Genomic DNA, 57,671 nt, shown 5'->3' with positions numbered 1-57,671 from the left:
CGGGGCGTGGCAGAAAAGCTCGGCTCCGCAGCGGCACACGCAGAGCGCGCAGCGCTCCTCGCAAAGGCCGACCTGTTGACGCAGATGGTCGGCGAGTTTCCGGAGCTCCAGGGGCGGATGGGCTACCACTACGCGAAGCTCGACGGAGAGCCTGCCGAAGTTGCCCTCGCGATCGAAGAGCAGTATCTGCCGCGACATGCCGGCGACCGGCTGCCCGCATCGCCAACCGGCCGCGCGCTCTCCATTGCAGACCGTGCCGATACCCTGGCCGGCGTTTTTGCACTTGGCAAACGTCCCAGCGGCGCAAAGGATCCTTTCGGCCTGCGGCGCAACGCGCTCGGACTGCTGCGCATCATGGTTGAAGACCGGGTTGATCTGGATCTTCCGGAACTGCTGCGCGAGGCGGTCGCCTTGCAGCCGGTGCACGCCAAAGATCCCGCGGCACTGGCTGGCGAGCTTTTTGAATTCATCATGGACCGCTCGCGTGCCTACTATCTGGAAGGTCTGGCACCGGACTTGCCGGCAGGCGCGATCAGCAGCGATATGTTTGAAGCCGTACGCAGTCGCAAGACCGGCTCATTGGTTGATTTTCACGCTCGCCTGCTCGGCGTCTGTGCGTTCATGCGGCTTCCGGAAGCGGAGAGCCTGGCCGTCGCAAACAAGCGCATTGCCAATATTCTGCGCAGTGCAAATACCGATACTGTTACTGTCGATCCCTCGCTGTTCGGCTTCAGCGAGGAGGGGGCGCTCCATAAGGCCGTAGAGAAGGCGGCGGCGGCGCACCGTCAGCATCTGCAGCGCCGCGACTACGAGCAGGCCCTGTGTGCGCTGGCCGGATTGCGGTCACCCGTCGACGATTATTTCGCTGCGGTGCTGGTCATGGCCGAGGAGGCAGCGGTGCGCAGCAATCGTTTGGCACAGCTCCGGCGTCTGCAGCAACTATTCCTTGATGTCGCAGACCTCTCCTGCCTGACCGGTAGTCCGAACTGACGCCGTGAGCAGCAGCAGTCGACCGGAGGCCGGACAAGGTCTGATTGTTCTGGACCGCGACGGGGTCATCAACCGCGAATCTGCAGAGTTCATCAAATCCGCCGAGGAGTGGCTGCCTTTGCCCGGCAGTCTCGAAGCGATAGCCGCGCTGACTCGCGCCGGGTTTGTTGTTGTCGTAGCGACCAACCAGTCGGGCGTGGGCAGAGGTCTGATTACGCAGACTGCGTTGCGGGAAATCAACAGCCGAATGCGTCGGGAGATAGAGCGGGCTGGCGGGCAGCTGGCGGGGATCTTCGTGTGCCCGCACCGGCCCGAGGATAAATGCAGCTGCCGCAAACCTGAACCCGGCCTGCTCCACCAGATAGAGGCGCGGTTTGGCTGCAGTCTCAAGGACCGACCTGTGATTGGCGACTCGGCACGGGATATCGAAGCGGCACAGGCGGTCGGCGCACGTGCCATGCTGGTACGGACCGGCAATGGCGTGGAAACTGAACGCGGATTTCACGGCGACAGCAGTGTCGAGGTATACGACGATCTGGCTGCTGCCGCCCGCGCACTGATCGACACCGGAGTGGCCCGATAGTGTTGGCACGCTCATTGCTCTTTACTGCCGTGCTGTTCTTGAGCGTTGCGGTGTGGAGCATCGTGGTCGTCATCGGTCGTTCATGGGGCTACGTGGTCGCTTACGATCTGACCGTGAGCTGGGCCCGCTGGATACTGGCCGTGTGCGAAAAGATTGTCGGTCTGCGTTACGTCGTTGAGGGGATGGAGAATCTGCCCAGCGAAAATTCGGTGGTGCTGCTCAAGCACTCCTCGGCCTATGAAACGATCGCGCAATGGGTATTGTTCCCGCGACAGACCTGGGTGCTGAAACGCGAGGTGCTCTGGACGCCGTTTCTGGGATGGGCAGTAGCCGGCGTTCGCCCCATAGCGATAAATCGTCAGGCCGGCAGGCGGGCCGTAGAGCAAGTCGTCACCCAGGGACGCCAGCGGCTGGGCGAGGGGCTCTGGGTGATGATATTTCCGGAAGGTACGAGGATGCCGCCGGGAGAGACCCGCAAGTATGGCGTCAGCGGAGCGCTGCTGGCCATTGAGGCCGGCAAGCTGCTGGTACCCGTCGCACACAACGCCGGCGACTACTGGCCCCGGCGCGGCTGGTTGAAACGGCCAGGTACCGTGACGTTTCGTATCGGCAAGCCAGTTGACCCGGCCGGCCGTGATCCGCGGGAAATCAACGCCGCGATTCAGCAGTGGATCGAGGCTGAAGTGGCTGCGATACGCAGTGCAGCCGCTTCACACTGAGTTCAGATATCGATGTTTTCCGCGGCCAGCGCGTTACGTTCGATGAATTCGCGGCGCGGCTCGACCTGATCACCCATCAGGGTGGTGAAGATCTCATCGGCGGCAACCGCATCTTCAATCCGCACCTGCATAAGGCGGCGAGTGGCCGGGTTGACCGTGGTCTCCCACAACTGATCGGGATTCATTTCGCCCAGACCTTTGTATCGCTGGATGGCCTGCCCTTTCCGGGCCTCGGCCATCAGCCATTCCATGGCCTCGCGGAAATTCCGTACCTCGCGCTTCTGTTCGCCCCTGGCCACAAGACTTCCCGGACCAACGAGGCCGCGCAGACTGTTACCGAGCTCGGCAATCTTGCGATATTCCGTTGACTCAAAGAAGCGCAGGGACAGCTCGCTGGGTTCTTCGACACCATGTCGCGAGCGCCAGACGGTGAAGCCCTGCGGCTTGTCATCGCTGACGTTGAGTTCGATGCGATAGGACACGGTTTCCTCAACCGCGTTGAGCGCCTGCGCAAGCTCGGCGCCCCATGCCGTCAGCCATTCGCGGTCCGAAAAGCGTTCAACCGGAAGCTCCGGCAAGGATATGAGTCGCTCAAGGAGATTTCCGTAATAGCGGCGCGACAGCCGATCGACGATCGCCATTACCAGAATGAACTCCCGGCACAGGCTGCCGAGAGCCTCGCCCTGCAAGGGCGGATCCTGCGCGTTTAGAACGATCGAGGCACCATCAAGTGCCGATTTGAGCAACAGTGCGTTCAGCTCCATGTCGTCCTTGACGTAGGTTTCCTGCTTGCCGCGCTTCACCTTGTAGAGCGGTGGCTGGGCAATATAGATGTGGCCGCGCTCGATCAGCTCGGGCATCTGCCGGTAGAAGAAAGTGAGCAACAGGGTACGGATATGAGACCCGTCCACATCGGCGTCGGTCATGATGATGATGTGGTGATAGCGAAGCTTGTCCGGATCGAAATCTTCCCGGCCGATGCCGCAGCCGAGTGCCGTGATCAGCGTGCCAACTTCAGCTGAAGCGAGCATCTTGTCGAAGCGGGCTTTTTCGACGTTCAGGATCTTGCCCTTTAGCGGCAATACCGCCTGGGTTCTGCGGTCCCGTCCCTGCTTTGCCGATCCACCTGCCGAATCGCCCTCGACGAGAAACAGCTCGGAGAGTGCCGGATCCTTTTCCTGACAGTCGGCAAGCTTGCCGGGCAGACCGGCAATATCGAGCGCACCCTTGCGACGTGTCATTTCACGGGCCTTGCGTGCCGCTTCGCGGGCGCGCGCCGCATCGATCAGTTTGGCGACGATTATTTTTGCTTCGGCCGGGTGCTCGAGCAGAAAGTTTTCCAGGTGGTCGGCGACGGCGGTTTCGACGGCGGCCTTGACCTCGGATGAGACGAGCTTGTCCTTGGTCTGCGAAGAAAACTTCGGGTCGGGGAGCTTCACGGACAATACGGCGGTGAGGCCTTCGCGGGCATCATCGCCGGTGGTTGAAATCTTTTCCTTCCTGGATGCGAATTCTTTTTCGATATAGGTGTTGAGCGTGCGCGTCAACGCGGCGCGAAATCCGGACAGGTGAGTGCCGCCATCCTTTTGCGGAATATTGTTCGTATAGCAGAACATGTTTTCCTGGTAGCCATCGTTCCACTGCAGGGCACATTCAACCTGGACCATATCCTGTTGACGCGAGAAGTGAATGACCGTGGGCTGAATTGGCGTCTTGTTGCGATTCAGGTGCTCGACAAATGCGCGGATGCCGCCTTCAAACTGAAAGGTATCACTGCGCCCGTCGCGTTCGTCCACCAGGTGGATACACACGCCCTGATTAAGAAACGATAGTTCACGCAGTCGTTTGGCCAGCACGTCGTAATGAAACTCGATGTGAGTGAAGATCTCGGCGCTGGGCTTGAAATGGATCACCGTGCCACGGCGTTTGGTTTCACCGGTCACCGCGAGCGGCGCCTCGGGTTCACCCAGGTGATAGCGCTGCTCGTGGGTGCGGCCATCCCGGTAGATGGTCAGGTCAAGAACTTCGGACAAGGCATTGACGACAGATACACCGACACCGTGCAAGCCACCCGAAACCTTGTAGGAATTGCTGTCGAATTTTCCGCCGGCATGCAGCACGGTCATGATGACCTCGGCTGCCGACTTACCCTCATCTGTGTGGAGATCTACGGGGATACCGCGCCCATCGTCGGTGACTGTGATGGATTCTCCCGCGTGGATGGTGACCGAGATCTTGCTGCAGAATCCGGCGAGTGCCTCGTCGACCGCGTTATCGACGACCTCAAAGACCATGTGATGCAAACCGGTACCATCATCGGTATCGCCGATGTACATACCGGGGCGCTTTCTGACCGCGTCAAGGCCTTTTAAGACTTTGATATTGCTGGAATCGTAGCGTTCTGAATCAACCATGAAAGACCCCAATATATAAGCGATCCATTATAGCAAAGCCCGCACTGAGCCCTGTTCCACGTGGAACAAACGTGCAGACGAAGGCATGGCAAAAGGATCCGGCTCAAGGGCAGTAATAAAGGCCTGCAAGGGCGCGGCTATTATTGCTGAAAGCAGCTTGCCCAGGTGGTTCCGGTCCAGATCAGCACCCGGCTCATCGACGAGCAGAATTACCGGCCGCCCGAGCGCCTTGGACACAACTTCGATCTGGGCCAGCGTCAGCGCGGCCACCACGAGCTTTTCCTGGCCGCGGGATACCGTGTCCCTGGCCCGACGTTCTCGCACCGTAATGCTCAGGTCACCGCGATGGGGTCCAATGGTCGTGGAGCTCATCTGCTGATCCCGATCTCGTGCGGCAATCAATGCAGATCCAAAGTCGCTGCCCTCGGCCCAGCCTGACCTGTATTTGAGATCTATCTCCGCATCCAGCAGCGCGAGACCCGCTTGCTGGACCGGTCCGAGCATTCGGCTAACCATCTGGCGCCGGCACTCGTCCACGATCAATCCGGCAGAAACAAGAGTGCCGTCCCACGCCCAGGCCGCTTCGCTTGAATGTTGTTTAAGCGCGGCATTTCGCTGCTGCAGGGCTCGCCGATACTGTTGCCACGCGTCGAGAAAAGGCTGTTCCACGTGGAACACTGACCAGTCCAGAAATTGCCGCCGGATGGCGGGCGGACCATTAATGAGTTCATGGCTGGCGGGCTCCAGTATCTGAACTGGCACTGTTCGCACCAGCTCGGCCCGGGTGCCTGCCCGTCCGTCAATACGGACCGCCAAACCCGCTGCGCGTGAAACGGCCACACCAACCCGTGCTGCTTCGCCTTGACCAAGGCTGCCAAAGACCGTGAACTGATCGGCACCGAACTGAATGGCGGCATCGACTTTCGCACTCCGAAAGGATGTGCCACGGCCCAGAACGAACAACGCCTCGAGCAAACTCGTCTTGCCCGAGGCGTTTAATCCGGCGATTACGTTGAGATCCGGTCCCGGCTCAATGACTGCTGATTCAAAACATCTGAATGCTTCGAGCCGGATTTCCGAAATTACGCGGTTATTCACATCCTGGGCACTGAAAATACCGGCGCTATAGCCGCATCGGCATCACGACGTAGCGCGCCCCTTTGCCATCAGGCGCACTGATCAGGCAACTACTGCCAGCATCTACAAAACCCAGTTGCACCTGCTCGCCATCGACTGCCCCCAGCGCGTCCAAAAGGTAATTGACGTTGAATCCGATTTCTATCGGCTCACCCCGATACTCAACTTCGATCTCGTCCCGTGCCTCCTCCTGGTCGGGATTATTGGCCTGGATCCGTAACATCGAAGTCTCCACATCCAAACGCACGCCCCGATACTTTTCGTTCGACAGAATCGCAGCACGTTGCAGCGCGGCCCGAAGAACATTCCTGTCGGTGCGCAGAATATTTGCCTGCGGCTTTGGAATCACCTTCTCATAATCCGGGAATCTGCCGTCAATTAGCTTCGAAGTGAAGCGAATGTCGTCGATCGTGGCGCGAACGTGATTGGATCCGATGGTCAACGTCAGCCCGCCTTCTCCGCCCAGCAGGCGCTGTAACTCCTGCACGCCCTTGCGCGGAAGAATGACCTGGTGGGCGCCAACCTTCTGATCGGCCAGCGGAAGCTCGCATATAGCGAGCCTGTGCCCGTCCGTAGCCACCGCCCGAATAGCCTTCTTGCCGGTCTCGAGGAGCAAACCATTCAGGTAATAACGAACATCCTGCTGCGCCATCGCGAACTGCGTCTTCTCCAGCAACAGCCGCAATTCCGCCTGCGACAACGCCAGCGTGTGTACGGCCTGCACGTCTTCCACCACCGGAAAGTCCGTTGCCGGCAAGGTACCGAGCACAAAACGCGAGCGGCCCGACTTGAGAATCAACCGCTCTCCATCGGTCTCGACCTGCACGCTCGCGTCATCCGGCAGCGAACGGCAAATATCCAGCAATTTCCGACCGGGAACGGTTATCTCACCAGCTGCATTGATCTTGTCGATCTGCACTTTCGCCACGAGCTCCACTTCCAGGTCAGTTGCCGTAACCGACAACTCATTCCCTTTTGCTACCAGCAAAAGGTTTGCGAGTATCGGCATGGTTTGCCGCCGCTCCACAACCCCGATCACAGCCTGTACAGGCTTCAGTAACGTTGAACGCGAAGTGCTGAACTTCATCCCCAGGTCCTGCTTATAAAATTAATAAATAGAGTTATAGATAGTAGTAGTTATTAGGCTCGGTCAAAATGATGAACAACTACGTTTAAGTCCTGTTTTTCCCGTTGTATCGCCCGGTTTCTCCGGTGGGTATCCGGGTCTGCTCCAGCTGTAATACCTGTGGGTAAACTGTGCGCCTGCAGGTCCTCAATAATTACCCACAGCATGTTAACGGTGTTCAGCTCAGCTGTGCACAGTCCAAATCGGTTCTCAGGCAGTCAGTATCCGGAGCAGATTCTGATAGTCCTCGCGGACACGCGCATCAGTTTCCCGGAGCAACTTGATCCGGCGGCACGCATGCAACACGGTCGTATGGTCGCGCCCACCAAAACGGTCACCGATCTCGGGCAGACTGTGATTGGTGAGCTCCTTCGACAGACTCATCGCAATCTGCCTTGGCCTCGCTACGGAACGATTGCGTCGCTTTGACAGCAAGTCGGCCACGCGGATCTTGCAGTATTCGGCGACGATCTTCTGGATGTTCTCCATCGTCACCAGCTTTTCCTGTAGGGCGAGCAGATCCCGCAACGCTTCCTTGGCAAAATCCAGCGTGATCGGCCGGCCGGTAAACGTGGCGTTTGCCATTACCCGGTGCAGTGCGCCTTCAAGCTCGCGAACATTCGAACGAATCCGCTGCGCGATAAAAAACGCGACCTCTTCCGGCAGCACAAAATGGCGTGCTGCCGCCTTGCTCATCAGGATCGCGACGCTGGTTTCCAGTTCCGGCGGCTCGATGGCTACAGTCAACCCCCAGCCAAAGCGCGATCGCAGTCGCTCCTCAAGGCCACTGACTTCCTTGGGGAAGCGGTCGCAGCTAAGGATGACCTGCCGCTGTCCTTCAAGTAAAGCATTGAAAGTATGGAAGAATTCTTCCTGTGACCGTTCCTTGTTGGCAAAAAACTGGATGTCGTCGATCAACAGCGCATCGAGTGAGCGGTAGGCTGCCTTGAAGCCGTTGATGGTGTTGTGCTGCAAAGCCCGCACCATGTCGCCAACGAACTGTTCGGAATGTACATAGGCGACGCGTGCATCCGGCCGACCGGCCATCACGAGATTGCCGATCGCGTGCATCAGGTGGGTCTTGCCCAGGCCGACCCCGCCGTAGATAAAGAGCGGGTTGTAGGCCATGCCGGGATTGCTGCCGACCTGCATGGCAGCCGCCTTGGCCAGTTGATTGCTCTTGCCTTCGACGAAGTTATCGAAGGTGTAGTCGCCATTCAGCCTGCCACCGATCACTGCGGCGACCCGCGGCTTTCCACTGCTGCTGACCGGTTCGCGCGGCTGACTTGCCGCACTGCCAACCTCGATACGCACCGAAATGCCCGGCGCATCGCGCAGGCTGTCCTGAATCCGGCCCAGGCAGTTGCTGTTTACCCAGTCAACGACAAAGCGATTGGGGGCCAGCAGCCGGATTTGCTGCTCGTCCTCAACGGCCTGCAGTGGCCTGATCCAGGTATTGAACTGCTGTTCCGACAGGTCTGACCGCAGTTCCTGTACGCAGCGGTCCCAGAGAGTAGACTGCACGGATTCACCCCGTGAATCTGTTTATGGTTGTACGAAGTTGAGTCGGGGAGTCTAGACTGCGGCCGCCGAGTTATCCACAGGGCTTTTGTCTACTTGACAGGGCTGCGGTCGCTCCTTAACCTTTCGCCTCCCGAAAGGCTCCATCTTTCGGATATTCCAGCGGATTTTTCTCATGAAAAGAACCTATCAGCCCAGCAAGCTAAAGCGCGTTCGTACGCACGGTTTCCGTGCCCGCATGGCTACGCGGGGCGGTCGGCTGGTTATCAAGCGTCGCCGTGCAAAGGGCCGCGCCCGTCTTAGCGTCTGATTCAGGATGCGGCGAATGCTCCGTTCCTGATCACCCGGACAAACGCCAGCACACCTTCGACAGAAATCACCGGCTACTCAGTTCCACGGACTTCGACAAGGTGTTCCGTCAGAGCCAGCGTTCAGCAGACCGCTACTTCACGGTACTTTATCGTCCTAATGCCCTGAACATGCCCCGGCTCGGCTTCGCGATATCCCGCAAGAAGGTTCGCCATGCGACGGACAGAAACCGTCTGAAGCGCCTCGTGCGCGAAAGTTTCCGGGTCCGCTGTGCCGAGTTACCGTCAGTCGATCTGGTTATCCTTGCCAGGGACGCAGCGAAGAGCGCCGCAAACCCGGAACTCTTCAGCAGCCTCACAGGGCACTGGTCCAACTTGCAAAATGCGCGGCACAGCGCCCGGCCTTGAGGCTCGAATTTGTGACTATGGATAATCTTCGTATCGTGTTCTGGGCCGGATTGCTGATATTGATCTGGCTGTGTATCCAGACCTGGCAACAGACTTTCCAGCCGCGCGCGGCCGATCCGGTCGCGGCCAGCGCCCCCACAGATACTGTTTCGGCACCAGCCGCAGCCTCAACCTCAACCGGTTTGCCGGCCTTGCCCGGCGCTATCCCCGCAGTTGCTCCGACCGCTACGCCGTCTGTGTCGCCTGTTGCGGCAGCGCCGGCCAGGCTTATCACGATCAAGACTGGCGTACTTGTAGCCAGGATCGATCTGCACGGTGGCGATCTCAGCTCGGTAGAACTCCCGACCTACCCGGTACACAAGGACCAGCCAAACGTTCCGCTGCAACTGCTGAACAGCGAGCCGGACGAATTTTTTGCCTTACAGAGTGGTTTGCGTGCAGCGGACCAGCAGCCCGAAGCCAACCACCTTTCTGAATACACGGCGGACGGTACGGAGTTTGTACTGGCCAAGGGTGCCGACGAGCTGATCGTGCCGCTCAAATGGCAGAGTCCATCGTCCGGACTGAGCGTCGAAAAGACTTTTCATTTTTACCGCGACAGTTTCAAGGTTGATCTTGAGTACACGGTGAATAACGCCGGGGCTGAACCCTATCGTGCTGCCAACTACCTGCAGATCCAGCGGCACTATGCGCCACCCAAGCGATCCATGTTCAATGTCGACAGCTATTCCTTCTATGGCCCGGTGGTCTACAACGGCAGCAAATACGAGAAGCTCAAAGTTACCGATCTCGCCGAGACACCATTTTCACAGTCTGTCGCGAAGGGCTGGATGGCAGCGATCCAGCATCATTTTCTTGCTGCCGCCATACCGCCAGGTGCTGAGACCTGGAGCTACGCGGGGCGTTTTGCGGACGAGCGCTTTCTGGTCAGCGCAATCGGGCCGCTGCAGACCGTCGCACCCGGCGAGTCGGCAAGCTTCAAATCGGAACTCTTTGTGGGTCCCAAGATCCAGTCAGAGCTGGCAGCCATCGCGCCGGGTCTGGATCTGACGGTCGACTATGGCCGCTTTGCCTTGCTGGCCCAGCCGCTGTTCTGGATTCTGCAGAAGATCCACAACGTTGTCGGCAACTGGGGTCTGGCCATCATCATCTGCACGCTGCTGATCAAGCTTGTTTTCTACAAGCTCAGTGAGACCAGCGGTCGTTCCATGGCCCGCATGCGCCAGATGCAGCCACGCATGAAGGCGCTGCAGGAACGCTACAAGGACGACAAGCAGGCGCTCAGCAGCGCGATGATGGATCTATACAAGAAAGAGAAGATCAACCCGGCAGCCGGCTGCCTGCCGATGCTCGTGCAGATTCCCTTCTTCATGGCCTTCTACTGGGTGCTGCTCGAAAGCGTCGAGATGCGCCAGGCGCCGTTCATGATGTGGATCACTGACCTTTCTTCAAGAGATCCCTATTTCGTGCTGCCCTTGTTGATGGGTGCGGCGATGTTCTTTCAACAAAAGCTCAACCCGCCACCACCCGATCCCGTGCAGGCAAAGATGATGCAGGCCATGCCGATTGTCATGACCGGCATGTTTGCCTTCTTCCCGGCCGGGCTGGTCGTTTACTGGTTGACCAACTCCGTGCTGTCGATCGCCCAGCAGTGGCGCATCAACAAGGTGCTTGGCGCCAACTGAGCCGGGGCCCCCAGGGCCCTGTGTTGTGCCGGGTGAGGAGACATGACGCAATCCAGCCTGACGATAGCTGGACGGGCCACGCCACCCGGGCGCGGCGGCATCGCCGTGATTCGCATTTCCGGACCCGCTGTGCGCGAGATCGCTGTCGCAGTGCTCGGCGAGTGCCCGCAGCCACGACACGCCGGCCTGCGTGACTTCCTCGATGCCGAAGCCCAGGCTATCGATGCCGGCATAGCCCTGTTCTTTCCGGCACCTGACTCATACACCGGTGAGGATGTCCTTGAACTGCAGTGTCATGGCGGTACCGTCGTGACCGAAATCCTGCTCGAGCGCGTACTGGCGCTCGGTGCCCGCATGGCGCGACCCGGCGAGTTTTCCGAACGGGCCTTCCTCAATGACAAACTTGATCTCCTGCAGGCCGAAGCCGTCGCCGACCTGATCGATGCCGGTTCGCGTGCCGCTGCGCGCGCGGCCCAGCGGTCGCTGCAGGGTGATTTCTCTGCTGCCGTCCTGGCGCTGAACGAGGAGGTGACCGGTCTGCGCATGTACATCGAGGCCGCCATCGATTTCCCCGACGAAGAGATCGAGCTGCTGGGCGACGCTGAACTCCGGCGGCGCATCGCCGTCGTTGCGGACGGCTTTGCGCAGCTCGAAAAGACCACCAGGCAGGGCTGCCTGTTACGCGACGGTCTGCATGTGGTGCTGGCCGGCCGCCCCAACAGCGGCAAGTCCAGCCTCTTCAATGCGCTCGCCGGCTACGCCGCGGCGATTGTCACCAGCCAGCCAGGCACGACCCGCGATCTGCTTCGCGAGCAGATCAACATCGACGGCCTCCCGCTGCATGTGGTCGATACGGCCGGCCTGCGCCCTACCGCTGATCCTGTCGAGCAGGAGGGAGTGGCGCGCACTCGCAGTCAACTTGGTGTTGCGGACCTGGCCTTGCTGGTCGTCGATGCCACCGATCCGGTCGATGTCCATGAGCTGCTGGGCGAGACACCGGCCGGAATACCGGTGATCATCGTGCGCAACAAGATTGATTTGAGCGGCGAACAGGCCGGCCCCGCACCCGGGTCCATGCACGGCCATCCGGTCATGCGCATTTCCGCGCTCGCCGGTAGGGGACTTGCCGAGCTCCGACAGACAATCAAGGCAGTTGCCGGGTTCAGCGATCCGGGCGAGGGCACGGTGATTGCCCGCCAGCGCCACCTCGATACGCTGCAACGGGCCCAGGGCCACTTCATGGCCGGCTGTCAGCTGCTTGAGCAACATCAGGCCGGCGAACTGCTGGCTGAGGAATTACTCCAGGTACAGAACGCGCTGGCGGAGATTAGCGGTGAGTTCAGCAGCGATGATCTGCTGGGCAGGATTTTTTCCGGCTTCTGTATCGGGAAATGAGCGGCGACGATCCTAGCCCGTCGCCGACATATCCGGCATGACGATGGCATTGGGACCGCCGTCCAGAGTCGCGCAATGGACGCGATTGCGGCCAGCGTTCCTGGCACCGCTGAGCGCCTGGTCGGCGCGGTCGATCAGGCTGGACACGGTTTCGCCGGGACGCAGTTCGGCGATGCCGATGGACACGGTCACCTGGTGCAGCCCCTCGAAGGGGCGACGCACGATTGCCTTGCGTATCCGTTCGGCACTGCGCAGTGCACCGCGCAGTGAGGTGAGCGGCAGGACGACGATGAATTCTTCGCCGCCCACCCGGCCCATCGCACTGCCGAGGCCGTTGCTGTTGACGCTGTCCATGGTGCGCAGCGCCCCGCGCACGCGCCGTGCAAAGGCGGCAAGGATCCGGTCGCCGGTGACATGGCCGAAGCGGTCGTTCATGTCCTTGAAGTGATCGATGTCCAGCAGACAGACACAGAGCGGGTCGCTGGTGCGCTCGGCGCGCGCTTTTTCGCGTGCCAGCATGTCGAGAATGGAGCGTCGGCCGTAAGAGTTGGTGAGCTGATCGCGCTCGGCCCGGCGCTGCACGCGCGCCAGTTCCTTCTGCAGTTCTGCATTGCTGGCCAGTAACCGCTGCCTTTCACCACGCAGGATCTCTGCGGTCGCGTGCAGCCCGAAGCCGATCACGCTGGCATACATGCCGGCGGCCAGCATTGGCGTACCGCTGGTGAAGTAGGCGTAGAGCGTGGCCCAGATCAGTCCCATCAGGACCTGGGCGGCAATGATCGTCGAAACGGTGGGTTGCTCGTCGCCCGGGATGCGCGTGAGTCCGACGAAGAGCCCACCGGTAAGGGCGATGCCGGCGATCAGGATCAGCCCGGCGCCCGTCGGCAGGGTGGCGATGCCCAGTGCATTGGCGAGCAGGGCGAGTCCGGCCCAGAGCGCATACAGCAGGACCGCGCGGATTTCGGCCCTTGCACCGCGTGGTGTCGTGGTGAAGCTGCTTGCTGCGGGTAGTCCGGTCGGGGAGGGAGCATCCATGCGGGCCGCCTTTTTGTTATGTTGCGCGCCACTTCCAGCAGCGGCGTGCCGCTGCGATACGATGAATGCTCGCACAGCCGTCGGTAGCCAAACTGTGACGAAGGTCTCATGCACAGGTGTACCGTATGTGCGCCGGTTTTCCATAACGCGGCCTGGTTCATGAACAGCACCTGCAGTTTTGATGTGATCGTGGTCGGTGGCGGCCACGCCGGTACCGAAGCGGCAGCGGCGGCAGCGCGTATGGGTGCGCATACGCTCTTGCTCACGCAGAACCTGGAAACTATCGGACAGATGAGCTGCAATCCGGCCATCGGCGGGATCGGCAAGGGTCACCTGACTCGCGAGATCGATGCCCTCGGCGGTCTGATGGCCACCGCCGCTGACCGAGCCGGCATCCACTTCCGTACGCTTAACGCCAGCAAGGGGCCGGCCGTGCGCGCGACACGCGCGCAGGCTGATCGCGTTCTTTATCGGCAGGCGATCCGCAGCCTGCTCGATGCGCAGCCGAATCTGCAGCTGTTCCAGCAGGGCGTCGAGGACCTGATCGTCGAGGGTGACCGGGTGGTGGGCGTAGTCACCCAGGGTGGTTTGAGCTTTCGTGCCTGTGCCGTGGTGCTCACGGTCGGTACTTTTCTCGCCGGCCGGATCCATGTGGGACTGACAAACTATTCCGGTGGCCGTGCCGGCGACCCGGCTTCGGTCGGTCTCGCGGGGCGGCTGCGCGAGCTGCCCTTTACGGTGGGCCGGCTCAAGACCGGCACGCCGCCACGAATCGATGGCCGCAGTGTCGATTTCAGCGCCATGCGGCCGCAGCCCGGTGACTCGCCAGCGCCGGTCTTCTCTTTTGTCGGCCGGCGTGCCGACCATCCGCAGCAGGTGGCCTGCCATATCACGCACACCACGGCGGAAACCCACGCACTGATCCGCGGAGCGCTCGACCGCTCACCCCTGTACACGGGCATGATCGAAGGTGTCGGGCCGCGCTACTGTCCGTCGATCGAAGACAAGATCGTGCGCTTTGCCGACAAGGAGTCGCACCAGATCTTTGTCGAGCCGGAGGGTTTGACCACCACCGAGCTGTATCCGAACGGTATCTCGACAAGCTTGCCCTTTGATGTTCAGCAGGCGCTGGTGCGCACGATTCCCGGTTTCAACAACGCGCGCATCACCCGTCCCGGCTATGCGATTGAATACGATTACTTTGATCCGCGCGGGCTCACGCCCACGCTGGAGACGAAGAGCCTGCGCGGACTCTGGTTTGCCGGGCAGATCAACGGCACGACTGGCTACGAAGAAGCCGGCGCGCAGGGGCTCGTCGCCGGCATCAATGCGGCGCTGACCGTGCGCGGCGAAGCCGGCTGGTATCCGCGCCGCGATGAGGCCTATATCGGCGTGCTGATCGATGACCTGATCACGCGCGGCACCAGCGAGCCCTACCGGATGTTCACCAGCCGGGCGGAATACCGGCTTCTGCTGCGCGAAGACAATGCCGACGCCCGCCTGACACCGGTTGGCCGGCGGCTGGGTCTCGTCGATGATCTGCGCTTCAGGATATTCACTGACAAGCAGGCAGCGATTGAAACAGAGCGCGAGCGCCTGGCGGAGATCATGGTGCGGCCGGCAGATCTTCCCAACCTTGCCGGAGACAATGCCGGCAGCGAGCTGCGCCGCGAGCATCGGGCGCTCGAACTGCTGCGGCGGCCGGAGATTTCCTGGGCCAGCCTGACCAGCCTGCCAGCCGTCGGTGCGCGGGTGATTCCCGCCGAGGAGAGCGCTGAGGTTACCGAACAGATCATCGCGCAGATCGAGACCGAGGCACGCTACGCCGGTTACGTGAAGCGCCAGCAGGAAGAGATCGTCCGGGCGCGCGCCTCACAGGAAGTGTCGCTGCCGCCGGACCTGGACTACGCGGCGATTCACGGCCTGTCACATGAGATCCGCCAGAAGCTGGACCGCCATCGTCCGGCAACGGTCGGTCAGGCCTCGCGCATATCGGGCGTCACGCCGGTTGCGGTCTCGCTGCTCCTCGTACACCTCAAGAAACGCCGGCCACGGCGATGAAACGAGGCCTTCAGGCGGCAGCGCTGACGGTCGTCTGTCTGCTGTCTGTTGCCTGCAGCCGTCACGACGAAGTACAGCTTCCCGCGCAGAGCCAGGGCGTCGGCGGTGCGAGCGGCCAGGAGCTGGCCGCCGTGCAGATCCTGCGCCGGGGTAACGGTACGGAACCCGAGACCCTGGATCCACATCGCGCGGTAGGTGTCACCGCTGCCAACGTGTTGCGAGATCTCTTCGAAGGCCTGGTCACCGAAGCCGCCGATGGCGAGCTGATACCCGGCGCTGCCGCGAGCTGGACGGTCAGCGATGACGGCCTCGTCTACACCTTCAAGCTGCAACCGGAGGGGCGCTGGAGCAACGGTGATCCGGTGACGGCGGATGACTTTGTCTACGGCCTGCGCCGCAGCGCGGATCCGGCCACCTTGTCCGAGTATTCGGCGATCCTCTATCCGATCGAAAATGCCGCTGAGGTCGTGGCCGGTACCCTGCCACCTGACCGTCTCGGCGTGCGGGCCATCGATGCGCAAACGCTGGAGATCCGTTTGCACGCGCCCACGCCCTATCTGCTCGGCCTGCTGACGCATGCGAGCACCTATCCCGTAAACCGGAAGTCGGTCGAGCAGTACGGCGCGCGTTTTGCACGACCGGGAAAGCTCGTCGGCAACGGGCCATTTCAGCTCAGCGAGTGGGTCGTTCAGTCGCATATCCGCCTGATACGCAACCCTTACTATCGGGACAACGTGCACACGACGCTCACCGAGGTCTGGTATTACCCCGTCGAGAATGCCGAGGCCGAGTTGAATCGCTACCGCGCTGGCGAACTCGACATGACCCAGACCATTCCCGCTCGCCAGATCGCCTGGCTGCGCAAGCACCTGCCGGACGAGCTGCATATCTCGCCCTACCTGGGCAGCTATGTCTTCGGCTTCAATACGACGCAGCCGCCGTTTCGCGATGCGCCGAAGCTGCGCAAGGCGCTGGCACTGGCGCTTGATCGCGACATCCTGACCAGCAGGATCAGCGGTGCCGGCGAGCTGCCGGCTTACAGCTGGGTACCGCCGGTGAGCGGCTACACGCAGCAGGTTCCGGACTGGGCGCACTGGACCCAGGCCCGGCGCAATGCGGAGGCACGCCGCTTGTACGCCGAGGCCGGGTATTCAGCCAGCCACCCGCTCCGCATGCAGCTGCTCTATAACACCGAGAGCAATCACCGGCGGCTCGCCGTGGCGATGGCAGCGATGTGGCGCGAGGTGCTGGGCGTTGAAACGGAATTGCTGAACCAGGAATGGCAGGTCTTCTTGCAGACCCGACGCTCACGCATCGATACGCAGCTCTTCCGCTATGGCTGGATCGGTGACTACAACGATCCCTATACCTTTGCCGAAATCCTCGAGTCGAAGCACGGGCTCAACGACATGGGTTACAGCAACCCGCGCTACGATGCGTTGCTTGCGGCGGCGGCGCGCGACGGCAATCCGGTCACTCGCATGGCGGCGCTCGGGGAAGCGGAGCGCGTCATGCTCGATGACATGCCGATCATTCCGCTCTACTTCTATGTCAGCAAACAGATGGTCAAACCCTGGGTGGCTGGTTTCGAGCCCAATATCATGGACCACCATCCCAGCCGCCATCTTCGCATCCTCGAGCACTGAGTCCGGTCTGAACGCATGCTGAGTCTTCTGCGCAAGCGTCTGCTCGAAGCGGTTCCCACGCTGCTGGTGCTGCTCGCCGCAACGTTCTTCCTGATTCGTGCAGCGCCGGGCGGCCCCTTCGACAGCGAAAAGCGCCTGCCGGTGGAAATCGAGGCCAATCTGCGTGCGGCCTATCATCTGGACGAACCGCTCTGGCAGCAGTTCGGCCGCTACCTCTGGAATCTGGCCCATGCGGATTTCGGACCGTCCTTCCAGTATCGTGACCGGACCGTGACGGAACTCATCGCCGGCGGCTTTCCGGTGTCGCTGCAGCTCGGTGCGCTGGCGATGCTGCTGGCAGTCAGCGTCGGTGTGACGCTTGGCAGTCTGGCGGCCCTGCGCCAGAACCGGCCGGCCGACTACGCCACGATGGCCGTCGCGATGACCGGTATCTCGGTGCCGAACTTCGTGCTGGCACCCCTGCTCGTGCTGGTATTTGCGGTACTCGCCGGCTGGCTCCCGGCCGGCGGTCTGGGCGGCGGCGCCTGGCAGAATCTGGTGCTGCCCGTTGTATCACTGGCGCTCACGCAGGTGGCCTACATCGCGCGGCTGACCCGCGGCAGCATGATCGAAGTGCTCGGCAGCCCCTTCATCCGTACCGCACGCGCGCAGGGTTTGCCGATGCGCACGATCCTGTTGCGCCACGCACTCAGACCCGCCCTGATTCCGGTGATTTCCTATCTTGGTCCGGCCACCGCCGGACTGATCACCGGCTCGGTAGTGATCGAACAGATCTTCGGCCTGCCGGGTCTAGGCCGTTACTTCGTGCAGGGTGCGCTCAACCGCGACTACACGCTGGTGATGGGCATCGTCGTGTTCTACGGCGCGCTGATCATTCTCTTCAACCTTGTCGTGGACCTGCTCTACGGCTGGCTCGACCCGCGAGCGCGGCAATGAGCGCGGTAACTCCGGCTGTCGAAGCACCGCGCAGCCTGTGGTCCGATGCCGGCTACGCATTGCGCCGCAATCGCGCGGCGATGACCGCCGCCGTCGTGCTGGGCGTGCTTGCGTTGCTCGTGGTTTTCGGTCCCGCACTCAGCCCGTACAGCTTCGACAAGCCCGACTGGGATCACATCGCCATGCCGCCGACGCTGGCGGATGGCCACCTGTTCGGCACCGATGCGCTCGGCCGGGATCTCCTGAGTCGTACCCTGCAGGGTGGCCGCATGTCGCTGCTGGTCGGTCTCGTTTCGACGATCGTCAGCCTGGTGATCGGCATCGCCTGGGGCGCGACCGCCGGTTTCATCGGCGGACGTACCGACCGGATCATGATGCGCATCGTCGACATCCTCTACGCGCTGCCCTTCATGTTCCTGGTGATCCTGCTGATGGTGCTGTTCGGCCGGCAGATCGTGCTGATCTTCGTCGCGATCGGTGCGATCAACTGGCTCGACATGGCGCGCATCGTCCGCGGCCAGACACTGGGGCTGAAGCAGCGCGAGTTCATCGAGGCTGCGCGCGTATCAGGCGTACGTACCGGCTACATCATCCTGCGCCATATCGTGCCCAATCTGCTCGGTGTGGTGGTGATCTACGTGACGCTCACCATCCCGCAGGTGATCCTCGTCGAATCCTTCCTGAGCTTTCTCGGCCTCGGCGTGCAGGAGCCGATGACCTCCTGGGGCGCGCTGGTCAGCGAGGGCGCACAGGAGATGGAGAATGCGCCGTGGATGCTGGTGTTTCCCTCGCTGTTCCTGGCGCTCACGCTGTTCTGCTTCAATTTTCTCGGTGACGGGCTGCGTGATGCGCTGGACCCGCGTGACCGGAGCCGGGCATGAGCACACTGCTCGAAGTTGCCGGCCTCAACGTGTCCTTCGCGACCCGTGAAGGTCCGGTACAGGCGGTTCGCGAACTCTCCTTCAGCCTCGGTTCCGGCGAAGTTCTCGGCATCGTCGGCGAGTCGGGTTCGGGCAAGACACAGGCGGCCCTCGCACTGACCGGCCTGCTGGCGGGAAATGGCCGCATGAGCGGGAGCGTGCTGTTCGACGGCCGGCAGCTCGCCGGCTTGCCGGAACCGGCGCTTGCCGACATCCGCGGCGCACGGATTGCGATGATCTTCCAGGACCCGATGACGGCGCTGAACCCCTACCTGACCATCGGTGCCCAGATGGCGCTGGTCTTGAAGCGCCACCGCAGGCTGCGCGCCGCCGCCGCGCTTGCCGAGTGCGAGCGGCTTCTGACAGCGGTCCGCATCACCGACGCTGGCCAGCGTCTGCACATGTATCCGCACGAACTTTCCGGCGGCATGCGCCAGCGCGTGATGATCGCCACCGCCCTGTTGTGCCGGCCGTCCCTGTTGATCGCCGATGAGCCGACCACCGCGCTGGATGTCACGGTACAGGCACAGATCCTCGCGCTGATGGCCGAGCTGCGCGCCGACTTCAACACGGCGGTGATCCTCATCACGCACGACATGGGCATTGCCGCCGGCAGCTGTGATCGCTTGCTGGTCATGCGCAATGGCCAGTGTGTCGAGCAGGGCGGTGTAGAGCAGGTCTTCCGTTCGCCGCGCTCGACGTACACGCAGGAGCTGCTCGCAGCGGTGCCGCGACTAGATGCCGGCAGCGTGCGCTCGCCCTTGCCGGATGGACCACCGCTGCTCGAAGTCAGCGATCTCGCCGTGCATTACCGCGTGCCAGCCGCGGGTATTTCGTCCCGGCACCGGATGCTGCGTGCCCTGGACGGCGTCGCGCTGAGCCTCGCCCCTGGTGAAACCCTGGGAGTGGTTGGCGAGTCCGGCTGCGGCAAGTCGACGCTGGCGCGCGCCGTGCTGCGACTGGTGGCGCCGGCACATGGCCGGGTGTGTCTGCTCGGCACCGAGCTTGCCGGCTTGTCCGAGGGCGAGGTGCGGCCGTTCCGTCGCGACATGCAGCTGGTGTTCCAGGATCCGCTGGCGGCGCTCGATCCGCGCATGACCGTGCGCGATATCGTCGCGGAGCCGCTCCGGGCATTCGAGGCGCAGCTCAGCGAAGCTGCGCTTGGTGCGCGGATCAGCGCCGCGCTGACCCAGGTCGGGCTGGATCCCGCCTGGATGAACCGCTATCCGCACCAGTTTTCCGGCGGCCAGTGCCAGCGTATCGGCATTGCCCGGGCGCTGGTGCTGAAGCCGCAGCTGCTGGTCTGTGACGAGGCGGTCAGTGCACTTGATGTGACCGTGCAGGCGCAGATCATCGCGCTGCTGCTGGAGCTGCAGGCAGAGCTGGGCCTGGCGATGATCTTCATCGCGCACGATCTGGCTGTGGTGCGCCGGATCAGTCACCGGATCATGGTGATGTATCTGGGTCGCGTCATGGAGACGGCCGATGCGGTATCCCTGTGCGCGGCTCCGCTGCATCCCTACACTCGTGCGCTGATCGCGGCCGCACCCATCCCTGATCCGCAGCTCGAACGACAAAGAAAACGCGTGCTGGCGACGGGTGAAGTGCCTTCGCTGCTTGTGCCGCCCACAGGTTGCCCGTTCCGGACCCGTTGCAGCCATGCTGTCGATCGCTGCGCCAGCGAGATGCCGGCGCTGCGCTTGATCGCGAACAGCACCGTCGCCTGCCATCGGGCCGGTGAGATCTGAACCAGGATCCGCGATCAGGGTATCAGGACGTCGAAGCTCGCATTCACCTGGGCATCGAGGCTGATTTCTCCCGGCGTATAGCTGGCACCGGAGTCCGCCTCGGCTGCCATGGCGGACATGCGCATCATCGGGCCGGGTGGCCGTGGCTGACTGCTGTGCGCATCGATGTTGCGCAGCGCGCCCAGCTTCACGCCGAGCGTGTCGGCGATCCGCTGCGCATTGCTGCGTGCATCGGTGGCCGCTGCGGCCAGTGCCTGCCGGGCCAGCTCGCGGCGCTGGCTGTTGTCGAGTTCCGGTGGCGACACTTCATTGACGCCGGCATTGATTGCTCCCTCGATCAGCTCACCGAGCTTGTCGAGGTCATTGAGTTCGACCTCCAGCTGGCGCTGGACGAAATAACCCGTGAACACCTGCAGCCCCTGCTTCTGGTCCCAGCGGTACTCCGGCTGGATGGTCAGGCCGGCCGTGCGCACCTTCGATTCCTTGATGCCCAGCCGGCTGCACAGGGCGATGAAGTCCCGGCTCACCTTTACGGTCGCATCGCGCGCTGCCTGCATGTTCAGATCGCGGCGCTGCACCGCGAGACGCAGCCGGGCGACATCCGGCACGGCATCGACGGTACCCGTGCCGGACACCGAGATCGTGCGCGGCGCCTCGTCTGCCCCCGCCGCAAGGGATGTGGCAAAGGGGATTGCGAGCAGACAGATCACCAGCAGCCCGGAACGGATATACATGTGCGGTTTTCCCGTCAATGGAAGTGTGGAGTCTGGACGCAGTCTGGAATTAGCGGCTGGGTGTCACTAACATAGCCGCCGGTCATACCTGCTTCAACCCCCGGCGCGGGCTCTTCACGGGCGAAGGCGCTGGCAAATAACCAAGGCACAGCATATGCGCACGATTCTGCCCGCACTCTTTCTGACTGCTTCGGCCCTGCTCATGGGTGTGACGCCGGCAACGGCGCAGGATACGGGCGATGCCGTGCGCGGATCGAAGCTGGCCGATACCTGCATGGGCTGTCACGGCATCGTCGGTTATCGCAATGCCTATCCTTCTTACTCGGTACCGGAACTCGCCGGCCAGCATCCTGAATACCTCTACATCGCGCTGCAGGGTTACAAGGCGCAAACGCGCATACACCCGACCATGCATGCCCAGGCGACGAGCCTGAGCGACCAGGATATGCGCGACCTGACCGCCTTCCTGGCCGGCAGCGCACCGCTGAAAACCGGTCCAGCCGTGGACGGACCGGGCAAGGAAAAGGCCGTTACCTGCGTCGCCTGCCATGGCGAGGGCGGCCATAGCCAGATGCCGAACTGGCCGGTACTCGCAGGCCAGAAGGCTGATTACATCGAGCACGCACTGCACCAGTACAAGAACGGCGAGCGCAAGGACCCGATCATGGGCAGCCAGGCCGCTGCGCTTTCCGACGCGGATATTCACGCACTGGCCAGCTACTTCGCCGCACAACCAGGGCTGCAGACCGCCGCCTACAAGAAAAAATAGCGCGTCGCACACGCCTCCACTGGCGAGGAGCCAGCATGGATTCTTTCAAGGCACTGCGCATACACCAGGAAGATGGCCGGATCGTGCCACGCCTGGAGCAGCTCTGCCTCGACCAGCTGAGCCCCGGCGACGTGGTCATCCGTGGCGAATACTCGAGCGTCAACTACAAGGATGCGCTCGCCGCGACCGGCAAGGGGCGCATCCTGCGGCGCTTTCCGCTGGTTGGCGGCGTGGACCTGGCAGGTACGGTGGTCAGCTCGACCGATCCACGCTGCCAGCCCGGCGACCGCGTGGTCGTGACCGGCGGGGGTCTGAGCGAAACCCACGACGGTGGTTTCAGTGAATATGCGCGGGTGCCCGGCGAATGGGTCATTCCGCTGCCTGATGGGCTCGATGCGCGCACCGCGATGAGTTTCGGTACCGCCGGCTTCACCGCCGCGCTTGCCATTCATCGCCTCGAGCAGAACGGCCTGAGTCCCGATCTCGGTCCGGTCATCGTTACCGGCGCCACCGGCGGCGTGGGCAGTTTTGCCGTCGCGATGCTCGCCGAACGCGGCTACCAGGTCACGGCGCTGACCCGCAAGACAACGGCCGGCGAGTACCTGAAGGGACTGGGCGCCAGCGCCATCATGCCGCTGGATGAGGTGGATGCCGGCACACAGCCGCTCAAGAAAGCGATGTGGGGCGGCGCCATCGACAATCTGGGCGGAGCTACCCTGGCCTGGCTGACCCGCACCACCCTTAACTGGGGCAGCATCGCCAGCGTCGGGCTGACACAGGGCACCGAGCTCAATACCACCGTCCTGCCCTTCATCCTGCGCGGTGTGAGCGTACTCGGCATCAATGCGGTTGAAGTTCCGCGCAAGGTGCGCCTTGAAATCTGGCAGCGGCTGGCCGGCGAGTTCAGAACCGCGGCGCTGGGCCGGATCGCGAGCCGGGAAATCGGCCTCGATCAGCTGATTGCCGAGCTGCCGGCCTGGATCGATGCCACCGTGGTCGGGCGCTGCCTGGTCCGGCTGGCCTGAGCAGCGGATCACGCAAGGCATTGGCTATACTGACCCCGTCGGCCGGATCGCCGGAAGAACTGCTCCGCAAATACCTCCCCGAACTTGGCCTGGGCGCCGATGAAAGGCTGGTGGGCGCGCTGGCCGGCTATTTGCGCCTGCTCGACAAGTGGAATCAGGCCTTCAATCTCACCAGCGTCCGTGATCCGGGGGAGATGGTGACACGGCATGTGCTGGACTCCCTGTCGGCGCGGCACTTCCTCAAGGGCGGGCGCGTGCTTGATGTCGGTTGCGGCGCTGGCCTGCCGGGAATTCCGCTGGCGCTGGTCGACCCTGAGCGGAGCTTCACCTTGCTGGATTCGGGGCTGAAAAAGGTACGTTTCGTGCGGCAGGCGATCGGCGAACTCAAGATCGGTAATGCCAGCGCAGTACAGACAAGAATCGAGGACTACGCGCCGATGCAGCTGTTCGATACGGTCACTTCCCGCGCCTTTGCCGCCCTGCCGGACTTCATACGCGGCGCCGGGCGGCTGGTTGCGCCAGGTGGCAGACTGCTGGCCATGAAGGGTCGTCTGCCCACCGATGAGATTGAAGCGCTGCCCGAGGGCTGGGAAATCGAAGCGGTCACTGCCGTGCAGGTCCCCGGCCTCGATGCGGAGCGCCACATGATCGTGGTCGGCCGCCGGGCTGACGGCACCGGGGCCGCCTCATGAGTCGCGTCATCGCGGTCACCAACCAGAAAGGCGGTGTGGGCAAGACCACGACCACCGTCAATCTTGCCGCCTCGCTGGCAGCGCTCGAGCGACGCGTGCTGCTGGTCGATCTCGATCCGCAGGGCAACGCGACCACGGGCTGCGGCATCGACAAGCAGGCGCTCGAAGCCTCGACCTGTGAGGTGTTGCTCGGCGAGGCCCAGGCGCTGGACGCCATCGTGTCGGTGACGAATGCCGGCTTCGCGGTGCTGCCCGCCAACGCGGACCTGACCGCTGCCGAAGTGCGCCTGCTCCAGGAAATCGGCCGGGAAATGCGCCTGCGCAAGGCACTCGAGCCGGTACGCGGACTGTACGACTACGTGCTCATCGATTGCCCGCCGACCATCAACATGCTCACCCTCAACGCGCTGACCGCCGCCGACGGGGTGCTGATCCCGATCCAGTGCGAGTTCTATGCACTCGAAGGGCTGTCGGCGCTGCTGGAAACCGTGAAGCAGGTGCGCAATACGGTGAATCCCGAACTCAATATCGAAGGTCTGCTGCGCACCATGTACGACCCGCGCAACCGGTTGGCGACCGATGTGTCGGCCGAGCTGGAGAAGCTGTTCCGCGACAAGGTCTACAAGACGCTGATCCCGCGCAATGTGCGGCTCGCCGAGGCGCCGAGTTTCGGACTGCCGGCGCTGCTGCACGATCGCAGCTCGCGGGGCGCGCAGGCCTACATGGAGCTGGCAGCGGAAGTGCTGGCCGACGAAACGGCTGCCGGCACCGCTGACAGCCAATCGGGCTAGAATGCCGCCGGTTCGGGCGATCCCGGAAAGACAGGCGAAAACACCATGGTAGTAAAGCGAACTGGCCTCGGGCGCGGCCTGGAAGCCCTGCTCGGCAACCCCGGTGATGCTGGCCAGACCGCAGCTCCCGCTGAAGGAAGCGCCAAGAAAGCCGCCGAGGGGCTGCGCTCACTGCCCGTCGATCTGCTGGTGCGCGGTGTCTATCAGCCGCGCCACGACATGCACCATGAGTCGCTGGAGGATCTGGCCAGCTCGATCCGCACCCAGGGCGTGATCCAGCCGATCGTCGTGCGCCTGCTGGCGGACAAAGGTCCTGGCAATACCCCGAAGTACGAAATCATCGCCGGCGAGCGCCGCTGGCGGGCGGCGCAGATGGCCGGGCTCCAGTCCGTGCCGGTCGTGGTCCGCGATGTCCCCGATTCCGATGCGATCGTGATGTCGCTGATCGAGAACATCCAGCGCGAGGACCTGAGCCCGCTGGAGGAGGCGATGGCCGTGCGCCGGCTCATCGACGAATTCGGTCTGACCCACGAAGCGGCTGCCGATGCCATCGGCCGGTCCCGGGTTGCCGTGTCCAACCTGCTGCGACTCATGCAACTCGGTGAAGTGGCCCGTGAGCTGCTCGAGAAGCGGGCCATCGAAATGGGCCATGCCCGTGCCCTGCTGGGACTGACTGACAGCCGGATGCAGGCCGAGGTTTCCCGTCTGGTCGCCACCAAGGGCTTGTCCGTCCGCGAGACCGAGCGGCTGGTCAAGCGCATGCAGGAAGGTCAGGCGAACAAGAGCGGCAAGGCGCAGTCGCAGTCCAAGGATCCAGATGTGCGGCGGCTGGAAAACGACCTGGCCGAAAAACTCGGTGCAAGGGTTTCGATTCAGCACGGCCGCGGCGGCAAGGGAAAGGTTGTGGTTGCCTACAACAGCCTCGACGAACTCGATGGCATCCTGGCCCATATCAACTAGCTGCAATCGGGCTGAAAGCAGCCAGGGGCAAGGCTTTCAGGCAGATCGCATAAAGTGACAGATTATTAACAGCATATCGACACTGACCATATATTTGCTGGCCAGGCGCGGGCCTGCCGAGCCACTTGGGGATTCTGCCTGTGGCCGGTGAATCGCACTTGATTGCACGCTGCATCATCTCTAGACTTCCGCGCCTTCGCAGCGCGTTGCGCTGATTACAGTTGCCACATGACTGGCGCGACGCAGAACCAGAAAGTGCTGCGCCGGGCCGCGTATCGCCTCGCTGCCTGGCAGGCCGCCCTGACATTCGGGGTAGCCGCAGTCGCCGCTGCGGTCGGCGGGGTTGAGGCAGCACAGTCGGCATTGATGGGCGGTGGCATCAGCATCGTCGCGGGCCTCTATCAGGCACTGCGGATGTTCAGCGGCCAGGCGGCCCTGCAACCCGAACGCTTTATGCGCTCGGTCTATACAGGTGAAGCGATAAAGATCGCCCTGACGGTGGCGCTCTTTATCGTGGTGATCCGGGTCATGCGCCCGCAGTTCGCGCCAATGATCGTCGCCTATGCGGCGACCTTTGTCGTCTATCTGGTGGCGCTCGGTACGGGTTATCCCTGGATGCGGAATGATTTCGGTGCGGCTAAGCTTCCCGGCCCGGTAAATGGCCGCGACAGCCCTAACGACGACTAGAACCAGGACGACGGTAAGCAAGGCATGTCAGCAGAAGCCCATACCCCTGCCGATTACATCCGCCACCACCTCACCCACCTGCAGGTCTGCAAGACCGATGAAGGCTGGGTGTGGAACGAGTGCGCCGGCAATTTCATGGCCATCAACGTGGATTCCATGTTTTTCTCGGTCGGCCTGCTGATCTTCCTGTGCTGGCTGTTCAGGCGCGTGGCCGTCAAGGCCACCACGCGCGAGCCGGGACGGATACAGGCGATGGTGGAACTCATCTACGATGTGGTCGATTCCAGCGTACGCAGTACCTTTCACGGCAAGAGCAATCTGATCGCACCCCTGGCGCTGACCATCGTGTCCTGGGTCTTCATGATGAATCTGCTCGACCTGATTCCGGTCGATTTCGTCCCCTACGCCGTCGAGCAGCCCGGGATCGCCGAATTCCTGCGCATCGTGCCCACCGCTGATGTGAACGTGACCTTCGGCATGTCACTTTCCGTTTTCGCGCTGGTGATCTTCTACAGCATCAAGATGAAGGGGGCGGGCGGCTTTCTCAGTGAGCTGACCATGAACCCGCTCAACCCGAAGACCCTCGGCATGCCCCTGCTGGCCTGGCCGCTGGTGATCGCCTTCAATTTCCTGCTCGAGAGCGTGGCCCTGCTGGCCAAGCCGCTTTCGCTCGCCCTGCGTCTCTTCGGCAACATGTATGCCGGCGAGCTGATGTTCATATTGATCGCCCTGCTGGGAATCTGGCAGCTGCCCCTGCACTTCCCCTGGGCGGTGTTCCACATTCTGATCATTACCTTGCAGGCCTACATCTTCATGATGCTCACCATCGTCTACCTGAGTCAGGCGCACGAGCATCACTAGACTGACCGGAACCGTAGCCAGCACCAATCCAGAAAACCTTGTCCACAACACTTTGATAACGAGCCAGGAGTAACCGATGGAAACTGTAATTGCCTCAACTGCGATCGCCGTCGCGCTGATGATGGGCCTGAGTGCGCTCGCCGTAGGCATCGGCATGGGCCTGCTCGGCGGCCGCTTCCTCGAAGCGTGCGCCCGCCAGCCCGAACTGGCCAACATGCTGACCACCAAGATGTTCCTTGCCGTCGCACTGCTCGACGCCGTGGCCATGATCGGTGTGGGTATCGCGCTGTTCTTCGCCTTCGCCAATCCCTTCATTGGCCAGCTGCAGTCAGCTGTCGGCGGTTAAGGCAGGGCTTTACAGCCCCGGCTTGATAGCAGGAGTCATGCGGTGAATATCAATCTCACGTTGCTCGGTCAGGCGATCGCGATGGCGGTCTTCGTCTGGTTCTGCATGAAGTATGTCTGGCCTCCGCTCATGCAGATCATCGAAGAGCGGCAGCAGCAGATCGCTGACGGACTGGCAGCTGCCGACAAGGGTGCCCGCTCCTTCGAAGAAGCGCAGACGCGCATCGCCGCGCTGGTTGAAGAAGCGCGCGGACAGGCACGCACCATCATCGACCAGGCGCAGACCCGCGCCAACGACATCGTCGATGAGGCGCGTACCGATGCTGATCAGGAGCGTGAGCGCATCATCCAGGCAGGCAAGGCCGATATCGACCAGCAGATCAACCGTGCCCGCGATGAGCTGCGGGCCCAGGTTGCGTCGATCGCGGTCGCCGGTGCCGAGAAGATCCTGGCGCGGGAAATCGATGCCCGTGCCCACCAGGATCTGCTCGACAAGCTCGTGGCACAGATCTAGGAACCTGCGCGAATGACCGATCACGCCTTTGCCGCCCGCCCCTACGCCCAGGCAGTTTTCGAGATTGCCAAAGCGACCGGCGATTTCCGTTCCTGGTCAGCGTTTCTGCAGCTGGCAGCAACCCTGGTCATGGATCCGGATCTTGGCAAGACCTTGCGGGCACCCGGCAGCGACGTGGACAAGATCGCTGTGGCAATGGCGGACATCTGCCGTGAACAGCTCGGCAGCCAGGCCTTCGCAGGCGACGGCGCCCGCGACACAGCCACCAACTTCCTGCGCCTGCTTGGCGAGAACCGCCGCCTTCCCGCCCTGCCGGACATCGCGGGGCGCTACGAGGTACTCCGGGCTGAAGCAGAAAATACTCTCGACGTGGTGCTGACTTCGGCATCCGCGGTGGATGAGGGACAACAGTCCCGGATTGCGGCGTCGCTCAGGCAGCGCCTCGGCCGGGAAATCCGGATCAGCGTAAAGCTCGATCCGGCACTGATCGGCGGTGCGCGTCTCCAGATCGGAGATCGCGTCATCGACGGCAGCGTACGTACAGGACTGGACAAACTGGCAACCGCCCTGAGCGTCTGAGGCACGGCCTCCAGCACCGAAGGGATTAGGGGATTCGACCATGGCACTGAAAGCCTCCGAGATCAGCGAGCTGCTCAAGCAGCGCATCAAGAACTTCGAAAGTGCTGCAGAAGCACGCGACGTGGGTACGGTCATCGCCGTCACCGACGGTATCTGCCGTATTCACGGCCTCGCCGACGCCAAATACGGCGAAATGCTGGAGTTCCCGAAAAACACCTTTGGCCTCGCACTGAATCTCGAGCAGGATTCGGTCGGCGCCGTGGTGCTCGGCGACTACAAGCACATCTCCGAAGGCGATACGGTGAAAACCACCGGCCGCATTCTCGAGGTACCGGTGGGCCACGGTTTGCTGGGCCGCGTGGTCAACTCGCTGGGCGAGCCGATCGATGGCAAGGGGCCGATCAAGGCCTCCGGCCGCTCGCCGATCGAACAGGTGGCGCCGGGCGTCATCACCCGCCAGTCCGTCAACCAGCCGGTGCAGACCGGCCTGAAAGCCATCGATGCCATGGTGCCGATCGGCCGCGGCCAGCGCGAGCTGATCATCGGCGACCGCCAGACCGGCAAGACTGCCGTGGCGGTCGACGCGATCATCAACCAGAAGGGCACCGGCATCAAATGCATCTACGTCGCCATCGGCCAGAAGAACTCCTCGGTCGCGACGGTGGTGCGCAAGCTCGAAGAAGCCGGCGCCATGGATCACACCATCGTGGTGGCGGCGACGGCCTCCGAGTCGGCAGCGATGCAGTACATCGCGCCGTATTCCGGTTGCGCGATGGGCGAGTTCTTCCGCGACAACGGCGAAGACGCCCTGATCATCTATGACGATCTGACCAAGCAGGCCTGGGCTTACCGCCAGGTATCCCTGCTGCTGCGCCGTCCGCCGGGCCGTGAAGCCTATCCCGGCGACGTGTTCTATCTGCACTCCCGACTGCTCGAGCGCGCTGCACGCGTCAACGCGGCCTTTGTCGAACAGGCGACTGGCGGCAGGGTGAAGGGCAAGACCGGCTCGCTGACAGCGCTGCCGATCATCGAAACCCAGGCCGGCGACGTGTCGGCATTCGTGCCGACCAACGTGATCTCGATCACCGACGGCCAGATCTACCTTGAAACCGACCTGTTCAATGCCGGTATCCGCCCGGCCATCAACGCCGGTCTATCGGTGTCCCGAGTCGGTGGGTCGGCGCAAACCAAGATCATCAAGAAGCTCGGCGGCGGTATCCGTCTGGCACTCGCCCAGTACCGCGAACTGGCGGCCTTCGCGCAGTTTGCCTCGGATCTCGACGAATCGACCCGCAAGAGCCTCGATCGTGGTCAGCGTGTTACCGAGCTGATGAAGCAGAAGCAGTACAGCCCGCTGTCCGTCGGACTGATGGCCGTGTCGCTGTTTGCCGTCAATGAAGGCTATCTCGATGATGTGCCGGCGAAGGATGTCACCCGTTTCGAGGCGTCGATGCATGATTTCGTGAGCGACAAGTTCGGCGCACTGATTGCCCGGATCGACTCGACTGGCGACTACAACGACGAGATCGTTGCGGGTCTGCACAAGGCCATCGCCGAGTTCAAGAAGAGCGGCACTTACTGAGTCTGCATGTTGACCCTGGACAGGAATAGCTGATGGCCGGCGCCAAGGAAATCCGCACCAAGATCAAGAGCGTGAAGAGCACGCAGAAGATCACCAAGGCGATGGAAAAGGTGGCCGCCTCCAAGCTGCGCCGTACCCAGCAGCGGATGGCCGCTGCGCGGCCCTATGCCGACAAGATCCGCCAGGTCATCGGCCATCTGTTTGAAGCCAACCCGGAATACCGCCACCCGTTCCTCGACTCGCGGCCGGTAAAGCGGGTCGGCTACATCGTCGTGACCACCGACCGGGGTCTCTGTGGTGGTCTCAACGTCAACGAATTCCGCCGCCTCGTCCCGGAGCTGCGTCAGTGGCAGGAGCAGGGCGTCGAAGTCGACCTGTGTCTGATCGGTGCGAAGGGCGTACAGTTTTTCCGCCGCCTGAAGATCAATGTCGTGGCGGCCACGACGCACCTCGGTGAAAACCCGCATATGTCGACGCTGATCGGCGCCATGACGGTGATGCTCGACCTGTACAAGGAAGGGCGCATCGACCGTCTCTATCTGGTTCATAACCAGTTCGTCAACACGATGAGCCAGAAGCCGGAAGTGAAGACACTGCTCCCGGTCGAGGCCGACGACAAGCAGGATCTGCCTGCCCACTGGGACTATATCTACGAGCCGGATGCAGCGGAACTGCTCGATGGCGTGCTGACGCGCTACGTCGAGACGCAGATCTATCGCGCCGTGGTCGAGAACGTGGCCTGCGAGATGGCGTCGAAGATGGTGGCGATGAAAGCGGCGACCGATAATGCGGGCAAGCTTATCGAGCAGCTGCAGTTGAAATACAACAAGGTACGGCAGGCTGGCATCACGCAGGAGATCGCGGAGATCGTCGGTGGTGCAGCTGCTGTCTGAAGACGAGACCAGGTGCGATTTTTATGCGACCCCGGGTCGCGGCTGAAGCCGCTCCTACGGGGGGCAGGAGAGAGAGATGAGTAACGGCAAGGTGGTTCAGGTTATCGGCGCAGTGGTGGATGTCGAGTTTCCTCGCGGGGAGATTCCGAAGATTTACGATGCGCTGCTGCTCGATGAGTTCGATCTCACCCTCGAGGTGCAGCAGCAGCTCGGCGATGGCGTCGTCCGGACGATTGCCATGGGCGCCAGTGAAGGCCTCAAGCGCGGTCTGCCGGTGACCAATACCGGCAAGCCCATCTCGGTGCCCGTGGGTGAAAAGACCCTTGGCCGAATCATGGACGTGCTCGGCAAGCCGGTGGACGAAGCCGGTCCGGTGGATTCGAAGGAGCGCTGGCCGATTCACCGTGCCGCGCCGAGCTATGAAGACCAGGCGGGTGCTACCGAGCTGCTGGAGACCGGCATCAAGGTCATCGACCTGATCATGCCGATCGCCAAGGGCGGCAAGGTGGGCCTGTTCGGCGGTGCCGGCGTCGGCAAGACCGTTACGCTGCTGGAGCTGATCCGCAACATCGCTGCCGAGCACTCGGGCTACTCGGTGTTTGCAGGCGTAGGCGAGCGTACCCGTGAAGGCAACGACTTCTACCACGAGATGAAGGACGGCGGCGTGCTCGACAAGGTCGCGCTCGTCTACGGCCAGATGAACGAGCCGCCCGGCAACCGTCTGCGCGTGGCCCTGACCGGCCTGACGATGGCCGAGTATTTCCGCGACGAAGGTCGCGACGTGCTCATGTTCATCGACAACATCTACCGCTACACGCTGGCCGGCACCGAGGTGTCGGCACTGCTCGGCCGCATGCCCTCCGCGGTCGGTTACCAGCCGACACTCGCCGAGGAAATGGGCGTACTGCAGGAGCGCATTACCTCGACCAAGACCGGTTCGATCACCTCTTTCCAGGCGGTGTACGTGCCCGCGGACGATCTCACCGATCCGTCTCCCGCGACCACTTTCGCGCATCTGGAGGCGACGCTCGTCTTGTCGCGCCAGGTCGCCGAGCTCGGCATCTATCCGGCCGTGGATCCGCTCGACTCCACCAGCCGCCTGCTCGACCCGAACGTCATTGGTACCGATCATTACGACGTGGCGCGTTCCGTGCAGTCGGTGTTGCAGCGCTACAAGGAGCTGCAGGACATCATCGCGATTCTCGGCATGGACGAGCTCTCCGAGGAAGACAAGCAGATCGTGCAGCGGGCGCGCAAGATCCAGCGCTTCCTGTCACAGCCCTTCTTTGTGGCCTCGCAGTTCACCGGCCAGGACGGCAAGTACGTTTCGCTGAAGGAGACCATCCGCGGCTTCAAGGGCATCGTTGCCGGCGAGTATGATCATCTGCCTGAGCAGGCGTTCTATATGGTCGGCACCATCGACGATGCGGTCGAGAAGGCCAAGACGCTGCAGTAGCAGGACAGCGGTCAGATCATGAGCACAATCAAAGTCGACATCGTCAGTGCCGAAGGCCAGATCTGGTCGGGCGAGGGCAACCTGGTCATCGCGCCTGGCAAGTATGGTGAGGTGGGTATCGCCCCCCGCCATGCGCCGATGATGATGAACCTGCGGCCTGGCGAAGTGCGCGTGCAGATGGAGGGCCAGGACGAGCAGTTCTTCTACGTCACCGGTGGCCTGCTCGAAGTCCAGCCGACCCTCGTTTCGGTTCTGGCTGATACGGCGCTGCGCGCCGACCAGCTCGATGAGCAGGCTGCAGACGACGCGCGCCGTGCGGCCGAGGAAGCCCTGAAGGGCGCGACCGCCAAAGAAGATCTGGTCCACGCACAGGAACAGCTCGTCGAGGCGGCTGCGCGCTACCGCGCGGCCCAGCGACTCAAAGGCAAGCGCAGGTAGGAGCGCCGCCCGTCCCGGGAGCGGCTGTGGCCGCGATCTTCCCGGGCCGCAAACATCGCGCCTGAAGGCGCTCCCACAGAAGGCGCTCCTGCCTATAATCCCCGCCCATGGCAAAAGACATCACCGTTATCGTTCTCGCCGCTGGTCAGGGCAAGCGCATGCGCTCTGACCTTCCCAAGGTACTGCACCCGCTGGCCGGCCGGCCCCTGCTCGCCCATGTGCTTGGCTCGGCCGAGGCACTGCGTGCGCGTGAAATGCGGGTCGTATACGGACATGGTGGTGAACAGGTCAGGCAGGTCTTTGCCGGCCGGCCGGTGAAGTGGATCCACCAGGCTCAGCAGCGCGGCACCGGACACGCCGTGCGCCAGGCCATGCCCGGTATCCGGCCCGGGGACGTGGTACTGGTGCTGTACGGTGATGTGCCGCTGGTCCTGCCGGAGACGCTGCGCAAACTTGTCGCAAAAGCGGCAAAAGGCCAGCTGGCAATCCTGACCGCCCGGCTGCCCGTGCCGACTGGCTACGGCCGCATCGTTCGCGGTGCGCGCGGCAAGATCAGCGCGATTGTTGAAGAGAAAGATGCCACGCCGGCCCAGCGCGAGATCGACGAGATCAATACCGGGCTGCTGGCCTGCCCGGCCGCGCTGCTGGCTCGCTGGACGGGGCGGCTGCGCGCAAACAATGCCCAGAAGGAGTTTTACCTCACAGACTGTGTCGGACTGGCGGTAAAGGACGAGGTTCCGGTCGTGTCCGTAACGGCCGGCTCAGCCGATGAGGTGCTGGGCATCAACGACAAGGCGCAGCTCGCCGAAGCCGAGGCGATACTCCGCCGCAGGCTTGCCACGGCATTGATGCTGTCTGGCGTGACCCTGGCTGATCCTGAAAGGATTGATATTCGCGGCACGCTGAAGTGCGGCCGCGATGTCTGCATCGACGCCAACGTGATCATCGAGGGCGATGTGGTGCTGGGCGACGGTGTGCGCATCGGACCCTTCAGCCTGGTGCGCGATGCTACCGTTGGTGCCGGTACGGTGATCCACTCACACTGTGTCATCGAGCAGGGCATGATCGGTGCGCGTTGCGATATCGGCCCCTATGCGCGGGTACGGCCCGAAGTCCAGCTCGCTGACGGGGCCAAGCTCGGCAACTTTGTCGAGATCAAGAAGAGCGTGATTGGTGCCGGCAGCAAGGTAAACCACCTCAGCTATATCGGTGATGCGGTCATCGGCAGCCAGGTGAATGTCGGCGCCGGTACGATCACCTGCAACTACGATGGTGCCAGCAAGCACCGTACGATCATCGGTGACGGCGCCTTCATCGGCTCAGGCGTGGAACTGGTGGCACCGGTCGAGATCGGCGCGGGCGCTACCATCGGCGCCGGCTCAACCATCAGCAAGGCGGCACCCGCCGGCCAGCTCACTCTGGAACGTTCCCGGCAGACCACCATCCCGAACTGGAAGCGTCCGCAGAAGAAAGCCAAACGCTGAGGCGCGCACCGACAAGCTCGTCCTCCGGACGACGAGGACATGCCAGGCAGGGCCGGTATCAACCCTGCGCAAGTGCGATGCAGGTTACAGCCCCGTAACCCCGAAAGCGCTATCTTTGGCCGCTAATCCCTGTTCACTAAGTCATAATTTCAGCCATGTGTGGAATCGTTGGTGCAGTCGCCGGGCAGAACATCGTCCCCATCCTGATGGAGGGGCTGCGCCGGCTCGAATATCGCGGCTATGACTCTGCGGGGCTGGCTGTACTCAGCGATGGCCGGCTCCGGCGGCAGCGCCGGCAGGGCAAGGTCGCTGAACTCCAGTTGGCCCTCGATGCCGAGCCGCTCAGTGCGCACATCGGTATCGCTCATACCCGGTGGGCTACCCACGGCATACCGAGTGAGAGGAACGCCCATCCGCATATCTCCTTCGACGGACTTGCGATCGTCCACAACGGGATCATCGAGAATCATGAGCAGCTGCGTGAGGAACTGAAGCAGCAGGGCTATGTATTCGCTTCAGATACCGACACCGAATGCATTGCGCACCGGATCCACCACCACCTGAAGAGCAAGCCGGACCTGTACTCTGCCGTGCGTGCCACCGTCGGCGAACTGCATGGCGCCTACGCGCTGGTCGTGATGAGTGAAGCCGACCCGGACCTGCTGGTACTCGCCCGCTGCGGCTGTCCGGTGGTGGTTGGTTTGACCGATGACGGAAATTTCGTCGCTTCGGATGTCTCGGCGCTGCTGCCTGTCACGCGTCGCTTTGTCTTCCTCGAGGAAGGTGACGTAGCCGAGATCCGCAAGACCGGTACCAGAGTGACCGACCTGGACGGTCATCCGGTTGAGCGCCAGGAAAAGCAGAGTGAGCTGTCGGCCGATGCGGCAGAGAAGGGCCAGTATCCGCACTACATGCTCAAGGAAATTCACGAGCAGCCACGGGCTGTCGCGCAGACGCTCGAGGAACGGGTCGCCAACGGCAAATTGCTGCAAGCAGCTTTCGGTCCGGCGGCTGCTGAGGTCTTTACCCGCGTCGAGGCCGTACACATTGTTGCCTGCGGCACCAGTTTCCATGCCGGATCGGTGGCACGCTATCTGATCGAGCAGGTGTGCCGCCTGCCCTGCCATGTGGATATCGCCAGCGAGTACCGCTATCGCAGCCCGGTGGTGCCAAAGAACACGCTGTTCGTGACCATCTCCCAGTCAGGGGAAACGGCTGACACGCTGGCTGCCCTGCGCCTCGCCAAAGGCTCCGGTTACCTGGCTACGCTGGCGATCTGCAACGTGCCGGAGAGTTCCCTGGTACGCGAATCCGACCTGGTGATGCTGACGCGCGCCGGTCCCGAGATCGGTGTTGCTTCGACCAAGGCCTTCACCACCCAGATCACCGCGCTGACCATGCTGGTGATCGCGCTCGCCAAACACCGCACTGCGGATGCCGAGCGCGAACGCGGACTGGTGACGCGTCTGATCGAGATTCCGGGCCTGATCGAGAAGACCCTCGTGCTGGACCCCGTGATGCAGCAGCTCGCCGAGCGTTTTGCCAACAAGCACCATGCGCTGTTTCTGGGTCGCGGCATCCTGCATCCCATTGCGATGGAGGGCGCACTCAAGCTCAAGGAAATCTCGTACATTCATGCCGAGGCCTATCCGGCCGGCGAACTCAAGCACGGCCCGCTGGCGCTGGTCGACGCGGATATGCCGGTCATCACGGTGGCGCCGAACAATGACCTGCTCGAAAAACTCAAGTCCAATCTGATGGAAGTCCGCGCCCGTGGCGGCGAGCTGTTCGTTTTTGCCGACCCGGATTCCGGCTTTGAATCCAGCGATGGCGTTACCGTCATCAACATGCCAAGACATGTGACCTATCTGCAGGCACCGGCGGTCTACACCATTCCGATGCAGCTGCTCGCCTATCATGTCGCCATACTGCGCGGCACGGATGTGGACCAGCCGCGCAACCTCGCCAAATCGGTAACGGTCGAGTAACCTCCTGCGGCGTGTACCCCGCTGATACCAATGGCGAACTCCTGCGCCTCATGCTGGAACAGGGCGACGATCTGACTGCGCCCCGGGATATCGATTTCTTCGTGATCTTTGCGATCAGGGCGGAGGCCGAAGCCTTTGCCACGGCCGCGACGGCGGCGCTCGGGCTGCGGGCACAGGTCTCGCCGTACGAGAAGACCGGGAAGTGGCAGGTTCTGCTCACCCGGCATATGCCGCCGGAACATGCTTTGCTGAACAGCCTCGAGAAGCGGATTGCCGGGCTGGCCCGCGAGCATGGCGGTGAAGCCGATGGCTGGGGCTGTCCGCCAGCCCGCGGGGATTCAGGGCTCCGGTGACTGTTACCGTCAGCTACCTGGTGATGTATGCGCCGGAGCAGCTGCGCTCCAAACACATCCGCGACCCGCGCCTGCAGATCCGGCCCGTCATCCCGCCACGCTGGCAGTTCAATCAGTCGATGTACTGTCGTATCGGTGCTGACTGGTCCTGGCAGGAAAAGCGGGACTGGGACGAGGCCAAATGGCGGGCATACGCGGAGGCGCCGGGTTTGCATACTTTTGCCGCGAGCTGGGCCGGTGAACCCGCCGGTTACTTCGAGCTGCGCGAGGATCCGCACGGCGGGATCGAGATCGTCTATTTCGGGCTGCTGCGGGCGTTCATCGGCAAGGGGCTCGGCGGTGCCATGCTGAGCAGTGCGCTGGAGCATGCCTGGCGACTGGGACCCGACCGCGTCTGGGTCCATACCTGTACGCTCGACCACCCGGCAGCGCTGGCAAATTACCAGGCTCGGGGGCTGCGCATCTATCGCACCGGCACCGAAACCGTATCCGGGAACGATTAGGCCAGCTACAATGCTTGCAGCGCGAAAACCCTTATAGAACACCGGGTTCGCACTGATATGGTGACTTACTGTTGATACAGTGGTGAGTTACTGATTAGAACAAACAACAGGCAGTGCCATAGCAGGAGCAGCCCCCGTGGAAGTCGACATCATTCTTGAGCCCGATCTGGGTCCTTCACAGCTCGTCGAGCTCGCCCAGGCCGCCGAGCGCTATGGCATTCGCGCCATCTGGACCTCCAACTACTTCGCCCACTGGGATGCTTTCATCAGCCTGGTGCCGGTGGCCCAGGCGACCAAGAAGCTGCGCATGGGCGCGCTCGCGGTCAGCCCCTTCGAGATGCACCCGCTCAAGATCGCCAATTCACTGCTGAGCCTCAACGAGCTGTCGGGGGGGCGGGCGATGGCCGCCATCGGTGCCGGCGAAGGCAACCTCGATGCGATGGCCCTGCACAAGCCCGACAAGATCGTCGTCGCAGTGCGCGAGGCCATCGAGATCGTGATCGGCGCCGGCCGGAAAAAGCTCGCCAAGGACGGCTACAAGGGCGAGATCTTCAACGTCACCTATCCCTGCGCCTACGACTGGCTCAAGGCACCGCCGCCCTTCGTTTATGGCACGGCCTATCGCCACATGATGATGCGCATGGAAGCGCGCGTCGCCGACGGCGTGTTTATCGGCTGCACGCCGCCGGAGCTCATCGAGTCGGCCATGGACAATGTCCGCATCGGCATTGGCAAGCGCGAGCCGGGCGCGTCGCCGATCCGCGTGAACAGCTTCTGGGCCTGGCACGTGAAGAAGGACCGCAAGGAAGCCTATCGCGAGTCCCGTCGCGAACTCGCCTGGCGTGCGCGCAAGCTGGATGGTGATCTCATCAAGCTCTGGCTGACACCCGATGAGGTGCAGACGGTGGTCAGCAACTTCGACAAGTTCGTCGCCGCCTGGTTTGACCGTTCCGGCAATATCCAGGGCGTATCCGAGGAGATGTGCAACCGTCTCTGCGAAGGCCTCACTTCCACGGGTGGCATCGAGGACCTGGACCGGGAAATCGAGCGTTTCAAGACCTTCGGCAAGGCCGGCCAGACCGAAATCGGTTTGCGCCTGCATGACAACCCGATGGACGCGCTGAAGATCATCGGCGAGCACGTGGTGCCGGCACTGCGCTGAGCGCGCATTGATCGTGTCGGCTAATTGAGCGTCAGGGAGGAGGCTGGTGCATCGAGATTGGCGAGATGCCGGCTGACCAGCGCACCCACCGATTTGATCGGGTTCGGCAGGACAGTAAATACAGGCGGCCGCCGCCGCAGGGCATCGAGCCGGTTTGCTTCCAGCAACTGGCGCAGATAGGCGAGATTCTGTTCGATGGCCACCATGTAGGGGTTCTGGCCGTTGAACAGCGGTTCCATGTAGCGATAGGCGCGATTGAAGCTTTGTTCGAGGCGCGCACGCGCTGAATCTTCCCAGAACCCGGGCGTCTGGCGCAGCAGGTCATCGCCCGAGGCGTAGCGCACCAGCCGTTCACGCGGGCCCTTTAACTCGACGGCTACACCTGCCAGTACAAATTCGCCGTACAGGCGGTCGCGGCATTTCTCCAGATAGCAGCGGTCTGCCATCTGCGCCAGCATGTCCGCGGTGCCGAGCAGATGGCCCACCGCGCTGTCGCGCGGGTCATCGAGTTCCAGGTCATTGAACGGGATCTCATAGCCGGTGAAATGCACGACCTGCCGGGCCACAGCGACTGAAGCCCCGAGCCCGATGCGCGGCAGATAACTGCCAAGGAACTCGGCGCCGCGGGCAATATGGCAGGAGGTCAATTCCGCGCCGTTGTGATGACGCTCGCCGGTACGCCGGATATATCCGGAATCGTGGAACAGTGCGCAGACCAGCCCCATCACGGTGCGCTCCACGCCCAGACGGTCAGCGACCGCACAACTCTGCTGATAGCCGGCCAGCAGCCGCGCCATCGCCAGGGTCACATCCAGTGAGTGCTGCTGATCGTGATACAGGGTGTCGCAGCCGACATAGCCATCAAACTGGCCACGGAACAGCCGCCGGAAATCGTGGAACGCCATCCACAGGCTGTCGAAAGAGGCACCGGGACAGGCAAGCTCGAACAGTTCGTCTACCGCTTCGCGTACCGCATCGACGGAGCTGACACGTACGGTGTTGGTGACATCGTACTCGCTGCGCCGGGGAAACAGCGCCGTCGACCGCGCGTCGGCGCCGGCAGTTTCGCCGCGATTGATGTTCTGAGCAGCCACGGGCAGGGATTCTTGCACGCACCCGGACAGGCGGCAATCAGCGAAACCCTGCTGTTTGCCACGATACGCTCAGCTGCAAAGAGGCGGCAGCCCCTGTTCCTGACGCACCTTCTGGAGCTTGAGCACGCCGTCGAGCGCTTCTGTGCGCGCTTTGCCGCGATCGGCGTGCGCAGGATCAAACTTGCCCCACTGCGCATAGACCTCATTGGCCTTGCCGGTATTGTTCGATTCCTCGGCGGCGATGGCCTCGATCAACAGGGCGTAGTTGCGCCGCTTGGCGTCAGTCTCAAGCCTGAATGCGCGTTCGGCCTTCGAAATCGCACTGACATGGCGACAACGGGCGAGATCCTCGCTCGCGGCGAAATTCAGCTCACCGATTCTGGCTTTCATCGCCGGGTCGTAGACCGGTGTGCCCGTGGCCGGTGCCGGCACCGAAGCCGGGGCCGTTTGCCGCTTCTTTTCCTGCTCCGCACCATGCATCGCGCCGACTGCCGCGCCCGAGCTTGCGCCGACCGCTGCCGACCGCAGCGCGTTATTCACGGCATCGCCACCCCAGAAGATGCTGCCGACGGCACCCGCGACCAGGCCGCCGACCGCGCCAGTCTTGGCGCCGCGCTCAGCGCCCTGTTGAGCGCCTGTACTGCACGCCACCAAGGCCACGCTCAGCAGCAAAGGCGATACACGACGCAGCAAAGACAGCATCAGCAATTCTCCGGGTTGGCGGCCGGGCCGATGGAGCGGTGCAGTACCGCCGGCGAGCCAATGCCGCGCTCTCGGAAAGCCTCGAGTACACGGAAGTGTACATCCGTTTCAAAGGGCTTCTCGTATTTGCAGTCGAACACATAGGGCCGCGCCTTCAGATTGATCGCCACGTAGTTTTGCAGGATCTCCTGCTTGATCAGTATCGGCACGGGTTTGTCGAGAAAGATATACGGACTGGTCAGACAGGCTTCGCGGATGATCTCGGCGGCGAGCACCGCGTCCTGGTCCACCCCGATGTAGAAATCCATCGGCACCTGCATCTCGAGCTCCCCATAGTTTCCGCTCGAGGTGACGCCGGTGAATACATTGTTGTTCGGGATGGTGATGATGTTGTGGTCGAGCGTGTTCATGCGCACGCTGCGCAGGCCGATCTTGATGATGTCGCCGTATTCGCCGCCGTAGGAAACCCGGTCACCGACCTGGAATGGACGGTCAAACATGATCGTGATGCCGGCGATAAACGAGGCGACCACGTCACGCAGCGCAAAGCCGATGGAGAAGGCGAGCGCACCGCCGATGACAGTGAGTGCGGTCGAGTCCAGCCGGATACTCAGCCCCAGCGTCACGATGAGGGTGGCGATATAGATGAAGAAACGCGCGGTTGTCTGGACTTTCTGGATAGTCGGCCGCCGGTTCGAGAATTGCCGGCCGAGCCGGTCGCCGATGTTTTCAATCAGCCGGATAAGGAACAGTGCGCCGATCAACACCGGGATGGATGCAAAGACCCCGCCCCAGCGAACGAGCTCGGCAAGGCGCCCGAGATCCGGAGCGTCCTGGGCGTATGCCGGCACCGCCAGTAGCAGCAGTGCGGTGCCAGGGATGCAACACAGGCGCGAAGCCCGACCTGGGAGTCTTCTGCTCATGGATTCACCAGCAAGTGGCGGCGTTCCAGCAACCGGGTAACTGCCCGCAACCAGGACCAGCGAATGTAGACGCGGTCGCCTTGCTCGCCGTAGATTCCCTGCGACTGTCCGAAGCGGAATGCATTGAGTACCTGTTCGTGACTCAGGCGGGTGGCCTGTGCGACGTCTTCAACCGTCGCGGGAGTCAGGTACAGGATCGCACGCAGGATGAACAGCGACGAATCGGGCAGCGCGTTCAGCATCGCGGGGTCCGGCTCTTGCAGTGGCCGCACATGCACCACTCCCTGCCCGTCCTCCGCCAGAGTGGAGCGCCAGGCTTCAAGTGCAAGGCCTGGGTTGCCCGAGACGTAGTCCCAGAGCATGCGCATGTAACCGCCCTGCTTGGCTTTCAATGCATCCAGACGGTCGATCTCGTCGGCGCCCACCGGCAGCTTTTCGAGCAGCCCGGTATACACAGGTGAAATGCCGGCCTCTGCCGTCCGTTGTGCCAGCAGCGCACCGATCTGCGCCTCATCCCACGGTTCAAGGTGGTGCACCTCGTCGAAGAGCGGCCGCGCATCACGGGCGCGCTTCAGAAAGGGCCAGACCGCCGCATCGATGGTGAAGACCCAGGTCGTCCCGGTGCAGTTTCCGCGCGCAATGGCGATCACTTCATCGAACAGCGCAAGACCGCCGATGATCGGCTTGGCCAGTGCATGCGCTTCGTCCAGCAGCATCAGCGGCGGTGCCGTGTCGCCGGGCTCATCGGTCGTCGTCGCATCAGGGTCATGCGTCCGGGCGGCCCGGCGGACCGCCTCCGCCGAAGTATGCGGGCCGCATACGATGCTGACCGAGCCATCGACCCGTGCATGCAACTCATGCATCAGCGAAGACTTGCCCATGCCGCGTGAGGCGATCAGGGCGATCATGCGGCCCTTGCGCTGCCTGGCAGTACTGACGATGTGTTCCAGCAGCTCATCGTTCGGGCTTTCAAGCCAGCGGGTGTATTCCCGTGCCGGATGCAGGATGTCCATGGCCTCGATACGCAGCGGCTTCACGGCCAGCGCATCATGCGTATCGCCGAAGCGCTCCAGCTCGCGCCGGAACAGCCAGGCGTGAGCGCGGCGTGCCAGGTCGAAGTCCGACAGCCACAGTCGCATATTCTTTACTGTGCCGGCGCTGAACAGCTGTACGGCTCCGATCATCGCAGCGAGAAAACTTTTCCAGCCCTCGCGGTTCGACAGCACCCAGACCTGTACCGGCGTCTTCCTGCGCACCAGATCGATACGCTCGAAGATGATCGACCGCCACCAGCGCACCAGCACCAGAAAGACCGGGAACGCTGCAAACCAGCAGCTGGAGAATGCCCAGCTGTAGATGGTCCCCTGTCCGACAAGTCTGCTGCTGAGGACGAGGATCAGTATGAAGATCACTGCAGTCCGTGCCACCAGGCGCAGCGAACGCAAGCGGATCTTGCTGCTCCCGCCGTCCACGTTGACCAGATTGGTCGTGGTAGCGGCGACGATGGCATTGATGACATTCACTGCCAGTGCCGCACCGATTCCCCAGCCGATGACGGATACCAGCAGCTGCACTTCAAGCAGGTCTTGCACGGCAGCTGGCAGCAGCCACAGGCTTGCCAGATAGAACAGTGCCCATTCAAGCTGGCGGTGGATCTTGCCCAGAAAGCGCACCAGCTGCAGCTGCAGGCTCGGGGATACGCGCCGCTCCGCACGGTCTACCGCTTCGAGGCGCGCATCGGCCAGGGCGATAACGTGGCCCGACCGGCGCTTCTCCCACACAAACAGCGTGACGAGCAGCAGCCAGGGGATCGCCACTTTTGCCGTATTCCAGATGGACACGCCGGAAGGTCCGTTGCTGCGCAACCCCGCAAGCCATGCGGTACCGGTCTGCCGGTGATAGCGAAGGATCAGCGAAAGCTGGTAAATCTCCAGTTTCGCCTGTTCCCAGCCGGCCGGCGTAAAGCCCGTGACGGCGTTGCGCTTGCTCGCTGACAGAAAGGGCAACAGGCCGAGGCGCTCGGTGTTCAGTACCGTGATTTCGTCCAGCAGTACAGCTGCGCGTTCTTCGCGGATTGCCTGCTCGGCCCGACGCGCTTCGATGATGGCCTTCTGCACCCCGATGCGGCGCGCGCGTGCATCATCCGCGGGAACATCCGGTGGAATGTCGGCGAGTGCGTCCGGCCCGATATCCGGAACCGCCGATGCGGCACCGCCGAGCTCATCAAGCGCGGCAGAAAGTTCGTCACGGGAGGCACGCAGGGTCCGGCGGATCGCCTCATAGGTCGCATCGACTTCCGAGTCGCCCGCCGCCTTTGCCTCGCGCACACGCCGCTGCCAGCCGAGCAGCGCGTCAGTGCGGGTGGCCAGTTCCGCATGCTCCCTGCTGAAGCTGCCAAGCACCGCGGCGATACGCGCCTCAACGGCGATGAGGCGTGCCAGTTCTTCCTTGACCAGTCGTTCAGCCTCGGTGCGCGCGGCACGCGCTGCTTCGAGGCTGCGCTGACGTTCCAGTTCTGCCTCACGCGCCTGGCGCTCCGCTGCCGTCTCACCCGGCTGCGCTGCTTCCTGGCGCCCTGCATGCTTCGCCAGCAGTGCATCACGCTCCGTCTTGTCCAGCGCGTAGAAAGCAAGGCGCGCGCGGTCCAGTGCCATGCGACCGCGCCACAGTGCCGGATCCGGTGGCGCGATCTTCGTGTCGGGAGTCTCGGCCGCAGAATCGATTGCGGCCAGCAGCGTGCGTATCCGCAGCGCTTCCACCTGAAGTGCAGCTTCATCCGTCAGGGGGATGTCAAAGAGAGATTGCGGGGCGACAGTGACGTCCAGGGTGCCGGCGATCAGAGCGTCAATCCGGGCAATGCGCGGATCCGCGGCCGGCTCCGCGGCGAGGGATGCTGCGGCTGTCTCCGCGGTTGCAGCCTGCGTTGCTGCAGCTTCCTGTGCCAGTACTGAAGTTGCACACAGGCAGGCGGCCAGCAGTGCATTTATCGCGCCCCAAAGACGTCCGGACATATACGCTGACCCCATGGTGCGCCAAGTTACATGCCGACCCGTACGCAAACAATAGCGGCCGGATCAGCGGGGCTTCCAATGGCTGCCTCGCCGCTTCCGGATCAGCTTATGGCGACGTCGCCGTGAAAAATGGCCAGTACCGGCGCGTGGTCGGAGGGCTTTTCGAGCTTCCGGGGCAGCTTGTCGATGAGGGTGGCCGAGCAGTCCGCCGCGAGCGCCCTGGACGCCAGAATCAGGTCGATGCGCAGGCCGCGGTTCAACCTGAAACCCATCTGCCGGTAGTCCCACCACGAAAACGATTTCTCCGGTTGCTCGGAAAGCCGGAAGGTGTCCACCAGACCGAGCTCGAGCAGCGCCGCCAGGCGCTCGCGTTCCGGGCCGCTGCACAGGACCTGATCGCGCCACAGCTCCGGATCGTGCACATCGCGATCTTCCGGCGCGATATTGAAATCGCCGACGATGGCCAGCCGTTCGTATTTCTTCAGCTCGTCTTCCAGCCAGCCGTGCAGTGCATCCAGCCAGTCCAGCTTGTAACGGTATTTGTCCGAGCCGACACTCTGGCCGTTCGGCACATAGACATTGATGATGCGGGTATCGCCGTAGCTGGCAGCGATCACACGGCGTTGTTCGTCAGCGAAACCGGGAATGTCGACGATGACATCAGCCGGTGAGTCGCGCGAGATCAGCGCAACGCCGTTCCAGGCCTTCTGCCCGTTCAGAACGCAGCGATAGCCGCTGGCCTCGATCTCGGCCAGCGGAAACTTGTCGGCCTCCGTCTTGATTTCCTGCAGGGCAAGTACATCAGGCTCATTGGCGTTCAGCCAGTCCAGAACGTGCGGCAAGCGCTGCCGGATTGAATTGACGTTCCAGGTGGCAAGTTTCATGCAGTGATTCCGGTTTGCTTCAGCAGGGCATCCACATGTGCGGGCCGGCCGCGGAAAGCGATGAAGGCCTCGGCGATATCCCGCGAACCACCGACCTCGAGTATGTTTTCCCTGAAGCGCCGGGCCAGATCCGCATTGAACAGTCCGTTTTCCTCGAAAGCGGCAAAAGCATCGGCCGCCAGTACTTCCGCCCACTTGTAGCTGTAGTAGCCCGCTGCATAGCCGCCGCCGAAGATGTGCGTGAAGGCATGCGCAAAGCGATTCCATTCCGGGTAGCGGATGGCCGCTACCTCGGCGCGCACTTCGTGCAGGATTCCGGCGATACGCGCGCTGTCAGGCGGGACTGGTCCGCTATGGATACGCATGTCAAAGAGCGCGAACTCGATCTGGCGTACCAGGTCCAGGCCGGCCTGGAAATTCTTTGATTCACGCAGGCTCTTGAGAATCGCCGCTGGCAGCGGCTCACCGGTCTGGTAGTGGGCCGAGCAGAGCGAGACAACCTCGGGTTCCCAGGCAAAGGTTTCCATGAACTGGCTGGGGAGCTCGACGGCATCCCAGGGCACACCGTTGATACCTGCCACGCTGGGGTAGTCGATGCGCGTCAGCAGGTGATGGAGCACGTGGCCCATCTCGTGAAACAGCGTCACGACCTCGTCATGCGTCAGCAGTGACGGCCGGTCGCCGGACGGGCGCGCATAGTTGCAGACCAGGTGCGCGACCGGTATCTGCACCTGTCCGTGATCGCGGCCGCGATTCAGGCATTGATCCATCCATGCGCCGGCGCGCTTGTTCGAGCGCGCGAAGAAATCCACGTAGAAACCGCCGACCGGCTGATCATCCTTGCCGGTCAGCTGGTAGTAGGCGGCGTTCTGGTCCCAGGTCTCGATGCCTTCGACCTGCGAGACGCGCAGGCCATAGAGCTTTTCGAGCACGCTGAACAGGCCGGACATGACCCGTGGCAGCGGGAAGAAAGGCCGCAGTTCCTCATCGGAGATGGCGTACCTCCGGTGGCGCAGTTTTTCAGAGTAGTAGGCGATATCCCAGGGCTCGAGACCGAAACCGGCGAAAGCTTCAAGCTCTGCCAGCTCGCGCTTTGCCGCTGCGCGCGAATGTGCCACGAGGTCGAGCAGAAAGCTTCGCACTTCATCCGCCGACTTCGCCATCTTGGTCGCCAGCGAATAATCGGCAAAATCGGCGTAGCCGACGATCTGTGCGGCTTCGTGCCGCAAGGCCAGGATGCGTTCCATCACTGCACTGTTGTCGTTGTCGGGTGAATAGTCGGCCTGATCCGAGGCGCGCGTGACCCAGGCCCGGTAGAGTTGCTGGCGCAGCTCGCGATCGTCGGCGTGAGCGACCACATCCACATAGGTGGGCTGGTCGAGCTGCAGGATCCAGCCGGTCTTGCCGGACTCCCGGGCCAGCAGTGCAGCCGGTTCGAGCACATGTTCCGGTATGCCTTTGACCCGCTCCGCATCGCTGATGTGCAGTGACCAGGCTGCCGCGGAGTCGAGCACGTTGTGCTCGAAGGCGGCTTCAGTCTGTGCCAGCTCCTCCATGATGGCCTTGAAGCGCGCTTTCTTGTCTTCCGGCAGGTGTACGCCGGCCAGGGTGAAGTCGCGGATAGCAAGTTCCAGCAGGCGTGCGCCCCCTTCGCGCACGCCGTCCCTTTGCGCCGCCTTGCCTTCGCTGAGGCGCTGATAGAGCCGGTAGAGCCGCTGGTTGTGGCCGAGTTCGGTGGCATATCGCGACAGCGCCGGCAGACAGGCGTCGTAGGCAGCGCGCAGCTCGGGCGCATTGGCCACTGATTGCAAATGCCGTACCGGCGACCAGACACGGTGCAGCCGGTCGCCGAGTGCTTCGAGCGGCAGGATCACGGCTTCAAAATCAGGGTCGGATTGACTGGCCGACTTGATCAGTTGCTCGAGTTCGGTGCGACTCGCCTCGATCGTTTCCAGCACGGCCGGCTCGATGTGCTCAGGCCGGATGTGCGCGAAAGCGGGCAGGCCGCTTTGCCGTAGCAGGGGATTGTTGTTCAAGACTTGACCCGGGGTATGGACGCGCAAGATCGCGGTCCGGAATGCTAACGGAAACGCCAGCCGACCCCCAAGACGGGAATCAAAGGATTCTGTCCGCTTGCTAGACTGGAGGCGATTTTCAAGGGCAGCAGGGCGATGCGCATGGCGGAACAGTTCGATCTCATCGTGATTGGCGGCGGCAGCGGCGGCCTCGCGGCCGCGCAGCGTGCGGCGGAATATGGCGCCCGGGTCGTTGTGATCGAGTCCACGGCGCTGGGCGGGACCTGTGTCAACGTCGGCTGTGTGCCGAAGAAGCTGGTCTACAACGCGGCGAGCCTTGCACACCTGATGCACGATGCACGCGACTATGGTTTCGACGTCACCGTCAAAGGCCAGGACTGGGCGGGCTTCAAGGTCAAACGCGACGCCTACATTCAGCGCCTGAACGGTATCTATGCGGCCAACCTGGCGCGGAAGGGCATCGCGCATGTCGTGGGCCATGCGCGGTTTGGTGATCCCCACACCGTCAGGGTGGCCGGACGGACCCTGTCGGCACCGCACCTCATCATCGCTACCGGTGGCCGCCCGCAGGTACCGGATCTGCCGGGCAGTGAACTCGGGCTGGTCTCGGACGATTTCTTCGCCCTCGAGCAGCGCCCGCAGCGGGTCGCGCTGGTCGGTGCCGGTTATATCGCCGTCGAGTTTGCCGGTGCGCTGCGTGCGCTCGGTTCGGAGGTCACGCTGCTTGCTCGTCACGCCCGCGTGCTGCGGCATCTGGATGAATCGCTGCAAGAGGGCGTTCTGGAAGCGCTTTCTGCTGACGGCATCAGCTTTGTCGGTAACGCAGTGCCGGCCGGGCTGCAGCGCACAGCAGACGGTTTGCAACTTTCCACCGAGGATGGCCGCCGCCATGGGCCTTTCGATGCGCTGTTCTGGGTGATCGGCCGTGTGCCGGCTACCGCTGATCTCGGCCTCGAAGCAGCCGGTGTGCAGACCGACGAGGCTGGCTTCGTCCCGACCGATGCCTGGCAGGTAACGACCGTCCCGCATATCTATGCGCTCGGCGACGTTACGGGTCGTGCGGCGCTGACGCCGGTTGCAGTGGCCGCCGGTCGGCGTCTTGCCGACCGCGTGTTTGGCGGCATGAAAGACCGCTGCCTGGACTACAGCAACATCCCCACGGTGATTTTCAGCCATCCGCCGATCGGCACTTGCGGACTCAGTGAAGGTGAGGCCCGCGAAAAGTTCGGCGCTCAGGTCAAGGTGTACAGTTCAAGCTTCGTTCCGCTGTGGAATGGCATGACCACGCTCAAGCCAAAGACGCACATGAAGCTGGTCACGGCAGGCCCGGAGCAGAAAGTGGTCGGTTGCCACATCATGGGACCCGGCGCCGACGAGATGCTGCAGGGCTTTGCCGTGGCGATCCGCATGGGCGCCACCAAGCGCGACTTCGACGACACCGTGGCAATTCACCCAACCGCCGCCGAAGAACTCGTCACCATGCGCTAACGCTAAAAGGTGTCATAAAAGGTGTCAGATTTATTTTTCATTTTTTCTTAAAAAAGGAGCCCACCATGAACAATACGGCTGCCACATCGGTCCGCATCTGGTTCTGCATGGTTGTACTGTTGTTTATCAGTGCGCCTTTTGCGGCACACGCCTCCACTGCTGCCGAGATCGATGCCAAGGTCGATGCGGCGCTGGGCAGGCTGAAGGCCGAAGTCCCGGGCTCCGCGACGGTGCTGGCCGAAGCCAAGGGAGTGCTGGTCTTCGCCGAAGTCATCAAGGCAGGTTTCGTCATCGCCGGCGAGGGCGGTGAAGGCGCCTTGCGCATCGGCGGCAAGACGAATGGCTACTACAGCATCTTTTCCGGTTCGGTCGGTTTCCAGGCTGGCGGCCAGAAGCGCGACATCATCATGGTGTTTCTCGACGCAGAAGCGCTGAAGCAGTTTCGCGCCAGCAGCGGCTGGAAAGCCGGCGTCGACGGCAACATCACGCTGATCGACACAGGGGCGAGCGGCACCATTGATACCGCGACGCTCAAGAAGCCCATCGTCGCCTTCATGGTCGGCCAAAAGGGCCTGATGGCGGGCGTTTCGCTGGATGGCTCGAAGATCACGAAGCTGGACCGTTAAAAAGGTGCCAGATTTATTTTCCGCGCGCTGGTCGACCTCTCCCGCGATTCTCGATCCGCAGCCCTGTGCGTTGCTCGATTTCGCTGACGAAACTACGGCCGCCCGTCAGCTGGTTACGGTGTACAGCGCTGCGGATCAGTTCTACCTCGGCTGTATCGGCCGCCGTGCCTAGATACAGCGCATAGGCCCGGCGACGACGCTCGATACTCTCGTCAGGCAGGGCGGCTACCGGATCCCCATCCAGCAGGACCACCGGCGAAAGCCCCATGCGCTCGCGGTGACTGCTCCAGGCATAGTCGGCGGGATGGTCGACCATGCCGGCCCGGACCGGATTCAGCTCGACATAGCGCAGGCAGGCGAGCAGGTAAGCATCGGTGTCGATGACGCTGCTGTGGAAACGGCCGCACCAGAGTGTGCCGAGACGACGCTCAAGCCGGTTCACATAGCGGCTCTGCCGGCCGGCCAGGCGCCGCATCAGGTCCGAGATCCCCTTGTCCGGCTGGCGCGGCGTGAGCACAAGATGCACGTGGTTGGTCATCAGACACCAGGCATGAACCTCGACTTCATACCGCTGCTTCCATTCGTGCAGGTTCGCCAGGTAGTACGCGTAATCACGCGGCTCGATGAATACCGCGTTGCAGTTGTGGCCACGCTGCACGATATGGTGCGGAAACCCCGGCACCAGCAAGCGCGGCGGCCTGCCCACATGAAACCTCGGCATACTGCAAATTGAGGCTGCGAGCGTAGCCGCTGTCCTCTGTCGTAGTCAGGCCGGAAAAGGCACGAATGTGAGCAGAAATAAATCTGACACCTTTAGGGAAGCAGGACGGTTGAACCGGTCGTCTTGCGACTCTCCAGATCGCGGTGCGCCTGTGCGACATCCTTTAAGGCGTAGCGCTGGCCGATGCCGATCTTTACGGCGCCGCTCCTGATCACGCCGAACAGCTCGGCGGCACCGGCATCAAGATCGGCTTTGCTCGCGATGAAATCGAACAGCGAGGGGCGCGTGAGGTGCAAGGAGCCGCGCTTTGCAAGTTCCATCGGTGAGAAGGGCGCAACCGGGCCGGAGGCATTGCCGAAGCTCACCATGGTGCCGTGCCGGCGCAGGCAGTCGAGCGACTGCATGAAGGTGTCCTTGCCGATCGAGTCGTACACCACCGCGACACCGCCGTTCGACAGGGCTTTGACCCTGGCGACGAAGTCCGGCTCCTTGCCGAATATCGTTTCAGCGCAGCCATTGGCGCGGGCCAGCTCGGCCTTGGCCGGCGAGCTGACGACACCGATGACTTTCGCGCCCAGCGATTTTGCCCACTGACCGAGAATGGTGCCGGTGCCGCCGGCGGCGGCATAGAGCAGCACGGCATCGCCTGCCTGCACCCGGTAGCTCCGCCGCAGCAGGTACCAGGCGGTCAGCCCCTTGAGCATGGACGACGCGGCGACCTCGGCGCTGATCCCGGCCGGCAGCTTGAGCGTGCGCTCGGCGGGCCAGTTGCGCTTTTCGGCATAGGCACCGGGTGGCAAGCCGGTATAGCCGACAGCTTCGCCGACACTGAAGCCGGCAACACCCGGACCGATGGCCTCAACCACGCCGGCGGCTTCGGTGCCGAGGCCGGCGGGCAGCGTCAGCGGATAGAGTCCCGAGCGGTGATAGGTGTCGATGAAGTTGAGGCCGATGGCGGTCTGGCGAATCGTGATTTCGCCCGCGCCCGGCGGGGCCAGCTCGACCTGCTCCCATTGCAGGACCTCGGGTCCACCGAAAGAATGAATACGAATGGCACCAATCATTGCGACCGCCTGCTGGAACAAAGTGCTAAAAATGTGCCCGCGCCGCGATGCGAGACACGCGACAGTATAATCCTGCGGCACGAGACAACCTGATGAATGGCCGGTCGCAGATCGTGGCCCGCCGCCTGGGAGCCCAAGTACATGACCGAAACCATCATCATCGCCGGTGCGGGACACGCCGCCGGCCAGACCATCGTCTCGCTGCGCCAGGGCGGCTATGCCGGCAAGCTGATCCTGGTCGGCGAGGAACCCTATCTGCCCTACCAGCGTCCGCCACTGTCCAAGAAATTTCTCGCCGGTGAGCTCGACGTACCTCGCCTGCTGGTGCGTCAGGAAAAGTTCTACACGGATCATGAGGTCGATGTGCGCCTCAATACCCGGGTAACCGCCATCGACCGCGCTGCCCGTACCGCCACCCTGAGCAGCGGGGTTTCTCAACCCTGGAACAAGCTGGTAATCGCGACCGGCAGCCGGGTGCGGAAGGTGTCGCTGCCGGGCGCCGAGCTGGCGGGCGTGCACTACCTGCGTAACATCGAGGATGTGGATCGCATCCGTGACGATTTCCGGCCAGGCGCGAAGCTGGTGATCGTCGGCGCCGGCTACATCGGCCTCGAGGTGGCGGCGGTGGCCGTTACGCGCGGTCTGGACGTTACGGTAGTGGAGCTGGCCGAGCGCGTGATGGCGCGCGGCGGTGCGCCGCTGATTTCCGATTTCTTCACCCGTGTTCATCAGCAGGCCGGTGTCGATATTCGCTGCAATACCGGTATCCGGGCCTTCCATGGCGCCTTGCGCGTACAGACCGTGACCCTGAGCGACGGCAGCGAAATTCCGGCCGACCTGGTCATCGTCGGCATCGGCATCCTGCCCAATATCGAACTGGCCGAGGCAGCCGGCCTGCCCTGCGACAACGGTATCTTGGTGGACGAGTACTGCCGGACCAGCGATGCGGACATTCTGGCTGTCGGTGATTGCACCAATCATCCGAACGCCCTGCTCGGCAGGCGGCTCCGGCTCGAGTCAGTGCACAACGCGCAGGAACAGGCCAAGACCGCCGCCGACACGATACTGGGCAAGCTCGAGCCCTATGCACAGATTCCGTGGTTCTGGTCAGACCAATACGATCTCAAGCTGCAATTCGTCGGTTTGTCGGCAGCCGACCAGCAGGTTGTGGTGCGTGGTGACCCGGAGTCGCGGTCCTTTGCGGCGTTTTACCTGGACGAAGGCCGTCTGGCCGCCGTCTATGCGATCAACAGCCCGCGTGAATTCATGCTTTCCAAGAAGCTCATTGCCAGCGGCGTCCGGCCGGACCGTGCCGTACTGCGCGACATGAAGGTACCGTTCAAGGAAATCGCCGAGTCGCTGGGAGGCTGAGCGGGCGGCAGCAAAGAGTGCGCGAAATGAAAACAGCTGTTTCCGCGGCGTCGGGCCGTCTGGGCCACGCCGTTCTGCGTGAATTGCTTGCCAATACGGCGTCCGGGAATATCGTTGCCATCGCCCGCACTCCGGAGAAGGTCCTGGTCACCGGAATCGAAAAGCGCTCCGGTGATTACAACTCCGTCGAGAGCATGATCGCAGCGCTCGCCGGCATCGATACGCTGGTGATGATTTCGGCCCCGGTCGGCAATTGGGACCGCGTACTCATGCACCGGAATGTGATTGCAGCGGCCCGGCGGGCCGGCGTGCGCAAGATTGTTTTCACCAGCGTCATCGGCAACGGCCAGGAACAGGACACCTGGTTCTGGGGGACCCAGCAGGTCAACCGGCAGACCGAAGAAGATCTGAAATCATCGGGACTGGAGTGGGTGATTGCCCGCAATGGCCTTTACCTGGAGATGGATCTGCGCCACATCATTCATGCCAATGCATCCGGGGTGTACCGGAATGTCGGTGGCGAGGGCGAATGCGGCTACATCACCATCGATGAACTGGCCTTTGCAATCGCGCGCCTTGCGCAGAGCGATCGTCACAACGGGAAAACCTTCAATCTCGTCGGCCAGGACATGAGCCAGGCGGCACTGGTGCAGCTGGCAAACGAAGTGCTGGGCCTCAAGGTGCGTTACGAGACGCTCACCGACGAAGAAAACATCGCTCTGCTGATGCGGGATGAAAAAATTGCGGTGCGCGGCAAGGACGTGGCCCGCATGCTCACCGGTTGCTTTCAGTGTGTCCGGAACGGCGCTTTCAAGGTGCAGACAGATTTCGAAGCGGCGGCCGGCCGGCCGGTCAAGTCCACGCGCAGGATGATGGAAGAGCTTCGCGCTGGTCTCGGAGATTCGCTCAAGCCTGGCTGAGCCTGAAGCGCTTCAGCCCGGCCCACAGGATGAGTGCTGAAGCCGGTGCACTCAGCACGTTGACGATGGCGATCGACTGTCCGACGGCCATGTCGTCCATCAGCACATAGACCGTGATGAACCCGACCATCGTCGGCCCTGCGATGGTGGAAATCAGGTTCATGCACAGCATCCACACGGCGGATATCTGCGCCCGCATCTCGTTCGGCACCATCACCTGAATGACCGTCGGTGCTGCAGCCTGAGAGATGCAGGCGCAGAAGATCAGGGGCCCAATCAGCCACAGTGCAAGCGACGGATCAGTGCCGGTCGTCGCAAACAGGCTCAGGGGTATCAGGGCCATGGCCGCACCAATGCTGACGCGGAATGGTGCATCGGCGTAGCCGCGCCTCTGCAGAAGATCAATCAGCCATCCGCCGGAATACACCGCGGCCGGGGACAGCACGAGCAGCATCAGCCCCAGCGTGAAACCCGAGTCTGCCCGGGCAAAGCCAAGCACGCGACTCAGATAGGTGGGCGCCCAGGCCAGAACTGTGGTGATCGGTACGATCAGCAGTGCGAAGCCGGTGAAATGCGCGAGGAACAATCGCCGATGGCCGTTCATATAGGCCAGTACCTGGCGCAGCGGGATACCTGTTGCGGTACCGCTCGCCTTGCCCCGCCGCACCGGCTCCTGCACCGTCAGCATCAGCATGGCGACGAGCAGTCCCGGCAGGCCAACTGCAAAAAACGCCAGCTGCCACACTCGTACCACGCCCAGCACCGGCAGCACGCGGCCGTCCCAGGCAGCGAGCAGATGTATCGCTGCTCCGCCAACCAGGAAGGCGATGCCTGCGCCGAGCAGCGCACCGGACTGGTAAACACCGATCGCGCGGCCGAGCTTTTCACGGGGAAAGTAGTCCGAAATCATCGAATAGGCGGCCGGCGACAGCGTGGCTTCGCCGACACCCACGCCGACCCGCGCGAGAAACAGGCCGAAAAAGCTGCGCGCGAGTCCGCAGGCAGCCGTCATCAGACTCCAGATCACGATGCCTGTGGCGATGATGCTGCGCCGGCTGATCCGGTCGGAGAGCCGGCTGATCGGAATGCCAAGCAGCGCGTAGAACAGTGCGAAGGCAAAGCCCTGCAACAGGCCGATGCCAAAATCGCTGACGCCCAGGTCCGCCTTGATCGGCTCCACCAGCAGGGCGATCACGATCCGGTCAACGAACGAGAAAATGAAGGCCAGAACCAGAACGGCGACTGCGTACCAGGCCCGCAAAGGACTGGGCCAGGGGGCCGGTACGCTCAATGCCTGGAGTCCGGCGAACGGATCGTATCTGTGCTCACAATCGATGACCTTGCTGAAAACGCGATGCAATGTGCCCGGCGAATCTGCCGCAAGGTCGGCACGAAAGCAATCATCCTGGTCTTGCGGTATCCGCCATATCGTGATGGCATTGGTCGGGCCAGGGATATGCCCGGAGGGTCCGGTTATGTGCAGGCGCCTTTCAGTGCGGAGCTGGCTGCCCGTTGTCACGCTGCTCGCTTTGCAGCCCCTTGCGATTCGCGCCGACGTTCCGGCCGGTACGCGGCATGCGCGTCTGTTCGACTATGTGGGCAGCTACGAAACCGACCAGCTGCTGGCCGACCCGCGCGTCGCTCCTCTGCTGCAGCGGGTCGCAGGCAAGCAGCTAGAACACCTGAGAGAAAACATCAACGTGCTGGGCTCGGTCGATCTCGTCAGTGGCTGGCTGCAACTGGCCGGCAATGCGCCACATGGCGGTACCGAAGAAGAGGGGGTGATCTGCATCAACCCCGATCGCGCGGAAGTTCAGGCTGCCATTTTCTCCAAGGGGAAAATCATGGTCCTGTCGGAACAGACCGACTACATGAACCTGCCCCTGTGCATCAAGGACTGGATCACACAGGTGAACTCGCTGCACAACGACCGTATGGTGCAGCCATCGAACGTCAGCATGGGCCGGCGCTGATCGTCACTTGTGTTCGTTGAGTACTGCTGCGACCTGCTGCCAGGCGCCGGTATCGCCCCAGATCGGCTGATAGGCCGCCATGAATGAATCAGTTGCACGGCGGTCGGCGCCGTGATCGAGCAGAAATTCAATCACCGCCAGGTCGTAGTCGGATGGTCCCCGGTACGAGGCGAGGATCACGACCCACAGCAATGCCGGACCAACAAATTTTCTCTGCCAGGCTGAATATCCCTTGGGGGTGTCGGGCGTATCGAAAAACGGTGGCACCGTGTCACCGTGGCTGCGCATGATGTATGCATCGACGAGCCGAGCGTTCACATCGAAGCCCTTGCTGATCAGGAGTTGCAGCACCGGCCGCGGATCGGGGCCATCGGGCTGCAGACCGAACAGCGCTGCTGAAGCGCCATTGTGGTTGAGCAGCGGCGACATGCCGCCGTCCAGAAACAGTTCCAGGGCCCTGAGATCGGCGCGCATGATCGCATCGATGAATTCCTGTTCAGTCCAGCCGACACCCATGTTGCTGAGTTCCTTGCGCGGATCAACGCTGGTTTCTTTTTTCAGGGTGCCGAGTTCCTGCCGGGCTTCGCGCACATCGGACTGGATGACCGTGAGCTTTTCGTCGACCTGCACCAGTCGCTTTTCAATGATGCCGATCGAGGCCTGGGCGCGCGCAAGTCCGGGAAACATCGTGGCAAAGGCGCCAATATCTGCAGTCCGGGCATTTGCCTCGTCCGTCCGGGTGGCTTCCTGCCACACAAAAGTTGCGAACAGCAGCGGAAAGCCAACGGCGAGAAAGATCGTGGCATCGCTGGTCCAGGCGATGCCGGTCGTCGGCCTCTCGTAGTCGATCGGCCGTTGCCTGGCGACCATGCGCAGCAAGAAAGCACCAAGAGCCAGCACCAGTATGGGTGTCACGATACACAGCAGTGCCACCACGGAGCCGATTGGTTGCATCAGGTCGCCGATAAAGACGATGACCGCGTTGGCGGCGGTGAAGAAACTGAATCTGATTGCCTTGAAGCGGACGCTGAGCAGAATGCCGATATCGTGAAGGGCGCTCATTCCCGGCTGTGCCTCCCTTTTCATGCCGGCTTGGGCGTAACCCTGTCACCCGCTGCCGAGCTCGACATCATTTGATCACGGCTTTTTTGCGCCGCAAATCCAGCAGCTGAATTTTCCACCGGGGGGTGCCATCTTCCGCATATCAGCATAGACTGGCAACTCGCGGGGCTGTCCGAAAGGCAGAACCCCGGGGCCGGTACCTGACCAGGATGGTCAATGTCCAGCCAGGATGCTTCGAGTGCCGTTCGCCTGACAATCGAGAAAAAAAGGGCGAGTCGGAGATGGCCTGTACCAAATGTGGCGCCGAGAATGCGCCCACCGCGAAGTTCTGCCGTGGCTGCGGTAGCCCGTTGAGTGCCGCCGCGCCGGCGGCCGCTGCCGGTGCGCGCTGTCCGCAGTGCGAAAATGTCTGCTCACCAGCGGCGAAGTTCTGCCCGAAATGCGGCTACAGTTTCCTGAGGGCCGATACCGCGCCGGTGTCGCCGGCAGTCTCTGAACAAAAATTGTCGCCGCCGCCGCCACCACCACCACTGCCGCCGATTCCCGAGCCGAAAACTTCTGTGCCACCAGCGCCAGCCCCGCCACCGCCACGCACTCCACCGGCCCCGCCACCGAGAGCGGTACAGCCGCCCCAGCCACCCCCGGTTGCGGTACAACCCCCAAAGCGCACGGCGCCCGCAGCGGCGGGCGATGGGCCTGCTTCACGGACTCCGCTGATTATCGCGGCGGTCGCCGTGATTGCGATCGCAGCGGCGGGCGGTGGTGTGTACTACTGGAAGTACATGCGCGTATCACCCGAGCCTTCCGCGGGCTCTGCGCCGGAGATGTCCGTCGAGGCGCCTGTGGCCATGACGCCGGAACCGATGAAGCCAGAGCCGATGGCACCAGAACAAACCGCGCAAGAGCCGACGGTGGAGGAAGCCTTGCCGCCCGAGCAACCGGGTTCCGGGTCGTCACTCGTGGAATCGCCGACAACTGTTGCAACGACGACGGCAGCACCTGAAGCAGCCACCGCCCCGCCGGTGCCAGCTGCTTCGCCGCCACCGCCAGCTGCACCGGCTGGACTGCAGCCGGAGATAGCCGCACGGATCGGGACGATGCTCAGGCAGGGGCGTGAATACAAACAGCAACTCCAGTACGACAAGGCCATTGCGACGGCCGAGAGTGTGCTGATGATCGACCCCGGCAATCGCGATGCCAAACGCCTGATGAAGGACGCCAAAGAGGGTCAGCAAGCCGCGCTGAACAGTATCGAAATCGACTAGGACCGGAGGCAATTGCCATGAACAGAAGACTCATGCGTTCCGCGACAACCACATTTCTCGTCGCGTTCATCCTCAGCAGTTGC

At 62.6% G+C, this 57,671-nt stretch carries 54 protein-coding genes (2 of these 54 running past the window's edge); 38 read left to right on the top strand and 16 right to left on the bottom strand.

Features of this window, described 5'->3' with window-relative positions:
- The 3 genes in view from H6979_08045 to H6979_08035 are tightly spaced (at most 40 nt apart) and all read left to right on the top strand, a layout consistent with a single transcriptional unit that may run on beyond the window.
- Window positions 1–990, top strand: the 3' portion of a protein-coding gene (locus H6979_08045) for a glycine--tRNA ligase subunit beta (GenBank protein MCP5139792.1). It extends 1,116 nt beyond the left edge of the window; only the last 990 of its 2,106 coding nucleotides appear in the window; its start codon lies off the left edge, out of view; it ends in the stop codon at window positions 988–990.
- 40 nt (window positions 991–1,030) lie between these two features.
- Window positions 1,031–1,573, top strand: coding sequence for a D-glycero-beta-D-manno-heptose 1,7-bisphosphate 7-phosphatase (gene gmhB, locus H6979_08040; GenBank protein ID MCP5139791.1), 543 nt, complete (start codon window positions 1,031–1,033; stop codon window positions 1,571–1,573).
- Complete coding sequence (locus H6979_08035; GenBank protein MCP5139790.1) at window positions 1,573–2,292, top strand: 1-acyl-sn-glycerol-3-phosphate acyltransferase; 720 nt, start codon at window positions 1,573–1,575, stop codon at window positions 2,290–2,292. The genes gmhB and H6979_08035 overlap by 1 nt, the downstream gene beginning before the upstream one ends.
- A 2-nt stretch (window positions 2,293–2,294) precedes the next feature.
- Here H6979_08035 and gyrB read toward each other — a convergent pair whose 3' ends face one another.
- The 4 genes from gyrB to dnaA all read right to left on the bottom strand — a co-directional run bounded on the left by gyrB (window position 2,295) and on the right by dnaA (window position 8,493).
- Complete coding sequence (gene gyrB, locus H6979_08030; protein MCP5139789.1) at window positions 2,295–4,706, bottom strand: DNA topoisomerase (ATP-hydrolyzing) subunit B; 2,412 nt, start codon at window positions 4,704–4,706, stop codon at window positions 2,295–2,297.
- 27 nt (window positions 4,707–4,733) lie between these two features.
- Complete coding sequence (gene recF / locus H6979_08025) at window positions 4,734–5,804, bottom strand: DNA replication/repair protein RecF (GenBank protein MCP5139788.1); 1,071 nt, start codon at window positions 5,802–5,804, stop codon at window positions 4,734–4,736.
- 25 nt (window positions 5,805–5,829) lie between these two features.
- Window positions 5,830–6,930: a DNA polymerase III subunit beta gene (dnaN, locus tag H6979_08020; GenBank protein ID MCP5139787.1), complete on the bottom strand. Its 1,101-nt coding sequence runs from the start codon at window positions 6,928–6,930 to the stop codon at window positions 5,830–5,832.
- 249 nt (window positions 6,931–7,179) lie between these two features.
- Window positions 7,180–8,493, bottom strand: coding sequence for a chromosomal replication initiator protein DnaA (gene dnaA, locus H6979_08015; GenBank protein MCP5139786.1), 1,314 nt, complete (start codon window positions 8,491–8,493; stop codon window positions 7,180–7,182).
- 172 nt (window positions 8,494–8,665) lie between these two features.
- Here dnaA and rpmH point away from each other — a divergent pair, with 172 nt between their 5' ends.
- From rpmH to mnmE, 4 genes are read left to right on the top strand one after another with little or no spacing between them, the layout of a single operon-like run.
- Window positions 8,666–8,800, top strand: coding sequence for a 50S ribosomal protein L34 (gene rpmH, locus H6979_08010; protein MCP5139785.1), 135 nt, complete (start codon window positions 8,666–8,668; stop codon window positions 8,798–8,800).
- A complete protein-coding gene (gene rnpA, locus H6979_08005) occupies window positions 8,769–9,206 on the top strand; it encodes a ribonuclease P protein component (protein ID MCP5139784.1) in 438 nt (145 codons plus the stop codon). The genes rpmH and rnpA overlap by 32 nt, the downstream gene beginning before the upstream one ends.
- Before the next feature lie 17 nt (window positions 9,207–9,223).
- Window positions 9,224–10,891: a membrane protein insertase YidC gene (gene yidC / locus H6979_08000; protein ID MCP5139783.1), complete on the top strand. Its 1,668-nt coding sequence runs from the start codon at window positions 9,224–9,226 to the stop codon at window positions 10,889–10,891.
- A gap of 42 nt (window positions 10,892–10,933) precedes the next feature.
- The gene (mnmE, locus tag H6979_07995; protein MCP5139782.1) at window positions 10,934–12,286 is read left to right on the top strand and encodes a tRNA uridine-5-carboxymethylaminomethyl(34) synthesis GTPase MnmE; all 1,353 of its coding nucleotides are present in this window, start codon (window positions 10,934–10,936) and stop codon (window positions 12,284–12,286) included.
- Between the two features lie 12 nt (window positions 12,287–12,298).
- On the opposite strand, the gene H6979_07990 is transcribed toward mnmE, so the two are convergent.
- On the bottom strand, window positions 12,299–13,321 hold the full coding sequence (locus H6979_07990; GenBank protein ID MCP5139781.1) for a GGDEF domain-containing protein: 1,023 nt from the start codon (window positions 13,319–13,321) through the stop codon (window positions 12,299–12,301).
- 159 nt (window positions 13,322–13,480) lie between these two features.
- Here H6979_07990 and mnmG point away from each other — a divergent pair, with 159 nt between their 5' ends.
- From mnmG to H6979_07965, 5 genes are read left to right on the top strand one after another with little or no spacing between them, the layout of a single operon-like run.
- Window positions 13,481–15,382, top strand: a complete 1,902-nt coding sequence (gene mnmG, locus H6979_07985; GenBank protein ID MCP5139780.1) for a tRNA uridine-5-carboxymethylaminomethyl(34) synthesis enzyme MnmG — start codon at window positions 13,481–13,483, stop codon at window positions 15,380–15,382.
- Window positions 15,379–17,028 (top strand): peptide ABC transporter substrate-binding protein, encoded by a 1,650-nt coding sequence (locus H6979_07980; protein MCP5139779.1) that lies wholly within the window; start codon window positions 15,379–15,381, stop codon window positions 17,026–17,028. Before mnmG ends, H6979_07980 begins: the two co-directional genes overlap by 4 nt.
- A 15-nt stretch (window positions 17,029–17,043) precedes the next feature.
- Window positions 17,044–17,964, top strand: a complete 921-nt coding sequence (gene oppB / locus H6979_07975; GenBank protein MCP5139778.1) for an oligopeptide ABC transporter permease OppB — start codon at window positions 17,044–17,046, stop codon at window positions 17,962–17,964.
- Window positions 17,961–18,845, top strand: coding sequence for an ABC transporter permease subunit (locus H6979_07970; protein MCP5139777.1), 885 nt, complete (start codon window positions 17,961–17,963; stop codon window positions 18,843–18,845). Before oppB ends, H6979_07970 begins: the two co-directional genes overlap by 4 nt.
- Window positions 18,842–20,632 (top strand): ABC transporter ATP-binding protein, encoded by a 1,791-nt coding sequence (locus H6979_07965; protein ID MCP5139776.1) that lies wholly within the window; start codon window positions 18,842–18,844, stop codon window positions 20,630–20,632. Before H6979_07970 ends, H6979_07965 begins: the two co-directional genes overlap by 4 nt.
- Before the next feature lie 14 nt (window positions 20,633–20,646).
- On the opposite strand, the gene H6979_07960 is transcribed toward H6979_07965, so the two are convergent.
- The gene (locus H6979_07960; GenBank protein MCP5139775.1) at window positions 20,647–21,366 is read right to left on the bottom strand and encodes an SIMPL domain-containing protein; all 720 of its coding nucleotides are present in this window, start codon (window positions 21,364–21,366) and stop codon (window positions 20,647–20,649) included.
- 154 nt (window positions 21,367–21,520) lie between these two features.
- Between H6979_07960 and H6979_07955 the strand changes: the two genes are divergently transcribed.
- The 19 genes from H6979_07955 to H6979_07865 all read left to right on the top strand — a co-directional run bounded on the left by H6979_07955 (window position 21,521) and on the right by H6979_07865 (window position 38,448).
- On the top strand, window positions 21,521–22,135 hold the full coding sequence (locus H6979_07955) for a cytochrome c (GenBank protein ID MCP5139774.1): 615 nt from the start codon (window positions 21,521–21,523) through the stop codon (window positions 22,133–22,135).
- 35 nt (window positions 22,136–22,170) lie between these two features.
- A complete protein-coding gene (locus tag H6979_07950; protein ID MCP5139773.1) occupies window positions 22,171–23,160 on the top strand; it encodes an oxidoreductase in 990 nt (329 codons plus the stop codon).
- A 29-nt stretch (window positions 23,161–23,189) separates the two neighbouring features.
- Window positions 23,190–23,852 carry a 16S rRNA (guanine(527)-N(7))-methyltransferase RsmG gene (gene rsmG / locus H6979_07945; protein ID MCP5139772.1) on the top strand — a complete coding sequence of 221 codons (663 nt, stop codon included), beginning with the start codon at window positions 23,190–23,192 and terminating at the stop codon, window positions 23,850–23,852.
- The gene (locus H6979_07940; protein MCP5139771.1) at window positions 23,849–24,643 is read left to right on the top strand and encodes a ParA family protein; all 795 of its coding nucleotides are present in this window, start codon (window positions 23,849–23,851) and stop codon (window positions 24,641–24,643) included. The genes rsmG and H6979_07940 overlap by 4 nt, the downstream gene beginning before the upstream one ends.
- Window positions 24,644–24,688: 45 nt before the next feature.
- The gene (locus tag H6979_07935) at window positions 24,689–25,603 is read left to right on the top strand and encodes a ParB/RepB/Spo0J family partition protein (protein MCP5139770.1); all 915 of its coding nucleotides are present in this window, start codon (window positions 24,689–24,691) and stop codon (window positions 25,601–25,603) included.
- Between the two features lie 228 nt (window positions 25,604–25,831).
- Window positions 25,832–26,290, top strand: a complete 459-nt coding sequence (locus tag H6979_07930; GenBank protein MCP5139769.1) for an ATP synthase subunit I — start codon at window positions 25,832–25,834, stop codon at window positions 26,288–26,290.
- Window positions 26,291–26,314: 24 nt separating this feature from the next.
- On the top strand, window positions 26,315–27,151 hold the full coding sequence (gene atpB, locus H6979_07925; protein MCP5139768.1) for a F0F1 ATP synthase subunit A: 837 nt from the start codon (window positions 26,315–26,317) through the stop codon (window positions 27,149–27,151).
- A 76-nt stretch (window positions 27,152–27,227) separates the two neighbouring features.
- Window positions 27,228–27,497 carry a F0F1 ATP synthase subunit C gene (gene atpE / locus H6979_07920; protein MCP5139767.1) on the top strand — a complete coding sequence of 90 codons (270 nt, stop codon included), beginning with the start codon at window positions 27,228–27,230 and terminating at the stop codon, window positions 27,495–27,497.
- A 42-nt stretch (window positions 27,498–27,539) separates the two neighbouring features.
- The gene (locus H6979_07915; protein MCP5139766.1) at window positions 27,540–28,010 is read left to right on the top strand and encodes a F0F1 ATP synthase subunit B; all 471 of its coding nucleotides are present in this window, start codon (window positions 27,540–27,542) and stop codon (window positions 28,008–28,010) included.
- A gap of 12 nt (window positions 28,011–28,022) precedes the next feature.
- Window positions 28,023–28,589: a F0F1 ATP synthase subunit delta gene (locus tag H6979_07910; protein ID MCP5139765.1), complete on the top strand. Its 567-nt coding sequence runs from the start codon at window positions 28,023–28,025 to the stop codon at window positions 28,587–28,589.
- Window positions 28,590–28,629: 40 nt separating this feature from the next.
- Window positions 28,630–30,171: a F0F1 ATP synthase subunit alpha gene (locus H6979_07905; GenBank protein MCP5139764.1), complete on the top strand. Its 1,542-nt coding sequence runs from the start codon at window positions 28,630–28,632 to the stop codon at window positions 30,169–30,171.
- Between the two features lie 32 nt (window positions 30,172–30,203).
- Window positions 30,204–31,064 carry a F0F1 ATP synthase subunit gamma gene (gene atpG, locus H6979_07900; protein ID MCP5139763.1) on the top strand — a complete coding sequence of 287 codons (861 nt, stop codon included), beginning with the start codon at window positions 30,204–30,206 and terminating at the stop codon, window positions 31,062–31,064.
- Between the two features lie 76 nt (window positions 31,065–31,140).
- Complete coding sequence (gene atpD, locus H6979_07895) at window positions 31,141–32,520, top strand: F0F1 ATP synthase subunit beta (protein ID MCP5139762.1); 1,380 nt, start codon at window positions 31,141–31,143, stop codon at window positions 32,518–32,520.
- 15 nt (window positions 32,521–32,535) lie between these two features.
- Window positions 32,536–32,958: a F0F1 ATP synthase subunit epsilon gene (locus H6979_07890; protein MCP5139761.1), complete on the top strand. Its 423-nt coding sequence runs from the start codon at window positions 32,536–32,538 to the stop codon at window positions 32,956–32,958.
- 107 nt (window positions 32,959–33,065) lie between these two features.
- A complete protein-coding gene (gene glmU / locus H6979_07885; GenBank protein ID MCP5139760.1) occupies window positions 33,066–34,442 on the top strand; it encodes a bifunctional UDP-N-acetylglucosamine diphosphorylase/glucosamine-1-phosphate N-acetyltransferase GlmU in 1,377 nt (458 codons plus the stop codon).
- A gap of 155 nt (window positions 34,443–34,597) precedes the next feature.
- Window positions 34,598–36,430, top strand: a complete 1,833-nt coding sequence (gene glmS, locus H6979_07880; GenBank protein MCP5139759.1) for a glutamine--fructose-6-phosphate transaminase (isomerizing) — start codon at window positions 34,598–34,600, stop codon at window positions 36,428–36,430.
- A gap of 11 nt (window positions 36,431–36,441) precedes the next feature.
- On the top strand, window positions 36,442–36,783 hold the full coding sequence (locus H6979_07875) for a ribonuclease E inhibitor RraB (GenBank protein MCP5139758.1): 342 nt from the start codon (window positions 36,442–36,444) through the stop codon (window positions 36,781–36,783).
- Between the two features lie 23 nt (window positions 36,784–36,806).
- The gene (locus H6979_07870; protein ID MCP5139757.1) at window positions 36,807–37,286 is read left to right on the top strand and encodes a GNAT family N-acetyltransferase; all 480 of its coding nucleotides are present in this window, start codon (window positions 36,807–36,809) and stop codon (window positions 37,284–37,286) included.
- Window positions 37,287–37,422: 136 nt separating this feature from the next.
- The gene (locus H6979_07865; GenBank protein ID MCP5139756.1) at window positions 37,423–38,448 is read left to right on the top strand and encodes an LLM class flavin-dependent oxidoreductase; all 1,026 of its coding nucleotides are present in this window, start codon (window positions 37,423–37,425) and stop codon (window positions 38,446–38,448) included.
- Between the two features lie 20 nt (window positions 38,449–38,468).
- Here H6979_07865 and H6979_07860 read toward each other — a convergent pair whose 3' ends face one another.
- From H6979_07860 to H6979_07835, 6 genes are all read right to left on the bottom strand, one after another.
- Window positions 38,469–39,542, bottom strand: a complete 1,074-nt coding sequence (locus H6979_07860; protein ID MCP5139755.1) for an HD domain-containing protein — start codon at window positions 39,540–39,542, stop codon at window positions 38,469–38,471.
- Window positions 39,543–39,611: 69 nt separating this feature from the next.
- On the bottom strand, window positions 39,612–40,244 hold the full coding sequence (locus tag H6979_07855) for a hypothetical protein (protein MCP5139754.1): 633 nt from the start codon (window positions 40,242–40,244) through the stop codon (window positions 39,612–39,614).
- Window positions 40,244–41,167 (bottom strand): mechanosensitive ion channel, encoded by a 924-nt coding sequence (locus H6979_07850; GenBank protein MCP5139753.1) that lies wholly within the window; start codon window positions 41,165–41,167, stop codon window positions 40,244–40,246. Before H6979_07850 ends, H6979_07855 begins: the two co-directional genes overlap by 1 nt.
- Window positions 41,164–44,178: a hypothetical protein gene (locus H6979_07845; GenBank protein MCP5139752.1), complete on the bottom strand. Its 3,015-nt coding sequence runs from the start codon at window positions 44,176–44,178 to the stop codon at window positions 41,164–41,166. The genes H6979_07850 and H6979_07845 overlap by 4 nt, the downstream gene beginning before the upstream one ends.
- 101 nt (window positions 44,179–44,279) lie before the next feature.
- On the bottom strand, window positions 44,280–45,062 hold the full coding sequence (gene xth, locus H6979_07840; protein MCP5139751.1) for an exodeoxyribonuclease III: 783 nt from the start codon (window positions 45,060–45,062) through the stop codon (window positions 44,280–44,282).
- Window positions 45,059–47,083, bottom strand: coding sequence for a M3 family metallopeptidase (locus H6979_07835; protein ID MCP5139750.1), 2,025 nt, complete (start codon window positions 47,081–47,083; stop codon window positions 45,059–45,061). The genes xth and H6979_07835 overlap by 4 nt, the downstream gene beginning before the upstream one ends.
- A 156-nt stretch (window positions 47,084–47,239) precedes the next feature.
- Here H6979_07835 and gorA point away from each other — a divergent pair, with 156 nt between their 5' ends.
- Together gorA and H6979_07825 are read left to right on the top strand one after the other, a co-directional pair.
- Entirely contained in the window at window positions 47,240–48,586 is a 1,347-nt protein-coding gene (gene gorA, locus H6979_07830) for a glutathione-disulfide reductase (GenBank protein MCP5139749.1), read from the top strand.
- Window positions 48,587–48,651: 65 nt separating this feature from the next.
- Window positions 48,652–49,212: a hypothetical protein gene (locus tag H6979_07825; GenBank protein ID MCP5139748.1), complete on the top strand. Its 561-nt coding sequence runs from the start codon at window positions 48,652–48,654 to the stop codon at window positions 49,210–49,212.
- 13 nt (window positions 49,213–49,225) lie between these two features.
- Here the strand turns inward: H6979_07825 and H6979_07820 are convergent, their stop codons facing one another.
- Together H6979_07820 and H6979_07815 are read right to left on the bottom strand one after the other, a co-directional pair.
- The gene (locus H6979_07820) at window positions 49,226–49,918 is read right to left on the bottom strand and encodes a transposase (GenBank protein ID MCP5139747.1); all 693 of its coding nucleotides are present in this window, start codon (window positions 49,916–49,918) and stop codon (window positions 49,226–49,228) included.
- Between the two features lie 107 nt (window positions 49,919–50,025).
- Window positions 50,026–50,997, bottom strand: a complete 972-nt coding sequence (locus H6979_07815; GenBank protein ID MCP5139746.1) for a quinone oxidoreductase — start codon at window positions 50,995–50,997, stop codon at window positions 50,026–50,028.
- Between the two features lie 141 nt (window positions 50,998–51,138).
- Between H6979_07815 and H6979_07810 the strand changes: the two genes are divergently transcribed.
- Both H6979_07810 and H6979_07805 read left to right on the top strand, forming a co-directional pair.
- Window positions 51,139–52,368 (top strand): FAD-dependent oxidoreductase, encoded by a 1,230-nt coding sequence (locus H6979_07810; protein ID MCP5139745.1) that lies wholly within the window; start codon window positions 51,139–51,141, stop codon window positions 52,366–52,368.
- A gap of 26 nt (window positions 52,369–52,394) precedes the next feature.
- Window positions 52,395–53,288, top strand: coding sequence for an NAD(P)H-binding protein (locus tag H6979_07805; GenBank protein ID MCP5139744.1), 894 nt, complete (start codon window positions 52,395–52,397; stop codon window positions 53,286–53,288).
- Here H6979_07805 and H6979_07800 read toward each other — a convergent pair.
- A complete protein-coding gene (locus tag H6979_07800; GenBank protein ID MCP5139743.1) occupies window positions 53,275–54,579 on the bottom strand; it encodes an MFS transporter in 1,305 nt (434 codons plus the stop codon). The two genes, H6979_07805 and H6979_07800, sit on opposite strands and share 14 nt — an antisense overlap.
- A gap of 184 nt (window positions 54,580–54,763) precedes the next feature.
- On the opposite strand from H6979_07800, the gene H6979_07795 reads away from it, so the two are divergent.
- Entirely contained in the window at window positions 54,764–55,261 is a 498-nt protein-coding gene (locus tag H6979_07795) for a hypothetical protein (GenBank protein MCP5139742.1), read from the top strand.
- Window positions 55,262–55,264: 3 nt separating this feature from the next.
- Here H6979_07795 and H6979_07790 read toward each other — a convergent pair whose 3' ends face one another.
- On the bottom strand, window positions 55,265–56,323 hold the full coding sequence (locus tag H6979_07790; protein MCP5139741.1) for a hypothetical protein: 1,059 nt from the start codon (window positions 56,321–56,323) through the stop codon (window positions 55,265–55,267).
- Between the two features lie 281 nt (window positions 56,324–56,604).
- Here H6979_07790 and H6979_07785 point away from each other — a divergent pair, with 281 nt between their 5' ends.
- Both H6979_07785 and H6979_07780 read left to right on the top strand, forming a co-directional pair.
- The gene (locus H6979_07785) at window positions 56,605–57,588 is read left to right on the top strand and encodes a zinc ribbon domain-containing protein (GenBank protein MCP5139740.1); all 984 of its coding nucleotides are present in this window, start codon (window positions 56,605–56,607) and stop codon (window positions 57,586–57,588) included.
- 17 nt (window positions 57,589–57,605) lie between these two features.
- Window positions 57,606–57,671: the 5' portion of a hypothetical protein gene (locus H6979_07780; GenBank protein MCP5139739.1), read on the top strand. 630 nt of this gene lie beyond the right edge of the window; 66 of the gene's 696 nt are visible here — the first part of the coding sequence; the start codon lies at window positions 57,606–57,608; its stop codon lies beyond the right edge, outside the window.

It is taken from the genome of Chromatiales bacterium (assembly GCA_024234935.1).
Classification (GTDB): domain Bacteria; phylum Pseudomonadota; class Gammaproteobacteria; order Steroidobacterales.
Note: the sequence above shows the minus strand (reverse complement) of the source record. Positions and strands in the feature narration are given on the sequence as shown.

Excerpts from the sequence above, each read along its gene's own strand:
- mnmE (MCP5139782.1), top strand. The coding sequence starts at position 10,934 with ATGACGCAATCCAGCCTGACGATAGCTGGACGGGCCACGCCACCCGGG.
- H6979_07955 (MCP5139774.1), top strand. The coding sequence starts at position 21,521 with ATGCGCACGATTCTGCCCGCACTCTTTCTGACTGCTTCGGCCCTGCTC.
- H6979_07970 (MCP5139777.1), top strand. The coding sequence starts at position 17,961 with ATGAGCGCGGTAACTCCGGCTGTCGAAGCACCGCGCAGCCTGTGGTCC.
- glmS (MCP5139759.1), top strand. The coding sequence starts at position 34,598 with ATGTGTGGAATCGTTGGTGCAGTCGCCGGGCAGAACATCGTCCCCATC.
- H6979_07825 (MCP5139748.1), top strand. The coding sequence starts at position 48,652 with ATGAACAATACGGCTGCCACATCGGTCCGCATCTGGTTCTGCATGGTT.
- H6979_07870 (MCP5139757.1), top strand. The coding sequence starts at position 36,807 with ATGTATGCGCCGGAGCAGCTGCGCTCCAAACACATCCGCGACCCGCGC.
- H6979_07930 (MCP5139769.1), top strand. The coding sequence starts at position 25,832 with ATGACTGGCGCGACGCAGAACCAGAAAGTGCTGCGCCGGGCCGCGTAT.
- H6979_07935 (MCP5139770.1), top strand. The coding sequence starts at position 24,689 with ATGGTAGTAAAGCGAACTGGCCTCGGGCGCGGCCTGGAAGCCCTGCTC.
- gyrB (MCP5139789.1), bottom strand. The coding sequence starts at position 4,706 with ATGGTTGATTCAGAACGCTACGATTCCAGCAATATCAAAGTCTTAAAA.
- atpE (MCP5139767.1), top strand. The coding sequence starts at position 27,228 with ATGGAAACTGTAATTGCCTCAACTGCGATCGCCGTCGCGCTGATGATG.
- glmU (MCP5139760.1), top strand. The coding sequence starts at position 33,066 with ATGGCAAAAGACATCACCGTTATCGTTCTCGCCGCTGGTCAGGGCAAG.
- H6979_07810 (MCP5139745.1), top strand. The coding sequence starts at position 51,139 with ATGACCGAAACCATCATCATCGCCGGTGCGGGACACGCCGCCGGCCAG.
- H6979_07960 (MCP5139775.1), bottom strand. The coding sequence starts at position 21,366 with ATGTATATCCGTTCCGGGCTGCTGGTGATCTGTCTGCTCGCAATCCCC.
- H6979_07965 (MCP5139776.1), top strand. The coding sequence starts at position 18,842 with ATGAGCACACTGCTCGAAGTTGCCGGCCTCAACGTGTCCTTCGCGACC.
- H6979_07850 (MCP5139753.1), bottom strand. The coding sequence starts at position 41,167 with ATGAGCAGAAGACTCCCAGGTCGGGCTTCGCGCCTGTGTTGCATCCCT.
- gorA (MCP5139749.1), top strand. The coding sequence starts at position 47,240 with ATGGCGGAACAGTTCGATCTCATCGTGATTGGCGGCGGCAGCGGCGGC.
- H6979_07790 (MCP5139741.1), bottom strand. The coding sequence starts at position 56,323 with ATGAGCGCCCTTCACGATATCGGCATTCTGCTCAGCGTCCGCTTCAAG.
- H6979_07805 (MCP5139744.1), top strand. The coding sequence starts at position 52,395 with ATGAAAACAGCTGTTTCCGCGGCGTCGGGCCGTCTGGGCCACGCCGTT.
- H6979_07845 (MCP5139752.1), bottom strand. The coding sequence starts at position 44,178 with ATGTCCGGACGTCTTTGGGGCGCGATAAATGCACTGCTGGCCGCCTGC.
- xth (MCP5139751.1), bottom strand. The coding sequence starts at position 45,062 with ATGAAACTTGCCACCTGGAACGTCAATTCAATCCGGCAGCGCTTGCCG.
- H6979_07855 (MCP5139754.1), bottom strand. The coding sequence starts at position 40,244 with ATGCTGTCTTTGCTGCGTCGTGTATCGCCTTTGCTGCTGAGCGTGGCC.
- H6979_07980 (MCP5139779.1), top strand. The coding sequence starts at position 15,379 with ATGAAACGAGGCCTTCAGGCGGCAGCGCTGACGGTCGTCTGTCTGCTG.
- H6979_07815 (MCP5139746.1), bottom strand. The coding sequence starts at position 50,997 with ATGATTGGTGCCATTCGTATTCATTCTTTCGGTGGACCCGAGGTCCTG.
- mnmG (MCP5139780.1), top strand. The coding sequence starts at position 13,481 with ATGAACAGCACCTGCAGTTTTGATGTGATCGTGGTCGGTGGCGGCCAC.
- oppB (MCP5139778.1), top strand. The coding sequence starts at position 17,044 with ATGCTGAGTCTTCTGCGCAAGCGTCTGCTCGAAGCGGTTCCCACGCTG.
- H6979_07950 (MCP5139773.1), top strand. The coding sequence starts at position 22,171 with ATGGATTCTTTCAAGGCACTGCGCATACACCAGGAAGATGGCCGGATC.
- H6979_07940 (MCP5139771.1), top strand. The coding sequence starts at position 23,849 with ATGAGTCGCGTCATCGCGGTCACCAACCAGAAAGGCGGTGTGGGCAAG.
- yidC (MCP5139783.1), top strand. The coding sequence starts at position 9,224 with ATGGATAATCTTCGTATCGTGTTCTGGGCCGGATTGCTGATATTGATC.
- atpG (MCP5139763.1), top strand. The coding sequence starts at position 30,204 with ATGGCCGGCGCCAAGGAAATCCGCACCAAGATCAAGAGCGTGAAGAGC.
- atpD (MCP5139762.1), top strand. The coding sequence starts at position 31,141 with ATGAGTAACGGCAAGGTGGTTCAGGTTATCGGCGCAGTGGTGGATGTC.
- dnaN (MCP5139787.1), bottom strand. The coding sequence starts at position 6,930 with ATGAAGTTCAGCACTTCGCGTTCAACGTTACTGAAGCCTGTACAGGCT.
- atpB (MCP5139768.1), top strand. The coding sequence starts at position 26,315 with ATGTCAGCAGAAGCCCATACCCCTGCCGATTACATCCGCCACCACCTC.
- H6979_07905 (MCP5139764.1), top strand. The coding sequence starts at position 28,630 with ATGGCACTGAAAGCCTCCGAGATCAGCGAGCTGCTCAAGCAGCGCATC.
- H6979_07990 (MCP5139781.1), bottom strand. The coding sequence starts at position 13,321 with ATGGATGCTCCCTCCCCGACCGGACTACCCGCAGCAAGCAGCTTCACC.
- rpmH (MCP5139785.1), top strand. The coding sequence starts at position 8,666 with ATGAAAAGAACCTATCAGCCCAGCAAGCTAAAGCGCGTTCGTACGCAC.
- H6979_07910 (MCP5139765.1), top strand. The coding sequence starts at position 28,023 with ATGACCGATCACGCCTTTGCCGCCCGCCCCTACGCCCAGGCAGTTTTC.
- H6979_07785 (MCP5139740.1), top strand. The coding sequence starts at position 56,605 with ATGGCCTGTACCAAATGTGGCGCCGAGAATGCGCCCACCGCGAAGTTC.
- H6979_07795 (MCP5139742.1), top strand. The coding sequence starts at position 54,764 with ATGTGCAGGCGCCTTTCAGTGCGGAGCTGGCTGCCCGTTGTCACGCTG.